At 33.4% G+C, this 45,686-nt stretch carries 43 protein-coding genes; 31 read left to right on the forward strand and 12 right to left on the reverse strand.

Annotation, left to right across the window (positions count from 1 at the left end):
* Nucleotides 1-168: 168 nt before the first annotated feature.
* From OEA66_RS06420 to OEA66_RS06435, 4 genes are all read left to right on the forward strand, one after another.
* The gene (locus OEA66_RS06420) at nucleotides 169-900 is read left to right on the forward strand and encodes a dioxygenase family protein (protein WP_267280606.1); all 732 of its coding nucleotides are present in this window, start codon (nucleotides 169-171) and stop codon (nucleotides 898-900) included.
* Between the two features lie 100 nt (nucleotides 901-1,000).
* A complete protein-coding gene (locus OEA66_RS06425; protein WP_267280607.1) occupies nucleotides 1,001-1,648 on the forward strand; it encodes a pirin family protein in 648 nt (215 codons plus the stop codon).
* Between the two features lie 3 nt (nucleotides 1,649-1,651).
* Nucleotides 1,652-1,912, forward strand: a complete 261-nt coding sequence (locus tag OEA66_RS06430; RefSeq protein WP_267280608.1) for a T9SS type A sorting domain-containing protein — start codon at nucleotides 1,652-1,654, stop codon at nucleotides 1,910-1,912.
* Nucleotides 1,913-1,997: 85 nt separating this feature from the next.
* Entirely contained in the window at nucleotides 1,998-2,507 is a 510-nt protein-coding gene (locus OEA66_RS06435) for a hypothetical protein (protein ID WP_267280609.1), read from the forward strand.
* Between the two features lie 52 nt (nucleotides 2,508-2,559).
* On the opposite strand, the gene OEA66_RS06440 is transcribed toward OEA66_RS06435, so the two are convergent.
* Both OEA66_RS06440 and OEA66_RS06445 read right to left on the reverse strand, forming a co-directional pair.
* Nucleotides 2,560-3,579, reverse strand: a complete 1,020-nt coding sequence (locus OEA66_RS06440; protein WP_267280610.1) for an LLM class flavin-dependent oxidoreductase — start codon at nucleotides 3,577-3,579, stop codon at nucleotides 2,560-2,562.
* 99 nt (nucleotides 3,580-3,678) lie between these two features.
* Nucleotides 3,679-4,254 carry a TetR/AcrR family transcriptional regulator gene (locus tag OEA66_RS06445; RefSeq protein WP_267280611.1) on the reverse strand — a complete coding sequence of 192 codons (576 nt, stop codon included), beginning with the start codon at nucleotides 4,252-4,254 and terminating at the stop codon, nucleotides 3,679-3,681.
* Between the two features lie 384 nt (nucleotides 4,255-4,638).
* Between OEA66_RS06445 and clpB the strand changes: the two genes are divergently transcribed.
* The 5 genes from clpB to OEA66_RS06470 all read left to right on the forward strand — a co-directional run bounded on the left by clpB (nucleotide 4,639) and on the right by OEA66_RS06470 (nucleotide 9,958).
* Nucleotides 4,639-7,233 (forward strand): ATP-dependent chaperone ClpB, encoded by a 2,595-nt coding sequence (gene clpB, locus OEA66_RS06450; protein ID WP_267280612.1) that lies wholly within the window; start codon nucleotides 4,639-4,641, stop codon nucleotides 7,231-7,233.
* A gap of 171 nt (nucleotides 7,234-7,404) precedes the next feature.
* Nucleotides 7,405-7,896, forward strand: a complete 492-nt coding sequence (locus OEA66_RS06455; protein WP_267280613.1) for a hypothetical protein — start codon at nucleotides 7,405-7,407, stop codon at nucleotides 7,894-7,896.
* An 18-nt stretch (nucleotides 7,897-7,914) separates the two neighbouring features.
* Complete coding sequence (locus OEA66_RS06460) at nucleotides 7,915-8,556, forward strand: hypothetical protein (RefSeq protein ID WP_267280614.1); 642 nt, start codon at nucleotides 7,915-7,917, stop codon at nucleotides 8,554-8,556.
* Entirely contained in the window at nucleotides 8,532-9,317 is a 786-nt protein-coding gene (locus OEA66_RS06465) for a sensor histidine kinase (protein ID WP_267280615.1), read from the forward strand. Before OEA66_RS06460 ends, OEA66_RS06465 begins: the two co-directional genes overlap by 25 nt.
* Nucleotides 9,314-9,958, forward strand: coding sequence for a response regulator transcription factor (locus OEA66_RS06470; RefSeq protein WP_267280616.1), 645 nt, complete (start codon nucleotides 9,314-9,316; stop codon nucleotides 9,956-9,958). The genes OEA66_RS06465 and OEA66_RS06470 overlap by 4 nt, the downstream gene beginning before the upstream one ends.
* Before the next feature lie 117 nt (nucleotides 9,959-10,075).
* Here OEA66_RS06470 and bamJ read toward each other — a convergent pair whose 3' ends face one another.
* Nucleotides 10,076-10,780 (reverse strand): BamJ family beta-barrel-assembly machinery protein, encoded by a 705-nt coding sequence (gene bamJ, locus OEA66_RS06475; protein WP_267280617.1) that lies wholly within the window; start codon nucleotides 10,778-10,780, stop codon nucleotides 10,076-10,078.
* A 129-nt stretch (nucleotides 10,781-10,909) separates the two neighbouring features.
* Complete coding sequence (locus tag OEA66_RS06480) at nucleotides 10,910-13,282, reverse strand: outer membrane beta-barrel family protein (RefSeq protein WP_267280618.1); 2,373 nt, start codon at nucleotides 13,280-13,282, stop codon at nucleotides 10,910-10,912.
* A gap of 145 nt (nucleotides 13,283-13,427) precedes the next feature.
* On the opposite strand from OEA66_RS06480, the gene OEA66_RS06485 reads away from it, so the two are divergent.
* Nucleotides 13,428-14,747: a sensor histidine kinase gene (locus OEA66_RS06485; protein ID WP_267280619.1), complete on the forward strand. Its 1,320-nt coding sequence runs from the start codon at nucleotides 13,428-13,430 to the stop codon at nucleotides 14,745-14,747.
* Entirely contained in the window at nucleotides 14,737-15,423 is a 687-nt protein-coding gene (locus OEA66_RS06490; protein ID WP_267280620.1) for a response regulator transcription factor, read from the forward strand. Before OEA66_RS06485 ends, OEA66_RS06490 begins: the two co-directional genes overlap by 11 nt.
* 3 nt (nucleotides 15,424-15,426) lie before the next feature.
* On the opposite strand, the gene OEA66_RS06495 is transcribed toward OEA66_RS06490, so the two are convergent.
* The 3 genes from OEA66_RS06495 to OEA66_RS06505 form a co-directional block, all read right to left on the reverse strand.
* Nucleotides 15,427-16,254, reverse strand: coding sequence for an endonuclease/exonuclease/phosphatase family protein (locus OEA66_RS06495; RefSeq protein ID WP_267280621.1), 828 nt, complete (start codon nucleotides 16,252-16,254; stop codon nucleotides 15,427-15,429).
* Between the two features lie 315 nt (nucleotides 16,255-16,569).
* A complete protein-coding gene (locus OEA66_RS06500; RefSeq protein WP_267280622.1) occupies nucleotides 16,570-17,451 on the reverse strand; it encodes an SDR family oxidoreductase in 882 nt (293 codons plus the stop codon).
* 320 nt (nucleotides 17,452-17,771) lie between these two features.
* The gene (locus OEA66_RS06505; protein ID WP_267280623.1) at nucleotides 17,772-18,182 is read right to left on the reverse strand and encodes a DUF1573 domain-containing protein; all 411 of its coding nucleotides are present in this window, start codon (nucleotides 18,180-18,182) and stop codon (nucleotides 17,772-17,774) included.
* Between the two features lie 128 nt (nucleotides 18,183-18,310).
* Between OEA66_RS06505 and OEA66_RS06510 the strand changes: the two genes are divergently transcribed.
* The 5 genes from OEA66_RS06510 to OEA66_RS06530 all read left to right on the forward strand — a co-directional run bounded on the left by OEA66_RS06510 (nucleotide 18,311) and on the right by OEA66_RS06530 (nucleotide 25,190).
* Nucleotides 18,311-19,579, forward strand: coding sequence for a sensor histidine kinase (locus OEA66_RS06510; RefSeq protein ID WP_311136914.1), 1,269 nt, complete (start codon nucleotides 18,311-18,313; stop codon nucleotides 19,577-19,579).
* 15 nt (nucleotides 19,580-19,594) lie between these two features.
* Complete coding sequence (locus tag OEA66_RS06515; protein ID WP_267280645.1) at nucleotides 19,595-20,275, forward strand: response regulator transcription factor; 681 nt, start codon at nucleotides 19,595-19,597, stop codon at nucleotides 20,273-20,275.
* Nucleotides 20,276-20,484: 209 nt separating this feature from the next.
* Nucleotides 20,485-22,776, forward strand: coding sequence for a GH92 family glycosyl hydrolase (locus OEA66_RS06520; RefSeq protein ID WP_267280624.1), 2,292 nt, complete (start codon nucleotides 20,485-20,487; stop codon nucleotides 22,774-22,776).
* 276 nt (nucleotides 22,777-23,052) lie between these two features.
* The gene (locus OEA66_RS06525) at nucleotides 23,053-24,054 is read left to right on the forward strand and encodes an aldo/keto reductase (RefSeq protein WP_267280625.1); all 1,002 of its coding nucleotides are present in this window, start codon (nucleotides 23,053-23,055) and stop codon (nucleotides 24,052-24,054) included.
* 239 nt (nucleotides 24,055-24,293) lie between these two features.
* Entirely contained in the window at nucleotides 24,294-25,190 is an 897-nt protein-coding gene (locus OEA66_RS06530) for a helix-turn-helix domain-containing protein (protein ID WP_267280626.1), read from the forward strand.
* 77 nt (nucleotides 25,191-25,267) lie between these two features.
* On the opposite strand, the gene OEA66_RS06535 is transcribed toward OEA66_RS06530, so the two are convergent.
* A complete protein-coding gene (locus OEA66_RS06535) occupies nucleotides 25,268-25,654 on the reverse strand; it encodes a winged helix-turn-helix transcriptional regulator (RefSeq protein ID WP_034970137.1) in 387 nt (128 codons plus the stop codon).
* A gap of 108 nt (nucleotides 25,655-25,762) precedes the next feature.
* On the opposite strand from OEA66_RS06535, the gene OEA66_RS06540 reads away from it, so the two are divergent.
* On the forward strand, nucleotides 25,763-26,365 hold the full coding sequence (locus OEA66_RS06540; RefSeq protein WP_267280627.1) for an FMN-dependent NADH-azoreductase: 603 nt from the start codon (nucleotides 25,763-25,765) through the stop codon (nucleotides 26,363-26,365).
* 61 nt (nucleotides 26,366-26,426) lie between these two features.
* Here the strand turns inward: OEA66_RS06540 and OEA66_RS06545 are convergent, their stop codons facing one another.
* Complete coding sequence (locus OEA66_RS06545; protein WP_267280628.1) at nucleotides 26,427-27,767, reverse strand: dihydroorotase; 1,341 nt, start codon at nucleotides 27,765-27,767, stop codon at nucleotides 26,427-26,429.
* Nucleotides 27,768-27,889: 122 nt separating this feature from the next.
* Between OEA66_RS06545 and OEA66_RS06550 the strand changes: the two genes are divergently transcribed.
* The 8 genes from OEA66_RS06550 to ribA all read left to right on the forward strand — a co-directional run bounded on the left by OEA66_RS06550 (nucleotide 27,890) and on the right by ribA (nucleotide 34,801).
* Nucleotides 27,890-29,350, forward strand: coding sequence for a lipopolysaccharide biosynthesis protein (locus OEA66_RS06550; RefSeq protein ID WP_267280629.1), 1,461 nt, complete (start codon nucleotides 27,890-27,892; stop codon nucleotides 29,348-29,350).
* Nucleotides 29,351-29,374: 24 nt separating this feature from the next.
* On the forward strand, nucleotides 29,375-30,391 hold the full coding sequence (locus OEA66_RS06555) for a sugar phosphate nucleotidyltransferase (protein ID WP_267280630.1): 1,017 nt from the start codon (nucleotides 29,375-29,377) through the stop codon (nucleotides 30,389-30,391).
* Between the two features lie 88 nt (nucleotides 30,392-30,479).
* On the forward strand, nucleotides 30,480-31,325 hold the full coding sequence (lolB1, locus tag OEA66_RS06560) for a lipoprotein insertase outer membrane protein LolB1 (protein WP_267280631.1): 846 nt from the start codon (nucleotides 30,480-30,482) through the stop codon (nucleotides 31,323-31,325).
* Nucleotides 31,322-32,881 carry a murein hydrolase activator EnvC family protein gene (locus OEA66_RS06565; RefSeq protein WP_267280632.1) on the forward strand — a complete coding sequence of 520 codons (1,560 nt, stop codon included), beginning with the start codon at nucleotides 31,322-31,324 and terminating at the stop codon, nucleotides 32,879-32,881. The genes lolB1 and OEA66_RS06565 overlap by 4 nt, the downstream gene beginning before the upstream one ends.
* Before the next feature lie 30 nt (nucleotides 32,882-32,911).
* Nucleotides 32,912-33,124: a Sec-independent protein translocase subunit TatA gene (locus OEA66_RS06570; protein ID WP_267266391.1), complete on the forward strand. Its 213-nt coding sequence runs from the start codon at nucleotides 32,912-32,914 to the stop codon at nucleotides 33,122-33,124.
* Between the two features lie 12 nt (nucleotides 33,125-33,136).
* Nucleotides 33,137-33,748 (forward strand): DUF4254 domain-containing protein, encoded by a 612-nt coding sequence (locus OEA66_RS06575; protein WP_267280633.1) that lies wholly within the window; start codon nucleotides 33,137-33,139, stop codon nucleotides 33,746-33,748.
* Nucleotides 33,745-34,194, forward strand: a complete 450-nt coding sequence (locus OEA66_RS06580) for a hypothetical protein (RefSeq protein ID WP_267280634.1) — start codon at nucleotides 33,745-33,747, stop codon at nucleotides 34,192-34,194. The genes OEA66_RS06575 and OEA66_RS06580 overlap by 4 nt, the downstream gene beginning before the upstream one ends.
* Before the next feature lie 13 nt (nucleotides 34,195-34,207).
* Nucleotides 34,208-34,801 carry a GTP cyclohydrolase II gene (ribA, locus tag OEA66_RS06585; RefSeq protein WP_267280635.1) on the forward strand — a complete coding sequence of 198 codons (594 nt, stop codon included), beginning with the start codon at nucleotides 34,208-34,210 and terminating at the stop codon, nucleotides 34,799-34,801.
* Nucleotides 34,802-34,881: 80 nt separating this feature from the next.
* Here the strand turns inward: ribA and OEA66_RS06590 are convergent, their stop codons facing one another.
* Nucleotides 34,882-35,433 carry a hypothetical protein gene (locus tag OEA66_RS06590; RefSeq protein WP_267280636.1) on the reverse strand — a complete coding sequence of 184 codons (552 nt, stop codon included), beginning with the start codon at nucleotides 35,431-35,433 and terminating at the stop codon, nucleotides 34,882-34,884.
* Between the two features lie 115 nt (nucleotides 35,434-35,548).
* On the opposite strand from OEA66_RS06590, the gene OEA66_RS06595 reads away from it, so the two are divergent.
* The 5 genes from OEA66_RS06595 (at nucleotide 35,549) to OEA66_RS06615 (ending at nucleotide 40,718) form a co-directional block, all read left to right on the forward strand.
* Nucleotides 35,549-37,252 carry a glycoside hydrolase family 3 protein gene (locus tag OEA66_RS06595; protein WP_267280637.1) on the forward strand — a complete coding sequence of 568 codons (1,704 nt, stop codon included), beginning with the start codon at nucleotides 35,549-35,551 and terminating at the stop codon, nucleotides 37,250-37,252.
* 25 nt (nucleotides 37,253-37,277) lie between these two features.
* On the forward strand, nucleotides 37,278-38,426 hold the full coding sequence (gene bshA / locus OEA66_RS06600; RefSeq protein WP_267280638.1) for an N-acetyl-alpha-D-glucosaminyl L-malate synthase BshA: 1,149 nt from the start codon (nucleotides 37,278-37,280) through the stop codon (nucleotides 38,424-38,426).
* A gap of 286 nt (nucleotides 38,427-38,712) precedes the next feature.
* Nucleotides 38,713-39,978, forward strand: coding sequence for a DUF2851 family protein (locus OEA66_RS06605; protein ID WP_267280639.1), 1,266 nt, complete (start codon nucleotides 38,713-38,715; stop codon nucleotides 39,976-39,978).
* A gap of 3 nt (nucleotides 39,979-39,981) precedes the next feature.
* Nucleotides 39,982-40,203, forward strand: a complete 222-nt coding sequence (locus OEA66_RS06610) for a PspC family transcriptional regulator (RefSeq protein ID WP_267280640.1) — start codon at nucleotides 39,982-39,984, stop codon at nucleotides 40,201-40,203.
* 2 nt (nucleotides 40,204-40,205) lie between these two features.
* Nucleotides 40,206-40,718 (forward strand): GNAT family N-acetyltransferase, encoded by a 513-nt coding sequence (locus OEA66_RS06615; RefSeq protein ID WP_267280641.1) that lies wholly within the window; start codon nucleotides 40,206-40,208, stop codon nucleotides 40,716-40,718.
* A 38-nt stretch (nucleotides 40,719-40,756) separates the two neighbouring features.
* Here OEA66_RS06615 and OEA66_RS06620 read toward each other — a convergent pair whose 3' ends face one another.
* Together OEA66_RS06620 and OEA66_RS06625 are read right to left on the reverse strand one after the other, a co-directional pair.
* A complete protein-coding gene (locus OEA66_RS06620; RefSeq protein ID WP_267280642.1) occupies nucleotides 40,757-41,542 on the reverse strand; it encodes a carboxypeptidase regulatory-like domain-containing protein in 786 nt (261 codons plus the stop codon).
* Nucleotides 41,543-41,549: 7 nt separating this feature from the next.
* Nucleotides 41,550-42,296: a hypothetical protein gene (locus OEA66_RS06625; protein WP_267280643.1), complete on the reverse strand. Its 747-nt coding sequence runs from the start codon at nucleotides 42,294-42,296 to the stop codon at nucleotides 41,550-41,552.
* Nucleotides 42,297-42,453: 157 nt separating this feature from the next.
* On the opposite strand from OEA66_RS06625, the gene OEA66_RS06630 reads away from it, so the two are divergent.
* Nucleotides 42,454-45,621, forward strand: coding sequence for a UvrD-helicase domain-containing protein (locus OEA66_RS06630; protein ID WP_267280646.1), 3,168 nt, complete (start codon nucleotides 42,454-42,456; stop codon nucleotides 45,619-45,621).
* The last annotated feature ends 65 nt before the right edge of the window (nucleotides 45,622-45,686 follow it).

Raw genomic sequence — 45,686 nt, forward strand, 5'->3', positions numbered from 1 at the left:
CCGCCCCGCCGAAACCAAAAAGAGCTCAAACAAACCGTCCAATCTGGGCTAGGAAAGTCCACTTTCTCATCAAAACTCATTTTCACCGACACATTTTTTCTGTTTACCTCATAAATTTCTCAATCTCTTTTTTTGAAAATACATTTGACATAAGAAAAATGAGAAGGGATGAAAACAATTAACAGAAAAGGCTTTTTAAAAAGCTTAGGTTTAGCAGGCGTAACTGCTTTGGCCGCACCAATTTTGATGCATTGTAGAAAAGATGACGACGACGATTCTACAACAGGAGTTATAGACAATTCAATTTCTACGGCCTGTGCTGTGACAAATTCTGAAACTGAAGGTCCGTTTCCGACAAAAACACCTTCGAGTTTAGTTCAGACCAACATTGTGAGCGACAGAACGGGAGTTCCATTTACAATTGCGATTACCGTTCAGAATGTGAACGCAAGTTGTGCAGTTTTACAAGGCGCAATTGTAGATATTTGGCATTGCGACAAAGATGGAAATTATTCCGAGTATGGAGGAACAGGAATGCAATCGGCAAATTACACTTCTGTACATTTTTTAAGAGGAAGACAGACAACTGACGCAAACGGAAAGGTAAATTTCACCTCAATTTTTCCAGGATGGTACAACGGAAGAGCTACTCACATTCACGTTCATGTTTATAATGCTTCGGGACAATCTTTATTAGTTACTCAAATTGCATTTCCTGAAGGAACCGACAGTGCCGTTAACTTGGTTGCAGTAAGTACAGGTTATAAGGGAATGAGCGGATATACTTATAATTCAAATGATAACGTTTTCAGTGATGGAACCTCCAACGAAATGTCCAGTATTTCGGGAAGCGTAAGCGGAGGTTTCGCACTATCTCACACGATAAAAGTTTCGGCTTAAAAGATGGTTATTAGTTTTTTTAATAGCGGTAAATGATGATGAAATAGATGATGAAGCAGTAATCATTTATCGCTTTTTAATTTTTTCAATGATTTAAATTATGTTAGTTCAAACTCCTTCCCAAATATTTAAAGCTGATTTTGCATTCTGGAAAAAAGAAAATAAATCGGTGATTAATGAAATCATCAGCAAAGAAAATAATACAGGTGATTTAAAAACCGTAACCGAAGTAGTTTTGGACGAAAACGGAATTTTTGAATTTGAATCTGAAGAAAATTCCACGCTAATAATTTTGACGCTTTATGGGAAAATTCAATTAAATAAATTCAGAAAAGTAATTTCTTCTGAGGAAGTTTTCACTTTAAAAACAAAAGAAAAATCAACCGTTAAAATCAAGAATTATCTGAATAATGGAAAAACAGATATTTTAATTATTGAACTACAATCTTTAAATCCTGAAAATGCTTTTTTTATTGAAGAACTCACTATTGAAAAGCAAAATACGCTTATTCCGATTTCAAAAAAACTAGAAACACCCAATTTTATAGGACTTTATGAAGGGAGAAAAGAAGAAACTTATTCACTTTACAATCCTGATAAAACAATCTTTGGGATGGTTATTAACGGTGCTTTTGAATTTCAGAACAGATTGTTGGAAACAAGAGATTCTATTTTGTTGAGAGAAATTGATGCGTTGGAATTTGAAGCTTTAAGTGAAAATGCCTTAATCTTATTTTTAGAAATCTGATCCGTGAAGAAAATCCAGAATTTTTTCCGACAAGAAACGGTTTTTACCATTTTTTTGGATGATGTTTCTACAGTAACCATCAATCTTTTTGACGGTACCGGAAAAAAAATACTCTCGGTTATTGAAAAACTAAAACTCAGTGCCGGAAAACAGGAAATTAAAATTTCTCAAAACCAGATAAGTTCGGGAATTTATACTGCAAAAATTTATATTGAAAATCTGAAGGGTAAAAATTCTAAAGAAATAGAAATAATTATCAATTAATATATTCTGCAATAGATTATTTTTTTCAACGGAGGGACAGTAAAAAAGCTGTCCTTTTTTTAAAATCTCAAATTGAAAATCTATCATGAAAGCAAAAATAAAATTCGCATTTCGTATCGTTATTGACCAGAATTCTGAAATGATTTGGGATAATTATATTTTTGAAGATACTTATTTTGAATATAAAATTCAGCATCAGGTTTTTGATGATAAAGAAAATCCCGTGAAAAATTATTGGGAACTTTTAGCGAACAATCCTCATGCAGAAAGAATTCCGTTTTTGCTGAGTTCTGCGGTGGTAAATTATGTTTCACAATTAAATGGAGAGATCAAAAGTCTGCCTGATGTTTTAGGAAATACTTTTTTTCCGATTGAAAATTTTAAGCTTGATTTAATCAGTTCAAATCTTGAAGATTCTTCAAAACATAAAATCGGGCTTACATTTTATACTCCCGAATTACTTTTAATCGATATCATCGATAACAAATATCTTCTGAGTAAAAATATAGACAAAGAAAATGGTTTCGAAACGTTTATGTTTGCTTTTCATCCTCAAGTTGCGATTTCTTATTACGAACCAGTTAATAATTCATAAATAGTTTTTGTAAAAAAATTCCGCCGAAAATATTTTCAGCGGAATTTGATTTTTATCTTACTTGTGGAGCGACTTTTTCTCCAAATAATTCTATTGACTTCATCATCACATCATTTGCAGGATCTCCAACATCCATGTGACCAATAAATCTCGTAATTCCAAAAATTTCTTTCATGTAAGCAATTTTATCGGCAACTTCAGTGGCATTTCCAATAAATAAAGCACCTTCTTTTGCTCTTCCGCCTTCATATTGCATCTTCGTATAAGGCGCCCAACCTCTGGATTTTCCGATTCTGTCCATTTGAGATTTATAATTATGGAAATATCCCTCCACAACATTTTGATCATCACTTACAAAAGTATGCGAGTGAATTGCAATCTGCATTTCAGACTCTGGATGCCCTGCGTTAAGATATTCCTGTTTATAAAATTCAATTAAATTTTTAAACTGAATTGGCATTCCTCCAATAATTGCAACCACCAAAGGCATTCCTAATTTCGCAGCACTTAAAACCGATTGCGGAGTTCCGCCAACCGCTCTCCAAATCGAAAGTTTTCCGTTATTTTTTGCTCTCGGATAAACCGTTTGATTTTGCATTGGAGCACGCAATTCCCCAGTCCACGAAACGTTTTCTTCAGAATTTATTTTTAATAATAATTCTAATTTTTCGTCAAAAAGCTGCTCGTAATCATTCAGCGAATAACCGTACAAAGGAAAAGATTCAATGAAACTTCCACGACCAACAAAAATTTCAGCACGACCGTCGGAAATTAAATCTAAAGTTGAAAAATCTTCATAAACTTTCACAGGTTCAGAAGAACTTAAAACTGTTACTCCACTTGCCAATTTGATATTTTTAGTAACACTTGCTGCCGCTGCCAAAACGATTTCCGGTGAAGAAACTGCATAGTCGGGACGATGATGCTCTCCCATTGCAAAAACATCAATTCCAACTTCATCCATCAGTTTTACCTGCTCGATAATTTCACGAATTTTAATTCCCGCATCTTTATATTTTCCGGTATTTTGGTCGAAGCCTAAATCGCCAAACATTCCTATTCCTAATTCCATATTGTTGATTTTTAGATAGGACAAAATTAGTGCAATGAAAATTCAAAAGCATTGATGAATGATAAGAACGAAAATTCTTAACAAGTACTGATTTTAAATTTATTTTTGATTTCCTAAAAGCCCAAAAAGGATTTTATCTCTTATTTCATCAGTAATTTCAGAAGTAGACTCTATATTTCTTTTAAACCAGAAATAAGAATTATTCAACGTATGAAGGATAAATTTTGTAGTGAAAGAAGGAGACTTCAGTTCCCAGTTTTGAGCTTTATAAATTTCAGAAATTAATTGCTCAACTTCCTGCTGATAATTTTTTCTTAATTCTACAAACTCGGGCAATCTTACTTCCAAATGTTTCCATTCATTAGAATAAATATGCGTTACATCTCGGTTTTTCAGAACAACCGATAAATGTTTTTCAATAAATAAATTGAGCTTTTCCTGAGCAGGAACTTTGGTGTTTTTTACTTCTTGAAGCTCCTCAAAAAACTCATTGGCAACTCCGAAACAAATCCATTCTAAAATTTCTTCTTTAGAACGAATGTGAGCATATAAAGATGCCGCTTTGATATTCAGTTTTGTAGCCAAATCTCTCACCGAGCTGCCCATATAACCTTTCTCTTTGAAAAGTTCTACAGCGACTTCTAGTATTTTGATTTGTTTTTCTTTAAGCTCCATCTCGTAAAAGGCAAAAGTAATTATTTTGATTTTAATAATTTGATTTTCACGGGATGATTTAAAACAATGTTTAAGAAGTAGTAAGAAGATATCCTTTTTTAAATTCTAAATTTTATCTAAACTGACTGTTATTCCGTAAACTTCATTTGAATTTGATGAATTCGGAAATTTTGTCTTTTCAACATTGTTCAAAATTCAATAATTCGGAAAAAATGTCTTGAATTTTAAAATTTTTCACAATAGAATACTTTTTGCGGTAAAGGTATCAGAATTAAATGATTGATAAAGCATTAAGAAAGCGAAGCTTAGACGAAGTCAAATTGCATCGAAAAACTCACTTTCTTGATGTTTTTAAAAAGTAAAAATCTCAAAAAAATATAAAATATGAATCTAAATCAATATACCGTAAAATCACAGGAAGCCATTCAAGCGGCACAGCAAGTCGCAATGGAATTTGGCAACCAACAAATAGAACCTCAACATTTACTTGAAGGAATCTTTCAGGTGGATGAAAACATATCGCCTTTTTTACTGAAGAAATCTGAAGCAGATGCCATTTTAGTTAGAGAGCGAAACAGAGAAAATTTAGAAAGACTTCCGAAAGTACAGGGAGGAAACATTTATCTTTCAAATTCAGCCAACAAAGTTTTGTTGGATGCACCGAACATCGCTAAAAAAATGGGTGATGAATTCGTAACGATTGAACATCTTTGGCTTTCATTACTAGAAACCAATTCAGAAGTTTCAAAAACTTTGAAAGATATGGGCGTGACCAAAAGTCTTCTCGAAGGCGGAATCAAAGAGTTGAGAAAAGGAAGTACTGCGAATTCAGCGAGTTCTGAAGAAACATATCAATCTTTAAAAAAATACGCAAAAAATTTCAATGAACTCGCAGCAGAAGGAAAATTAGATCCCGTAATCGGTCGAGATGAAGAAATCAGAAGGGTTTTGCAGATTCTTTCCAGAAGAACTAAAAATAATCCAATTCTGATTGGTGAACCAGGTGTCGGTAAAACGGCGATTGCCGAGGGAATTGCACACAGAATTATCAGCGGAGATATTCCTGAAAACTTACAGAATAAAACTTTGTATTCCTTAGATATGGGCGCTTTAATTGCCGGTGCAAAATACAAAGGTGAATTTGAAGAGCGTTTGAAATCTGTTGTAAATGAAGTTATTAAATCAGACGGACAAATTATTCTTTTCATCGATGAAATCCACACTTTGGTTGGAGCAGGAGGCGGTGAAGGTGCGATGGATGCGGCGAATATCTTAAAACCAGCTTTGGCAAGAGGAGAATTGAGAGCGATTGGTGCAACCACTTTGAATGAATATCAAAAATATTTTGAAAAAGATAAAGCACTTGAAAGACGTTTCCAGAAAGTGATGGTGGAAGAACCGGATACGGAATCAGCCATTTCTATTCTTCGTGGAATCAAAGATAAATACGAGGCTCATCACAAAGTAAGAATCAAAGATGAAGCGATTATTGCGGCGGTGGAAATGTCTCAAAGATATATTTCAGACCGATTCTTGCCGGACAAAGCGATTGATTTAATTGACGAAGCTTCCGCTAAACTGAGAATGGAAATCAATTCAAAACCCGAAGAGCTGGATGTTCTCGACAGAAAATTGATGCAGATGGAAATCGAGTTGGCGGCTATTTCAAGAGAAGGAAGCCAGACAAAAATCGACCATTTGAAAGAAGATATTTCGAAAATTTCAGAAGAAAGAAACGAAATCAATGCAAAATGGCTGAAAGAAAAACAGAAATCTGAGGATTTAACGTCTATTAAAAAAGATATTGAGTCTTTGAAACTGGAAGCAGAAAGAGCATCAAGAGCCGGAGATTATGCCAAAGTTGCAGAAATTCAGTACGGGAAAATCAAGGAAAAAGAAGATGCTTTGCAGAAACTCGAACTGGAGATGCAAAATCATCAGAATGAATTGATTAAGGAAGAAGTTACGGCTGATAACATTTCAGAAGTGATTGGCAAATGGACAGGAATTCCTGTGACAAAATTACTTCAGTCTGAAAGAGAAAAATTATTGCACCTTGAAACCGAACTTCATCATAGAGTTGTCGGTCAGGAAGAAGCCATCGAGGCGGTTGCAGATGCCATCAGAAGAAACAGAGCGGGCTTGAGTGACGAGAAAAAACCAATCGGAAGCTTCCTGTTTTTGGGAACCACCGGAGTCGGTAAAACCGAGCTGGCAAAAGCGTTAGCGGAGTTTTTATTCGATGACGAAAACAATATGACGAGAATTGATATGAGTGAATATCAGGAAAGACACAGCGTGTCTAGGCTTGTTGGTGCGCCTCCGGGATATGTGGGTTACGATGAAGGTGGTCAATTGACGGAAGCTGTGAGAAGAAGACCTTACTCAGTCGTGCTTTTGGATGAAATTGAAAAAGCGCATCCGGATGTTTTCAACACCTTATTACAGGTTTTGGATGACGGAAGGTTGACCGATAACAAAGGTCGTGTGGTGAATTTCAAAAACTCGATTATCATTATGACTTCGAATCTCGGTTCGCATATTATTCAGGAGAATTTTGAGAATATTACCGAAGAAAATCAGGATGAAATTGTTGACAAAACAAAAATTCAGGTTTTTGATTTATTAAAACAAACCCTTCGTCCGGAATTCCTGAACAGGATTGATGAAACCGTATTATTCCAGCCTTTGAGAAAAAAAGAAATCGGAAAAATCGTTCAGTATCAGTTGAGAGGTTTCAATGATTTGTTGCTGAAAAGAAATATTTTAATGACCGCAACGCAGGATGCTTTGGATTATCTAACCAACAAAGGTTACGACCCGGTTTTCGGAGCGAGACCTTTGAAAAGAGTGATTCAACAGGAAGTTTTAAATAAATTATCAAAAGAAATCCTCGCTGGAACCGTGAATGACGGCGACAGAATTACGCTGGATTATTTCGAGGAAACAGGTTTGGTTTTCAGACCTTCAGAAAAATAAGTAGTTTTTTTCATACATATTATTTTTATGATGAGGTGCTGTAGAGAAGTCTGCAGCACCTTTTCTTTTTACACAATCCGTAAATTCACGGTTATTTTAATGGTAAAAACACGATGTCGTGATTTAGTATTTTTTTCAGAACTTTGTTAAACTAACTGAAAACCTATTCATATGAAAAGTGAATCTACAGAAAACAAAGGAAAACCTCATTCTTCCGTACCAAGCACACTCCCTACAATACTCATACAAAGTTTAGTTGATAATTACCGGGACAATCAACTTACTTATATTAATGAAAATTTAGGAGTTGACGACGCCCATTCTATTTGGTTTGATCTTCCCACTCTGAAAAGTTTCATTCAGGATATTGAAGAACAAGCACATTTGATTGATCCCAATATCCCCGATGCAGATCTTGGAGTTCGATTTTATTACGCGGCCTATCCCGAAGAGCCTCAAGAACCAGTACCTACAGATTACGGAAAAAGACACACTTTAGTAATGATTCCAACGAAAATTCAGGCAGGTCTTAACTATGATTTTAATCCTTTTGAAGAATTAGGAGAAGCCTTGGCAGTAGCAGCAATAAAACCGGTAATGGCATTGGCTCAAAATCACGGATGTTTGGTACCGCCGAATACATCGCAAATAGAATCTTACTAACAGAGTATTTAAAGATAAATGATATTCCAAGAATTTCTAATCGATAGTATGGTTTTTGCTGAAGGTATTGCAGCTCTGACTTCTATTTTTTTATATAAGAAAACAAAAAATACACACTATCAATTTTTTTCGTACTATCTTATTTTTATTTTCATTAGTGAAATGTTAAGCCGTTTCGGATACTTACCGTTTCCAAAAATACCATACTACAATAATTTTGTTATTCCAATAGAATTTATTATGCTTTATTGGCTTTACGCATGGAAATCATTAAATAACAAGAAACTCTTTTGGATTTTTGCATCGTTGTATTTACTATCATTTATCCCAAACGAATTGTATTTTACGAAAAATAAAGTAATCTACTCCTTCAACTATACATTTGGAAGCTTTCTTCTAATGTTTTTGGTGATTATGGAATATTATAAGCAAATTAATTCAGATAATATTCTTAATTTTTCTAAAAACAGAATGTTTTACATTAATCTTGGAGTAACTTTGTTTTATATAGGTACACTTCCTTTTTGGGCATTTTATTTTCCTCTCTTAGAGCACATGGAAATCTATGAAATTTACCGGGATTATTTTTGGATATCAGGAATTATCATGTATCTCTTATTTGCAATTTCATTTATATGGGGGAAACGGAATTATTCTTAACAATTATTACTTTCAACTTATTTTTTGTGATGTTTATCGTCGCAGTGATGATTTATATCCGAAAATATAAGCAGCGAAAAATGGAATATTTAGGTGAAATTCAGCTTAAAAATGAAATTCACCAGAAAGAATTATTGGCAACCCAACTTGAAATTCAGCAGGCAACAATGCAGCAGATTGGCCGTGAACTTCATGACAATATCGGTCAAAAACTTACTTTAGCGAGTCTTTATACACAGCAACTTCTTTACGAAAACAAAGTCGCCGGAGAAATAGAAAGGATAGATCAGGTTTCACAAATCATTAATCAATCTCTGCAGGATTTGAGAAGCCTTTCTAAGAATTTGACAGATGATAATACCAACCAAAAAGAAATTGTAACTTTAATTCAGGAAGAAGTTGACAATGCAAATATTCTGAAAAAATGCAAGATTAGTTTTGAGCATAATTTCAAATATCTCGATTTAGATTTTGTTCACAAAAATGTTTTATTGAGAATTACTCAGGAGTTTATTCAGAACAGCTTTAAACATTCTCAATGCGAAAATATTTTGATTACATTAAATACCAATGAAGAAAATCTTTGGGAATTTAAAATTACTGATGACGGAATAGGTTTTGATATCGACAACATCCTTTCCAACGGGATCGGGCTTACTAATATGAAAAACAGAGCCGAAATCATCGGAGCTGCTTTTAATCTTGAAAGCCATGAAAACAGGGGGACTTCCATTGAAATTAAATTAAAAAAACAGCCATGAAAAAGACCATTGTAATTGTTGATGACCATTTACTGATTGCAAAAGCATTGGAAGGAATTATCGGAAATTTTGGTGATTTCGAGGTAATTTATGTTGCTGAAAACGGAAAAGACCTCATCGAAAAACTCGAAAATGGCGAAAAAATTCCAGACATCATCCTACTCGATATCAGTATGCCATTAATGGATGGTTTTGAAACAGCTTTTTGGTTAAAAGTAAATCATCCCAACATCAAAGTGATGGCTCTGAGTATGCAAGGAGACGATAATAGTGTGATTAAAATGATTAAAAATGGAGCGAAAGGTTATTTGCTTAAAAATACCCATCCAAAAGATTTGGAAATAGCACTTTCAAAATTAAGCAGTGACGGATTTTTCTATCCTGAATGGGCCTCTAAAATCATTTTCTCAAACATTAACGGAGACAAAGGAAATGAAAAGGCGGTAAGAATTTCAGATAGGGAAAAAGAATTTTTAACATACACCGTTACCGAACTTAGCTATAAAGAAATTGCAGAAAAAATGTGTTGCAGCCCAAGAACGGTAGAAAGTTACCGCGACCAGCTTTGCGAGAAATTTGATTTAAAAACCAGAGTCGGATTAGCTGTTTTTGCCTTAAAAAATGGTTTTGCAGAATCTTAAAGATTTATTTTTTATCTGCTAAACGTAAATATAAAAAACCAAAACAGAATAATTCTGCTTTGGTTTTTTTGGACTAAAATCTTTTTTAGATTTTAAAATTTGTGGAAAATATTCGGTTTATTTGATACTTACCAATTCTACATCAAAAATGATTGTAGAACCTGCCGGAATTGCAGCACCTGCTCCATGATCTCCATAAGCAAGGTCTGAAGGAATGTAAAATCTGTATTTAGAACCTTTGCTCATCAGTTGAATACCTTCTGTCCAACCTTTGATTACCCCGCTAAGATTGATATCCATCGGATTACCTCCATTTTTATCAGTAGAATCGAAAACAGTTCCGTCCAAAAGTTTTCCGGTATATTTTACCTGAACAACATCTGTTGCTTTTGGTTTTGTTTTGCCATCACCTTCCTGCAAAACCTCGTACTGTAAACCTGAAGCGGTAGTTTTTACCTTAGGATTAGTTTTATTTTTCGTAAGAAAGTCCTGACCTTTTTTCTTATTTTCACCAGCTTGTGCTAATGCTGCAGATTGCTTTTTTTCATTTTGCTTCTGCATAAAATCCTGCATAAATGCGTTCATTTCCTCAGCCGGCATCAGTTTTTTTGTTCCATTCATCTCTTCTTTAATAGCCTGAGCCAAAAGATCTGCATCTACTTTGAAACCTTCCTGTTTCATATTTTGGGCAATATTTAACCCTATATAATATGATGCTTTTTGATCATCGGTATATTTGCTGTCACTTTTACCATCATTTTTCTGAGCGCACGAAATACTAAATATTGCGATGCAAAATAATGCAATTGTCTGTTTTTTCATTTGATAATTTTATTATTTATAACTGATTAATTAACCGCTGCAAATCTATCATTAATTGAAGAAACTTTCTTGCTGTACAAAACTTTTTTCTGTTAAAATTTTTAAAAAACTGAGAGAAACCAAACTAATCTACAATCTTTCTTGCTCATCAGCTTTTTTAATTGTTTTTGAATTTTTAACCGATTGATTTCCGAAATTATATTTAAGTGAAAATGTAAAACCCTGCGTATCTTGATAATCTAAAAAGTAATTATCCTGATTGCCATATTTCGTACTTACTTTCTGCTGAGTAGATCTGAAAATATCATTAAAAATGAATGCTGCTTCTAGTTTTTTGTTGAAAAATTTCCTGTTCATTACAAAATAAGCTGACCATTGACTAGAGATTGTAAAAGTTCCCTGTATTCCGGGAGAATAATATTTGTGCCCAACTTCCATTTTCCAATCTGAATTTTTGTCTAAAGTGAGACTTGTTGAAATATTAGAAACCCAATTCCAGACTTTATTTCTATTCAAAACTCCATCAATTCCTTTAAAATAGTTTTCGTTGTGTTCCAGGTTTTCAGAAACAATTAAATTCCACCAAGGTTTTATTTCAAAACTTTTATAAAGACTCAATCCAAAAGCCTGTCCTTTCTCTATATTGGTAAAATAATAGATCAGATTATTGTTTTCATGCTGCTGAAAAGAGATTTCCATTGAAGGGAAAAGTTCTTTTCGGTAATACAAATCAACATTCCAGTTTTTGAAAGAATAAGTCAGATTTAAATTGTGAATAATCGTTGCTTTCAACTTCGGATCACCTTGGTAATAAGAAAATAAATTGTAGTAAGATTTTGCAGGATTTAACCACGAATAAAACGGTCTGCTGATTCTTTTACCATAAGAAAACCCAAATTCATGCTTATTTTCAGTTGTATATTGTGCATAAAATGTTGGAAATAAGCTCCAGTAATTATTTTCATTCACTTCATAAGGCTCAGAAACCATCCCTTCTAAGTCGGTCATTTCAGCACGAAGTCCACCTTTGAAGCTCCATTTTTCAAGATTATAAGCCATTGAAGTATAGACTGCAAAATTGTGTTCTTTGTAATCAAAAAGACTGCTTTTTTCAGGTCTGTATTGAAATTGTCCGTTTTCATTATCCGAAAAATCAAGTTGACTGTCCGTTTTCACAAAGCTGTATTTAGCACCTGATTCCAACTCGAATTTATTATTTTTCCATCGATAATCAAATTGTGTGGAATACAACTGAACATCACTTTTATTATTGGTCATAAAATTCGTTTCCCTCGGAGTTTGATCGGCAAAATTCAGATAGGTGAGAACATTCTGATATTTGTTTGAATTATTTCCAGTAAAATAATTGATCCATGAAATACTGCTTTTTTTATTCAGTTTTCGATCAATTTGAAAACTTAAAGAATTATTAATTGTTCTAGAATGATGATCATTAATTGTGGTATAATTAGATTCAATTTGGTTTTGAAAATTGTAAATTAAAGTCGGAACATTGTACGTTCCAAAAGATTTTGGATTAAAATATCCAGAATAATTCAAGCTTGCCGTTGTAAGACTGTCGATCTCATATTCCACATTAAAGTTTACTGTATTCTGACTTTTTGCCTGATCTTTTCGATTCATCGTGTTGATCCAAGTTGTACCGTCTTCAGGATAATTTACAAAATCTGTTCCTTCACGATAATATGTTCCTGTTCCTCGAAAATAACTTCCCATGATTGAAAGTTTGTCTTTTTTGTAATACTGTGAAAGACCCGCAACACCTTTTGCATATTGGGTTTGAACATATTTCGAAGAAACAACTCCACGATAGCCTTCGATTTTATTTTTCTTCATGACAATGTTTAAAACAGCTCCACCTTCGGCTTCATATTTTGCAGGAGGATTGGTAATAACTTCCACAGATTTCACATCATCGCCTTGTGTATTTTCAAGAAAGTTTTTGAGCTCTTCACCCGACATCATCACTTTTTTATCGTTGATTGTTATCAAAACTGAAGTTCCGCCTTTTACAGCCAAAACATCATTACTGATTGTAACTTGTGGAGTTTTTTTTAGAATTTCCCATGCGTTAAGTGAAGAAATATTAGAGTTTTCTACATTAAATTCCAATCGGTCAACTCTTCTTTTAACCAGAGGTTTCTTCTTAATCAATGTTACACCTTCAATATCTTTCTGATTGTTTTTTAAAATAACATTTACAATTTGATTATCATTTTTTGCAGCAACTAATTTTTCAAATGAAAGATATTTTTCATCATTAATTTTTAGCTTAAATGATTGTTCAGAAAGACTTTCAAATGAAAAATTCCCTTCCATATTTGTGAATAAGCTTTTAATTAAAATATTTTCAGAATTATACAATTCTACTTTCACAGAATCGAGTTTTTCTTTTTCAGAATTAAAAACAGTTCCTGATATTTTCTGTGATTGCGAAAAAACAAAAACAGGAAAAAGAAGAAAGAAAAGATATTTATACATGCGGGTAATTTTTAAATTTAATTCAAACAGATTTGATATTTTTCTGGTACAAAATTCAATATTGCAACTGGGAATTTCGGTTAACGGAAGGTTAATACGAGGTTAATGGTAAAAGCGAAGTCCCGAAATGTATATATTTGCTTTAATGATTTTTAAAAGTAAATATCTCGTGTCACTTTTTGCTGGTTTATTCATGCTTCTGTTGGGGATTCAGGTTTATTTTATGTACAAAACATATCAGGTAAAAAAGCGTGAAATTTATAGCGATGTACACAAAAAAATCACAACTTACATCGATAATTTAGAAGATCTGGGACAGCTTAGTAAACATGGAAGCAATGAGTCAAAAGACATTTTTGTAAAATTTACCCATCAGGAAATTACTAAAAAGGAACTTTTAGATTACTTCGAAAAGTATAGAAATTCAACAAAAAATAATTTAAGTAACTACATCGATAAAAAATTTGAAAAAGATGATTATGAAGTTGCTGTAAGAGTCGTTTATTTGTCAGTAACCTCCCTTCCCGACAGTACAAAATTGATTGATAAACCAATTGTACTTTACGAAACAAGAAATAAAGTTCTGAAGCCCGGAATTTCGGAAACAGGAAAATGGGAAACCTCATCCACTTCTACTTCAGATAAAACGGAAAAGCCTGAAAGAAATGATTCTTTTATTGTAAAAAGTCAGACAGATTTTGAAATTTTAAACATCAATTACATTGTCTTTAAAGAACTCACTTTACTTATTTTATGCTGTGTAGCTTTACTTTTAAGCGTTTTGATTTTATATATTTTCACTGTGAAAAATTTAATTAAACAACAAAAACAGATTGAGGTTTTACACACTGTTGTCGACAATATTTCTCATGAATTTAAAACTCCGATTGCAACTCTTAAAATTGCTTCAAAAACATTAAAAAAGGAATACAATCAAGAGATTTTTCCTTTAATCGACAGACAGATTTCCAGATTGGAAGATCTAATGAAGCAACTTCACGCAGAAGAATTTGATGAAGTAATTTTAATAATTCATCCACAAGATTGGGATTTTTTCATTCAAGATTTAGCATTTACTTTTCCTAAAGCTGATCTTGAATTGAATAATTCCGTTTCTACAGAACTTCCGTTTGATAAAAAATTAATGGAAACGGTAATTAAAAATCTTTGTGAAAACAGCGTAAAATATGGCGCCTCAAAAATTAAAATTAATTTAAAAACCATTCAAAACAAACTTGAAATCACAGTTTCAGACAACGGAAACGGGATCGAACAAAAAGAACTGAAAAATATTTTTGAAAAATTCTACCGAATTCAGCCGAATAACATTCACAACAGTAAAGGTTTAGGTTTAGGTTTGTTTTTCGTGAAGAAAATTATTGAAAAATATAACGGAAAAATGGAAGTTTCGAGTATCGTAAAAGAAGGAACAACTTTTAAAATTTCTATTCCTTATGAAGATTAAAATTTTATTGGCAGAAGACGATTCAGACTTTGGGATGATTTTAAAGCAATATCTCGAGCTGGAAGATTTTGACGTTTCTTGGTTTCAGAATCCTGAAGATATTGTAACAATTTTAAAAACTGATTTTAATTTCCATATTGGGATTTTAGATATTATGATGCCCAATATTGATGGTTTTTCTTTGGCTAAAATGATTTTAAAAACTAAACCCGATTTTCCTCTTTTGTTTTTAACAGCAAAAAATCAGAAAATTGATCGTTTAACCGGCTTAAAAATCGGAGCAGATGATTACATTCCCAAACCTTGCGACCCGGAAGAATTAATTTTAAGAATTAAAAATATTCTGAAAAGAACATTAACTTCTGAAGCGGTAACTCAATATAAAATTGGAAGCTATATTTTAGACACAGAAAAGCTTTTGCTTTTCCATCCAAACGAAAAAATTAGGTTGACTATTCGTGAAAAAGATCTTTTACTTTATCTCTTAAAATTCAATCATAAAACCATAAAACGTGATGATATTCTCGACAATCTCTGGGAAACCAACGATTATTTTACAGGAAGAAGTCTTGATGTTTTTATCAGTCGGTTGCGGAAATATTTTCAGCATGATTCTGAAATAAAAATCCAATCCCTGCGAGGAATTGGATTTGAAATTGATTTTCCGGAGAATTAATTTTTAAAACTGCAACTCAGTTAAAACCGGGAAATGATCCGACGGATATAGCAGATTTTCTCTTCTGTCGTTGATGTGTCTATGAGATTTTATTTTAAAACCTTTCACAAAAATATAATCGATTCTGTCTTTCGGAACTTCAGTGATATTGAAACCTGTGAACGTTCCCACCGGACCGTAATGTTTCGTTTCTGATTTGTAAAATGTATCATCCAAGTTTTTTGAAAGAATCTGTACAGGTTCTGTATCTTCTGTCAAATTGAAATCTCCAGTTAAAGTCATCGGTAAATTTTTCGGATTCAGTTCTTTTGCTTTTTTAAGAATTAAATCAGAGGATTTTACTCTCGCCACATTTCCAATATGGTCAAAATGAATATTCATCGCTAAAAATTCTTTCTTCGATTTTTTATCTTTAAAAATTGCCCAAGAACAGATTCTGTTCAATGCAGCATCCCAACCTTTTGAAGGTTTTTCGGGAGTTTCAGATAACCAGAAAGTTCCTGATTTTACGATTTGTAATTTTTCTGTATCATAAAATATTGCTGAAAACTCTCCTTTTTCTTTTCCGTCTTCACGACCAACTCCTACATAATCATAGTTTTTAAGTCCGGTTTTTATATCTTTCATTTGCTCCGGAAGTGCTTCCTGAACGCCAAAATAATCTGGATGATAGTAAGTCAATAAATCAAGCGCATCTTGTTTTCTGTTCGTCCAAGAGTTTTCTTTATCAGAATCTACATTAAGTCTGATGTTGAATGACATTACTTTTAAATTCTGAGAAAAGCTCCACGCAAAAACAAGCATTAAAAGAGATGAAAATCTGAAATTCATTAGGGGGTTTTATTTTAATTAATTACAGAACAAAAATAAAACTTCTCTTTCAGAGAGAAGCTTTATTGTCATGATTATATTGTTAAATAATTTTCGAATTGATACAGTTTAAATTTAATTTCATTAAAAAATGATAAAAAAACACATTGTTTTTTACCGCAAAAGATTCAAAAGAAATAATTGAAAATGAAAAGTTCCAAAGTATGCAAAATGTAAAAATAAAAATTTATGATTGTTTTGCATACTTTTAAATTCCTTAAAACATTAAAATCTTTTGATCCTTTTGCAGTTTAAAAACACTATAATTCTTTAAAATTAATTAGACTTTTTCGCTTTAATCATTGCTTCCAAAGCATCCCACATTTCCTGCGGAATATCTTCGAGCATATTAAATTCTCCTGCGCCCTGAAGCCATTCTCCACCGTCAATTGTAACAACCTCTCCATTCATGTAAGCCGAATAATCTGAAACCAGATAAGCTGCAAGATTCGCCAATTCCTGATGTTCTCCTACTCTTCTCAACGGAACTTTTTTCCTCATATCAAATTTCTCCTGCAAATCTCCTGGGAGCAATCTGTCCCAAGCTCCTTTTGTAGGAAATGGTCCTGGAGCGATGGCGTTAAATCGAATACCGTATTTTGCCCATTCAACTGCTAAAGATCTGGTCATTGCTAAAACTCCTGCTTTTGCGCAAGCTGACGGAACAACATATGCAGAACCTGTCCAAGCGTAAGTTGTGACAATATTTAAAACGGTTCCTGAAGTTTTTGAATCAATCCAGTGTTTTCCGATAGAAAGTGTACAGTTTTTGGTACCTTTTAAAACAATATCTAAAATAGAATCGAATGCAGAATGCGTCAATCTTTCTGTTGGTGAAATAAAATTCCCTGCTGCATTATTCAAAAGAATATCGATTTTTCCGAATTCTTTTAAAGTAGCTTCTTTCATTGCCTCGACTTCATCCCAATTCCGAACGTCACAAGCAACACAAAGAACTTTTCCTCCGGTTGCATCTTCTAATTCTTTTGCAGTAACCTGAAGTTTTTCTAAATTTCTTGAAGTGATGACCACTTTTGCCCCTAACTCAAGGAAATATTTGGTCATTGCTTTTCCAAGTCCGCTTCCGCCACCTGTAACAATAGCAACTTTATCTTTCAGAGCGTCTTCACGCAACATTGGTTGTGTATAAAGATTCATATTTTATTTTTTCTTAAAAATAATAAATATTAAAATGGTATGCTTTAAAATGATTCAAGAAATAATGCTGTAAATAGTTGTTTTATTTTATTGGAAAGATTCAGCTGAAAATGGAATTGACAAATTTTGAAATTATGACTTCAATTCTAGCCTCGATTGTAGCATTTGTTTGAGTTCATTTTTTAAAATAAAAAATAGCGAGTGCGAAAGCGAGAAATGCTCTTAAAAGCAATTGACGTAGTAATAGCTCCAAATAAAAAAACAGTCTAATAAATAATTTATCAGACTGTTTTTCTATATAAGAAACAAGATTAAATCGATTATTTTACAACCGTTCCTTTGAAAGATAGGGTTTTTGGCTCTGAACTTCCTGCCATTGTTATCGTAATTGATTTCGAAAACGGTCCTTCTGCAGCAGCATTATAGCTTGCCTCAACAAATCCTGTTTTTCCCGGCAAAACTTTAGTTTTCGTGTAATCTGCAGTTGTACATCCACAAGAAGGAGCCACTTTATCAATCATAATAGGCTGTGAAGAAGTATTTGTAAATTCAAATCTGATCAATTTCTGTTTTCCTTGAGGAATGTTTCCTACATCGATTGTTTCAGATTTCCATTTTGCAACTTCTGCCACTTTTTTAACGATTGAAGTTGGAATTACCGGAAATACATTTGCATAAAACGGAGAGAATGCTAAAACTGCAAGAAGTGCTGTAATTTTTAAATTTTTCATAATGTAAATTTTAAATCAAATATTATTTTTTTGTTTAACAAATGTACACTATAAAATAATTGTAAGTTGTTAACCGTTACCAAACATTTGTTAACGAGTTGTTAATGGTGAAAAAATTATAGATATTTTTGGATAATATTGCTTCTGAAATGGAAATCAAAAAACTCAACATTATTATCAGCCTTGGATTGGTAGCGATCATCGGAATTTTGATCGCTCAATTATTATGGACCAAACAAGCGTATAATCTTGAAGACAGAAAGTTTAATCAGAAAGTAAATATCGCTTTGATGGAGGTTGTCGACAAGATGACTGAAGGCAAAACCTCTTTCACAGAAAATCCCGTTCAGATTATTGCCAATGATTACTATGTGGTTAATATCAATAATGAGTTTCATCCTGCAGTTCTGGAACATTATCTGAAAACAGAGTTTACGAGATTTCAAATTAATACCGATTATGTTTACGCTTTGTACAATTGTCACAGCGACCAAATGGTTTACGGAAAATACATGACTCAACATCAGGAAGAGCCTAGTGAAAAGGTGATTCAGTTTCCTAAACATAAAAATTTAGTATATTATTTTTCGATACGTTTTCCAGACAAAACGACTTATTTGATCAGTTCACTGCGGTTTTGGTATTTGTTGACTTTTGCTCTGATAATTATTTTGTTGGTCTATGTTTATTCGATTTACACGATTATCCAACAGAAAAAATTCTCAGAATTGCAACGTGATTTTATTAATAATATGACCCATGAATTTAAAACTCCCCTATCATCAATCCTCTTGGCTTCAGAATCTCTCAATAAGCAGGAAATTGTACAGGAAAACCCTAAACTTCAGACTTACACTTCAATTATTATTAATCAAAGTCATAAACTGAATAATCATATTGAAAAAATATTGAATATTGCCAAAAATGATGCTTCAGGATTATCATTAAAACCTCAAAAAATTATTTTGCTACCTTTCATTCAGGAAATTGCAGCAAATATCAAACAGAAAAATGAAAATGTTTCAATAAAAATAAATATTGAAGAAAACCTTTCAATTTTTGCGGATGAATTTCACTTTACCAATATCATTTACAACCTTTTAGACAATTCAATTAAATACTGCGAAACAAATCCTGATATTTTGATTTCTTCAGATAAAGATTCAAAAGGTTTATATTTAAAGTTTAAAGATAACGGAATGGGAATTCCTGCGAAAAAAATTAATCATATTTTTGATAAATTTTATAGAGTGAATGCCAATAAAAGTGATGAGATCAACGGTTTTGGTTTGGGATTATTTTATGTAAAAAAGATTGTTCAACAACATCATTGGAAAATTTCGGTTGAAAATAATCCCGATAAAGGAATTACCGTTACTTTGTTTTTTCCGTTTTAAAATTAATTTGTAATGATGGATAAATCCAAAATTCTATATGCCGAAGATGATGCGACAATTGCTTTCCTCATTCAGGACAGTCTGGAGAATTATTATGAAATTGAGCATTATTCAGATGGAAAATCAGCGTTTGAAGCATTCAGCTGTAAAGATTTTGATATTTGTTTGCTTGATATTATGATGCCTGAAATGAATGGTTTTGATCTTGCCGAAAAAATAAGAGATAAAAACTCAGAAATCCCTATCATTTTCACGTCAGCGAAAGCTTTGAAAGAAGACCGAATTAAAGGTTTAAAAATCGGAGCCGATGATTACCTTGTAAAACCTTTCAGCATTGAAGAACTTATTTTAAAAATTGAAGTTTTTCTGAAACGTTCAAAAAAAACAGACAATACTCCCCAAAAATTCAAAGTCGGAAAATACAATTTCGATCCTAAAAATTACACTTTAACTGATTCCCAAAATACAATTACACTTACTCAAAGAGAATCTGACTTACTTTTTTATTTCATCCGACACAAAAATACTATTCTCAAAAGACAGGATATTTTAAAAGCAATTTGGGGCGATGACGATTATTTTATGGGACGAAGTCTGGATGTTTTTATTTCAAGATTGCGTAAAATTTTTGCCAACGAAAAGACTATTATGATTGAAAATATTCATGGTATTGGTTTTCGTTTTTCTGAAACTTAAAAGTATAAAGGAGATTAAAAAATCAGCAAAATTCCTTTCATCTGCTAAATATTAAGCATTCTGGTAAATTTTAGAATTTCTCTTAATTTTTTTTTCTAAAATCATCTTCTTAAATAAACTTAACGGTTCAATATTTAATCATCGAACCACTAAATATGGTACTGATGAATCTTTATCATTTATTTAAATTTACTACTCAAAATAATTGTATGAAAAAACCGGGAATTTTTCTTTTTGCCTTTTTTTTAAGTTTAAATCTAAAAGCTCAAAAATTTGAGAGATTGGTTCAATACGTCAACCCATTAATTGGAACCGAGAAAATGGGTCACACCTATCCCGGAGCAACCGCGCCTTTCGGAGCCGTTCAGTTGAGCCCAGAAACCGATACGATCTCTTACGAACTCAATGGGAAATACAATGGTGAAGTCTATAAATATTGCGCAGGTTACCTTTATGAAGACAAAACAATCGTAGGTTTCAGCTCCACCCATTTCAGTGGTACCGGGCATTCGGATTTAGCAGATTTTTTAGTCATGCCGACTGTTGGAAAATTACAGTTAAATCCCGGAACTGCAACCCATCCTGAAAATGGGTACAGAAGTAAATTTTCGCATCAAAACGAAAAAGCTGAAGCAGGATATTACAAAGTAAAACTGGATGATCACAATATTTTAGCGGAATTGACGGCAACAACAAGAGTCGGCGTTCACCGTTATACTTTTCCAAAGTCTGACCAAGCTCACATTATTTTAGATTTGATGGCCGGAATTTACAATTATGATGGCAAAAACGTCTGGACTTATGTTCGTGTACAAAACGGAAATACCATTACAGGTTATCGACAAACGAATGGTTGGGCAAGAACAAGAACGGTTTATTTTGCTATGAAATTCTCAAAGCCGTTTAAATCTTACGGACAGAAAAATTATGATGGAAAGCAAGTTTACAATGGTTTCTGGAGAAAATTTGACCAGACTAAAAACTTCCCCGAGATTGCAGGAAAAAACCTAAAAATGTATTTTGATTTTGAAACCAGTGAAAACGAAGCAATTGAAGTTAAGCTTGCTATTTCGCCGGTAAGTCAAGCCAATGCTTTAGAAAATCTAGAAACCGAAACCGGAAATTTATCTTTTGACCAAGTTAAAGCACAGACGCAGGAAATTTGGAATAAAGAATTAAATAAAATCGTCATCAAAGGTTCTGAAACAGAAAAAACGAATTTTTATACGGCAATGTATCATACTTTTATCAGTCCGACAACTTATACAGATGTCAACGGAGAATATAAAGGTTTAGATCAAAACATTCACAAAGCGGAAGGCTTTACAAACTACACTACCTTCTCAATTTGGGACACATACCGTGCACTTCACCCATTTTTTAATATCATTCAGCCTAAAAGAAATAATGACATGGTGAAATCGATGATGGCGCATTACAATCAGTTTTCAATGAAAATGTTGCCGATTTGGTCACATCATGCGAACGATAATTGGTGCATGAGCGGTTATCACAGCGTAAGTGTAGTTGCCGATGCAATTATTAAAGGAAATTATAACGGTGATGCGAAAGAAGCGTTGATGGCTTGCTTAGAAACTGCCAACAAAAGAGATTACGAAGGCATCGGTTTTTATGTCGACAAAGGTTACATTCCTGCCGAGAAAAGTGGAACTTCAGTTTCCAATACGTTGGAATATGCTTATGACGACTGGACAATTGCGCAGTTGGCAAAACATTTGGGTGAAACAGAAATTTACAATCAATTCATCAAACGTTCTGAGAACTGGAAAAATAATTTTGACAAAACCATCGGCTTCATGAGACCTCGTTTATCTGATGGAAGCTTTAAGAAAGATTTTAATGCGTTAAGTACTCACGGGCAAGGCTTTATCGAAGGGAATTCCTGGAACTACAGTTTCTTCGTTCCACAAGATCCTGATGAGCTCATTCAACTGATGGGCGGGAAAAAAAAATTCGCTTCAAAATTGGATGAATTGTTCACTATGCATTTACCAGACGAGTTTTTTGCCGACACAGAAGATATTACAAGAGAAGGAATTATTGGCGGCTATGTTCATGGAAATGAACCAGCGCATCATGTTGCCTACTTCTATAATTGGGCAGGGAAACCTTGGAAAACTCAGGCGCAGATAAGAAGAATTTTAGAGATGCAATACAAAGCAACTCCCGATGGATTGGGCGGAAACGACGATGCCGGACAGATGAGTGCGTGGTATATTTTAAGTTCTCTTGGCTTTTATCCGGTTGCTCCGGGTTCAGAAAATTATGCGATTGGAAGCCCTGCGATTGACCATGCTGTTTTGAATTTGGAAAATGGAAAAACTTTTGAAATTGAAGCGATCAATCAAAGTCCGAAAAATGTGTATGTTCAGAAAATTCTTTTGAATGGAAAGGAAATTAGGAACTTTACTTTGAAACATTCTGATATAATGAATGGAGGAAAACTGAGTTTTTACATGAGTTCTAAGCCAAAAAAATAATATTGATTTTGTCATTCAGAATGGGGCGGCAGCGAAATGAAGAATTTAATATTATATTATTAAATTACAGATTTCTCCTTCGTCGAAATGACATAAAAGCTGATTGTATCTCTCGCTGATTTTGCAAATTAAGCATATTATTATTGTTAAATTTTTCAATCATTAAACATTTAAATAAATCTCATCCGTAATTTGCATACGACAATCTTCATTTTGCATACATCGGATTCTTCACTTCTGCTCAACTTTGCTTTATCAAAATTAATACTGAAAAAAATGAATAAAGTAAAATTAGGAAATCAAGGATTAATCATTCCAAATATCGGCTTGGGATGTATGGGAATGACCGGTTTTGGCGACGCCGATATGTACGGCAAAACCGATGAACAGGAAGCCATTGCAACCATTCACCGTTCTTTGGAATTGGGCGGAAATTTCCTCGACACAGCAGATTTGTACGGCCCTTTTGCAAATGAACGATTAATAGCAAAAGCCATTGAAGGTAATCGTGACAACTACATCATTGCGACAAAATTCGGTTGGGAAATTGACGATAATGAGCAAGTGACTTGGAAAATCAACGGACAGAAAGATTACGTGAAAAAATCGGTTGAACGTTCGCTGAAAAACCTGAAAACAGATTACATCGACCTTTATTATATGCATCGTCTTGATAAAAATGTTCCTGTTGAGGAAACGGTTGGTGCGATGAGCGATTTGGTAAAAGAAGGGAAAATCGGGTACATTGGTTTGTCTGAAGTTTCTTCTGAGACGGTCAAAAAAGCACACGCCGTTCATCCCATCACGGCAGTTCAAAGTGAATATTCTTTGTTTGAAAGAACGGTTGAAGAGAAAGGCGTTATTAAAACTTTGAATGAACTGGGAATTGGTTTTGTGGCGTATTCTCCGTTGGGAAGAGGATTTCTTTCGGGACAAATCCGGTCGATTGATGATTTGCCTGAGAATGATTTTCGAAGAGGAATTCCAAGATTTCAGGAAGCACATTTCCATAAAAATATTGAATTGGTGGAAGCGATTGAAAATTTGGCTAAAGAAAAAGAAATTACTTCGTCACAACTGGCTCTGGCGTGGATTATCAGCAAAGGCATTGTTCCGATTCCAGGGACGAAACGCAGAAAATATCTTGAACAGAATATCGAAGCCGGAAAAATTGTTTTAAGTGAAAATGAGCTTGCAAAACTGGAAAGTATTGTACCTTTAGGAACCGATACTGGCGCGCCTTACGACGAATTCAGTATGGGACTTTTGGATTATTAATTTTTTAATTCTCTCGCAGATTTAGCAAATTTTGCAGATTGATTTTTTCGAGCACATTTGTTGAATCTGTAAGTTTAAATAACCTCTTAAAATATAAGGCCGGAATACAATAGGATTGCGCCCCGGCTTGAACGGAGCTCTTTTTGTGAGGAGGTACGACGAGCAAAAAAGCGGGAGTGGAAGACGGAAACAGGCGCCCAAAAAATTATCACTATTTTTATTATTCAGAACTTGAAATTATGAACACAATACATTCCATTTCAGCATTTCACAGGTTATTGTCGCTTCCGGAACCCAAGCATCCGATGGTCAGCGTCATCAATCTTTCTGAAAGTATTTTCATTGAAGATGAGGTCTGGAAAGGTTTTGTAAGCCGATATTATTGTGTCGCTTTAAAAAGAAATGCGACGGGAAAAATAAAATACGGCCAGCAACATTACGATTACGACAAAGGTGTTTTGAGCTTTACGGCTCCCAATCAGGTTCAATATCTCGATTTGAAAACGATGGATTGTGAAAATACGGGTTATCTATTAATTTTCCACGAAGATTTTCTTTTGAAACAACCTTTGGCAACTACAATTTCTTCTTATGGATTTTTCTCTTACGCAGTGAATGAAGCCTTGCATCTATCTGAAGATGAGGAAAATGACCTGCTTGAAATTTTAAACAAAATCGATAAGGAATGTCAGCACATCGACCAGCACACACAGGAAATCATCTTGTCGCAGATTGAATTATTGCTGAATTATTCCAAACGTTTTTACGAAAGACAATTCATTACCAGAAAAAGTGGAAGTCATCAACTTTTGACGAAATTTGAAACGTTTCTGAACGAATATTTTGATAAAAAGTCTTCAGAAAAAGGACTTCTAACAGTTCATCAAATTGCCGAAGCGATGAATCTTTCTCCGAATTATTTGAGTGATTTATTGAGAATTCAAACCGGACAAAATACACAACAACATATTCACGAAAAGCTCATCAGCAAAGCAAAAGAGAAACTTTCCACAACGGAACTTTCGGTAAGCGAAATTGCGTATGAACTAGGATTTGAACATTCGCAATCGTTCAGTACATTATTTAAAAAGAAGACTAAAATGTCGCCGTTAGAATTTCGGCAGTCGTTTAATTAAAGATATTTCTCTCGCAGATTTTGTGGATTGTACAGATTGAATTTAAATCTGAATTATCTGCCAAATCTGCGAGCGTCTTATTTATTTTCGAAAATATCTTCTCGGAGATTATTTTTATGCGTTCTTCCCCATTCGGAAAGTGCCATTATCACTGGCTTCAGCGTTTTGCTGTAATCTGTGGAAATGTATTCTACGACCACAGGCGTTTGTTCGCTGTGAACTATTCTTTTCACAAAACCATTGAGTTCTAAATCTTTCAACTCGTTCGAAAGCACTCTTGCAGATATTCCGGCAACGATTCTTTGAAGCTCATTGAAACGAATGCTTCCCTGTTCCTGCAATGCGATAATAATTTTCAGTTTCCATTTTCCGCCGATGACATAAATCGCATCTTCCACAGACGACAGACTTTCGGAACATCTGCGAGCAGTAATTGGTTCTTCTAATTCAATACTTTTTTCCATAAAAATAAGCTTCACTAACTCAAAGGTTACTACTAACCTTTTGTTCACTACTAACTTTTAACAAGCAAATGTACATAATTTTGTCGAAGAATTTAATCATCAAAAAAAATGAAAAACATACTTCACATTATTTCAAGTCCAAGAAAGGATTTGTCCGCAAGCAGAAAATTAGGAAATGCCGTTATTGAAAAAATCCAGGGAAAATATCCTGACAGCCTGGTGAAAGAACGCGACCTTACAAAAAACCTTGTTCCGCTTTTGGAAGAAGCACACATCAACACATTTTTCTCTCCCGCAGAAAGTCATTCTCCCGAGCAACAGTCCATCAATGCCTATTCTGAAAATTTGATTTCGGAACTTCAGGAAGCCGACATCATTGTCATCGATTCTCCGATGTATAATTTCTCCGTTCCCGCGACACTCAGAGCATATTTTGATTTCACTTCCAGAGCAGGCTACACTTTCAAATACAGCGAAAAAGGTCCTGAAGGTTTGTTGAATGACAAGAAATTATACATTGCATTCGCATCGGGAAATATTTATTCGGAAGGTCCTTATCAGATTTATGATTCGAATGTTCCTTATGTAAAAAATGTTTTTGGTTTCTATGGCGTCACAGATGTCAGCGTGTTTCGGGCAGAAGGTTTGTCGATTCCGGGAATTATGGAAAATGCCCTGGCAAAAGGAATTGACAGCATTGTTATTGACTAATCTTTAAATTAATTTGTTAATAAAAGAAGGCTTTTCAATTAATGAAAAGCCTTCTTTGTTTTTATTCCCGAACTTCAAAAAGCAATCGCTCTCCGAATTTTTCCTCATTGATTTTTCCATTCTCATAAACCAAATTTCCATTGACAAAAGTGTGCGTCACTTTCGAATGAAACTCAGTTCCTTCCAACGGACTCCAGCCACATTTGTACAAAATATTTTCTTTGGAAACCGTCCAGTTTTCATCCAAATCTACCAAAACCAAATCCGCTTTGTAACCTTCTCTCACAAAACCTCTTTTCTCAATTCTAAATAGAATCGCAGGATTATGACACATTTTCTCCACAATTTTCTCCAAAGTGATTTTTCCACTTCGGAAATTCTCCAACATCACGACCAAAGAATGTTGAACCAAAGGTGCTCCGGAAGGACATTTCGTATAAACATTCTGCTTTTCTTCCCAAGTGTGAGGCGCGTGGTCGGTGGCGATGACATCAATTCTGTCATCCAAAAGAGCTTCCCAAAGTCCGTCTTTATCTTTTAAAGTTTTGACCGCCGGATTCCATTTGATGAGGTTTCCTTTTGTCTCGTAATCTTCATTGGTAAAAGTCAGGTGATGAACACAAACTTCGGCCGTTATTTTTTTCTCTTTTAATGGAATATCATTTCTGAAAAGGTCTGTTTCAATCGCTGTTGACAAATGGAAAACGTGAAGTCTTGCACCGGTTTTTTGTGCTAATTCAATTGCTTTTGAAGATGATTTATAACAAGCTTCCTCACTTCTTATCAAGTGATGAAATTTCACAGGAATATCGTCGCCAAATTCCGCTTTGTACTTTTCCGTGTTTTCGCGAATCGTCGCTTCATCTTCGCAATGAACGGCAATCAACATTTTGGTATTGCTGAAAATATTTTCTAAAGTTTCTGGATTATCAACCAACATATTTCCTGTGGATGAACCTAAAAACAATTTAATTCCGGGAACATTTCTTGGATTTGTCTTTAAAACTTCTTCTAAATTATCGTTCGTTCCGCCCATCATAAAACCATAATTAGCGTAGGATTTTTGAGAAGCGATTTCGTATTTATCCGCCAATAATTTCTGAGTTACAGCATTTGGAACCGTATTCGGCTGTTCGATAAAACTAGTCGTTCCACCAGCAATTGCTGAACGAGATTCTGATTCAATATCACCTTTATGCGTTAAACCCGGCTCACGGAAATGCACCTGATCATCAATAATTCCCGGTAACAGATATTTTCCGGAAGCATCGATAATTTGGTCCACATTTTCTTCAGAAATATCTTTTGAAATTTTTGAAATCAAATCATTTTCAATCAGAATATCACTTTGGAAAACCAGATTTTCATTGACGATTTGGGCGTTTTTTATTAGAATTTTCATTTTTATTTTTTAGATATAAAGATTTGTATTGCACAAATTTAATATTTTCAGGAATGATTTTTAAACTTAAGTCTGAAAATTGTGAATTCTAATATTTACATTTGCACTTTAAAAAAATTAATTTGTACAAGAAATTATTTGGGCAAACTGCAGTGTACGGACTGAGTTCGGTTTTGGTGAGGATTTTTCCTTTCCTGATTGCACCCATCGTGACCAATTCATTCGGACCTTCGGCATCATCACCTTTTGTAGATTGGTATTCTATTGCCGGAGTGATCACGGTTTTCTTGACCCACGGAATGGAAACTTCTTTTTTCCGTTTTGCTCAGGAAGGCGATATCGATAAAAAAACTCTGGTATCTACTACGGCACTGAGCATTTTAGGAATTGGTTTGATTTATCTTATTTTAGGATATGCTTTCAGGCAGGAACTTGCGAATGCGTTTGAAACACCTGATCAGGTTAATTATCTTGTCATTTTTCTTTTCATTCTTTCATTTGATGCTTTTGCGACGATTCCGTCGGCAGTTTTAAGATTAGAAGGAAAACCAATTTTATATACCATTTCAAAGGTTGCAGGATCACTGGTTTATTATTTTCTAATCGTATTTTTCATCAAGTGGCTTCCTCATTATCCTGACGGAATTTTAGGATTAAAATATGATCCGGAAATTGGTGTCGGATATGTTTTTATTGCCAACCTGGTTCAGAGCATCATCACATTAGCGATTGTAGGGAAAGAATTCGTCAACTTCAGTTTCAGAAAGTTTGATTTTAAACTTTGGAAAAGAATCATGAGCTACTCGTGGCCGGTAATGGTTGCAGGATTAGCCGGAGTAATCAACCAGACTTTAGATAGACAGTTTTTAAAATATTTACTTCCAAAAGAAGAAGCCAAACATCAGATTGGTGTCTATGGCGGAGTTTATAAGATTGCCACTTTTATAACGGTTTTCCGACAGGCCTATCAATTGGGAATTGAACCCTATTTCTTTTCAAGTTTTAAAGACAAAAACAATCACAAAACGTATGCAGTTCTCATGGATGTATTTGTGATCTGCAATTGTCTTATCTACATCGGATTAATGGTAAACCTTCAATGGATTTCTGAAAAATACTTAGGGAACCCTCTTTATTTTGAAGGTATTGAAATTATTCCTTTTGTGATGCTCGGTGCATTATTTTTAGGAATTTATCTGAATCTTTCGATTTGGTATAAATTATCCGATCAAACAAGAGTCGGATTATACATTTCATTGATCGGAGCGGCAATTACCATAATTATCAACTTTACATTTATTCCGAAATATGGTTATTGGGCAAGTGCTTTTGCAGCGTTAATTACTTACACAAGTATGATGGTTATTTCCTATATTTGGGGAAGAGCACAATACCCAATTCATTATAACACAAAAAAAATCCTTGTATATCTTTCGTTATCCATTGCAATTTCTATGATTTCGTTCTATTATTTTAGAAATAATTACTTCATAGGAAACGGATTATTCATTTTCTTTATTGCATTTTTAGCTTATAACGAAAAAACAATGATTAATAAAATACTCAGAAAAACTAATAACTAATAATTTTAAAACAAACATTCATTTATGAAAATTATTGTTCCAATGGCCGGAAAAGGCTCAAGATTGAGACCACATACGTTAACCGTTCCAAAACCATTGATTCCGATTGCCGGAAAACCGATTGTACAGAGATTAGTAGAAGATATTGCAAAAGTTGCAGGAGAAACAATCGATGAAGTAGCTTTCATTATCGGCGATTTTGGAGCCGAAGTAGAAGCTTCACTTATTAAAATTGCTGAAAACCTTGGGGCAAAAGCAAGCATATACACTCAAGATGTAGCATTAGGAACAGCACATGCCATTAAATGCGCCGAAGCGTCAATGAAAGGAAATGTTGTAGTTGCTTTTGCCGATACTTTATTCAGAGCAGATTTTACGTTAGATACCAATTCAGACGGTGTAATTTGGGTAAAAAAAGTAGAAGATCCTTCGGCTTTTGGAGTTGTAAAATTAGATGACTACGGTTTTATTACAGATTTTATAGAAAAACCTCAAACTTTTATTTCAGATCTTGCCATCATCGGAATTTATTATTTCAATTCAGCAGAAAAATTGATGGATGAGATTAATCACATCATGGATAACAACATTAAAGTTAGTGGTGAATATCAGTTGACAACCGCACTAGAAAATCTTCGTCAGAAAGGCGCAAAATTCTCTTTAGGAAAAGTAGATGATTGGATGGATTGTGGAAATAAAAATGCTACAGTTGAAACCAACGGCAAGATTCTAGAATATGAAAAAGACGAATTTACAGGATTTCCTCAGTCGGCAAACATTCAGAATTCTTTGATTATTCAGCCTTGCTATATCGGTGAAGATGTTGAGATTTCAAACTCTAAGATTGGACCTTACGTTTCTTTAGGAAAAGGCACGAAAATAATCAACTCTAATATTGATAACTCTTTGATTCAGGAAAAAACAGTAATTGATCACGGAAACCTTTCCAATTCAATGATTGGAAGTTCAGCTCATTATTTTGGAGTTGCAAGGGAAATTTCTTTGGGAGATTTTTCTGTTTTAGACTTTTTATCGAAATAAATTAAACTAAATAACGTTGACAAAAACCACACAATATCATTTTGTGTGGTTTGGCGTTAATATTGTAAAAGATTATTTAAATTTGAATATGAAAAATTGGGCTATCTTATTGATAATTACACTTACTATACTTTCCTGTAAAAGCAGAAAAGCATTAAATCAGACTTCTTCAGAGAATGACAGCATTCAAGTGGAAAAATCAGACGATAAGAACGACCCGAAAAATGCCAAAAACATTCAGGATCGATTAACTTTTTATGAAAAAATTCTTCTTCATCCTAAATTTGAGCATGTAAAAATCAACAGTAAAATTACAGCAAGCGATTTGAGAGTAAGCCCACTTGACGCAACCATTTATATTGAAAATGATAAAAAAACATGGGCAAATATTTCTTTTTGGGGAATCAATGCTGCGAGAGCGATTATAACTCCGGAAGGAATTAAAGCTATTGACAAATACAATAAAAATTACATCGATTCCGATTTTGATTATCTGAATAATTTTCTAAACGTTAATTTCATTGATTATAAGACCTTAGAAAAATTATTGATGGGGCGTACTTTTATGCATATCACCAACAGCAACTCAAATATTGTTAAAAATAATGAAGGCTATCAACTGACTTCAATTACCAATCAGAAGATTGTAACGGATGATGTTGTACGTGAATATAAAGTTGAAATGCAGTACACCGATGATTTTAATCTAAATTGGGTAAAATTACAAGATGTAAAATCCAATGATGCTATTGAGATCGTATATGAAAACTGGGAGACCTTTCCGAACGAAATAAAGCTTCCGAAAAATGTTAAAATAATTATAAAAGGCTCAAAATCGAGTCAAATTTTACTGGAAAACACGAAATTTGACTTTTCGAGGATGGAAACACCCTATTCAGTTCCAGCCAATTATAAGAAAATTGATATTAAATGATTAAAAAAATTAGCTTTTTAATAGGCATTTTGCTGTTCGGATTACAATATGGTCAACAAAACAAAGAACAGTTGCAAAAGCAAAATGCTGATCTAAAAAAACAGATATCACAGATAAATTCAGATTTGGCAAAAACCAGAAACGAATCAAAATTATCTTTATCATATTTAAATAACGTTAATAAAAAACTAGCGCTTAGAGAAAAAGTTTTTAATAACACTCAGAAAGAAAAAAGATTTATAGAAGATGAAATTTATCTTCGTCAACTGGAAATCAACAGACAAAACCGGGAACTTGCTGTTCTGAGAAAAAACTATGCTCAGGTTTTGGTTAATGCCTATAAAAACAAAGGTGTACAAAATAAAGTAACTTTTATTCTCTCATCAAAAAGTTTGGGTGAAGCATTACGAAGAGTTCAATATTTAAAGCAATATTCAGATTATCAGGATAAAAAAGCAGCAGAAATAACAACCGCGGCCGTTGAGCTTAAAAAATCTGTTGCTCAAAAGAAAAAATCGGCCACAGAAAAAGAAAATTTACTTCTTAATCAGAAAAAAGATTTAACGACAATAAATATTGAGCGTGAACAAAAAGAGCAGTTGGTTACAGAATTCAAAAAGAACGAATCTAAGCTTACTGCCGATTTAAAACAAAAACAATCTCAGTCTAAAGCTTTAGAAGGACAAATCAGAGCAATTATTGCAGAAGAAATAAGAATTGCTAAAGCTGAAGAAGAAAGTAGAAGAAAGGCTGAAGCAGAAAAAATTCGTTTAGCAAAAATAGCAGCAGAGAGAGAAAAGGCAAGAATTGATGCTGAAGCAAAAGCGCGTGCAGAAGCTTTGGAAAGAGAAAGAAAACTAGCTGAAGCTGAAGTAAAAAAAGCAAATGAATTAGCTGCAAAAAGAGCAGAGGAAGAAAGAAAAAGAAATGAAGAAGCTGCAAGAAGTGAGGCAAGCGCAAAAGATGAAGCTAGAAAAATAGCCGCTAAAAAAGCCTCAGACGATGCAACAATAAAAGCAAGGGAGGCATCAGAAAAATTAAAAGAAGCAAGAGAAGCAGAAGCGGCTTTAGTAAAGAAAAAAGATGAAGACAAAAAAGCTGCAGAAACTAAAGCGATGACCAATTATGGGGTTTCTGCTCCAGCCGCAGGAAGTAATTTCGTTTCCAACAGAGGACGAATTTCCATGCCTGCTCAAGGAACTATTACCCATAGATTTGGTAAACAGCAACATCCTGTTTTTAAAAATATTTGGGAGGAAAACAATGGAATAAAAATATCTGTAGCAAAAGGAACCTCTGCAAGAGCAGTTTTTCCTGGTACAGTTTCTCAGGTGATTCCTTCCGCAGACGGGACCAAAACTGTAATGATAAAACATGGTGATTATTTCACCATTTACTCAAATCTCAGTAGCAATACTGTTTCAAAGAACCAACAGGTTTCTGCAGGAACAGTTGTAGGAGCAGTTGCACAGGATTTTGACGGAAGCTATACTCTTGATTTCCAGATTTGGAACGGAAGTCAGGCTGTCGATCCTCTTAGTTGGGTTTCGTATTAAAAAAAGATTAACTTTACAAAAAATTTAGAAATGAATACACTAACAATATTATCATTATCGTGGCAACACATCCTTATTGTTGCTATCATCCTTTTATTGCTTTTCGGAGGTAAAAAAATCCCTGAATTGATGAGAGGTATGGGTTCTGGAATCAAAGAATTTAAAGATGCTATCAAAGAAGAAGACAAGCCAGGTTCTAAAACCGAAAACAATTCTTCAAATAATACAAACAGCAATTTATAATTCTCAATTTCAATGAATTTTACTGATACTGCTTGGAAAATCTTCAACCAATCTATTGAAGACTATCATGTATTAGACAGCGTAGAAACTTCTGTAAAAAACCCGTTTGAAAGTGATACTTTGGAACGTATTTTGTATGCTAAAAACTGGATTGATACCGTTCAATGGCATTTGGAAGATATAATTAGAGATGAGAATATAGATCCTGTCGAAGCTCTTCAACTTAAAAGAACAATAGATTCTTCAAATCAAAAAAGAACTGATTTGGTAGAATTCATAGACAGCTGGTTTTTAGATAAATATAAAAATATTACTCCAAAATTTGATGCTAAAATAAATACTGAGACTCCAGCTTGGGCTGTTGACAGATTATCTATTTTGGCATTAAAGGTTTATCATATGTCGTTAGAAGCAAACAGAGAATCTGCATCTGAAGAGCATCGTTTAAATTGCCAAGCAAAATTAAATGTATTGCTTACTCAGAAAGAAGATTTGTGTACTTCTATTATTCAATTGCTTACAGATATTGAAAACGGTGATGTTAAGATGAAAGTGTACAAACAGATGAAAATGTACAATGATGAAAGTCTTAACCCAATCCTTTATCAAAAGGAGCAAAAATGAAACGACTATTTTTTCTTGGAATACTTTTAATAATCACTTCTTCCTGCGCTACCGAAAAACTGAATATGTCACCTTTGTCAAACAGTTTTTCAAGTGATGCAAAAGCTGAATCTGATAACAAAAGTATAAGCATTAATATTACAGAAAATGTTAATGCTTCAGAAATTACCAATCTGATTTCTACTTTCCCAAAATTTTCGAATACAGCCTTGAATGAAGAAGTGAGCAACTTAAAATACACTTTGCAAAACTACCTTTATGCGATAGAATCCGGGAATAAATCAGGAAAAAATAAAACCATCCGAAATCTAGAAAAATCTTACAAAAGCATTCAGAAACTTAGAAAATATCTTAAAAAAGATGAAGATGAAGTTTTGAACAGATATTTGGTAAGACTAAAAACAAACGTTACCGTAATAGAAGATTCTGTCAACGGAAAAAAATAAACAAAAATATTCAATGATTAAAATTCAGGCGGAAGCTAATGTTCCTACAGAGCACGGTAATTTCCGAATGATTGCTTTTTCGGAAGACGAAAATGACTGGATGCCGCACATGGCAATCGTTGCTGAAAATACAGATTTATCACAGCCTGTCAATGTACGTTTTCATTCTGAATGTATTACCGGAGAAGTTTTTCATTCTAAAAAATGTGAATGCGGACAACAGCTTGATGCAGCAATGAAATATATGCACGAAAATGGCGGATTAGTTATTTATCTACGTCAGGAAGGCAGAAATATAGGAATCATCAATAAACTTAAAGCTTACTCTTTACAAGAAAAAGGCTTCGATACAGTTCAGGCAAATTTAGAATTAGGTTTACCTGCAGATGATAGAAATTTTGGTATTGCTATCGAGATTTTAAACCAGCTTAAAATTGAAGACATCAACCTTTTGACCAACAATCCTGATAAAGTAAGATTTGTACAGGAAAGTAATGTTCATTTAAACTCAAGAATTCCTTTGCAAATTCCAGCAAATGAAAACAGCAAAGAATATCTGCAAACAAAAAAAGACTTTTTCGGTCATTTCTTAGACGATCAGAAATAAGTTTTATAACAATAGAAAATCAAAAGCTCCGAAAAATTAATTTCGGAGCTTTCTTTATTATAAAAATTTGAAAAGATTTCTTAGTTTACTTTTGTTAGAGAAACATTAGAATCATTAAGATTAAAATATTTCACCACAGCTTTATAATCATTATAATCTACAGTGTTTGCGTTTTTCCCTGCAACCGTTGGAATCAATACAACTCTAAACATTTGATTATTCAAATAAGAATTTGTTTCTGCTGTTGTCATTTGAGTAGATTGATTAAAATTTGCTCTTGATGTAATTTCAACATCAACCGTTGTAAAATCAAAATTATAATCTAACTCTCTGTTCGCTGGAAAAGAAACATTGTTATCCAAATAATATGTTTTAGGAATCAACTGCCAAACAGCATTTGTACCAGACCCCGATCCCACATTTCTATACACCAAAACAACATCCGTGATAGGAATACCAATTGGCACCGTTAGTGTAAAATTATTTGATGAGTTTAAATTTCCCGTAAAGTCTTTCATTTGAGGGTATTCATATTGTTGAGTATTATCAACTACTACATCATCGTTATTATCGCAGCTATAAGTGAATAAACTCACGAAAGCCAACATTAGAATTGGAAAAAATTTTCTCATTATTTAAATTTTATATTATTATTAAATATGCCGAATCAAAACATATACCAAAAACTGAAAAAACTTTAGTATTCATCTTTTTTTTAATCGTATTTTTGTTCATATTCAAAAAACCATGAAGAAATTAGTTTTTAATTTTCTCTTAATTATAGCCTTTTCCACTTCCTATATTACGGCACAATATCAGCCTAAAGATATCTCAAGGGCAGATATCAAGAAAGCAAATCAATGGGTTGACCAAACTTACAACAGTCTTTCTCAAGACGAAAAACTCGGTCAGTTATTTATTGTTGCGTTATATACTAATAAAGATGACAACCATGTCAATCAAGTGAGAAATATTGTCACCAATGATAAAATTGGCGGACTAATTTTGATGCAGGATGATGCAGCAAGAGAAATTAATCTTGTAAATGAATTCCAGCAAAAATCGAAAGTTCCTTTGATGATTGGAATGGATGCTGAATGGGGAATTTACCAAAGAATCAATACCGCTCATAAGTTCCCCTGGGCAATGACTTTAGGAGCTATTCAGGATAAAGATCTAATTTATCAAATGGCAGCAAAAATTGCTGAAGACTGCAAAAGAATGGGAATCAACTGGGATTTTGCTCCGGTTGTAGACGTAAATACAAATCCAAACAATCCGATTATCGGGAACAGAAGTTTTGGTTCTGAGGTTTCAAATGTAACGCAATCGGCTCTACATTACGCAAATGGTTTACAAGACCACAATATTCTTGCAGCCATCAAACATTTTCCGGGACATGGCGATACCAATACAGATTCTCACTTAGACCTACCTGTAGTTTCCCACAGTCTTGAAAGATTAAACAAAATCGAAATTGCTCCTTTTAAAGCTTTAATGAATAAAGGGATTGGCGGTGTAATGGTTGCGCATTTATATGTTCCTAATTTAGAATCAGGGAAAGGAATTCCTGCTTCTGTTTCAAAAAAAATTGTGACCGATTTATTAAAAGATAAATTAGGTTACAAAGGTTTAATTATTACTGATGCTCTGAACATGGGCGCTGTTGCCAACAAATACAAACCTGGAGAACTGGATGCTTTAGCTTTCAAAGCAGGAAATGACATTATGCTTTTCTCACAAGGTGTTGCGGAAGGTAAAAAACTTATCCAAAAAGCGATTGATAACGGTGAAATTTCACAAGACAGAGTTGAAGAAAGTGTAAAAAAGATTCTTTTAACTAAATATTATTTAGGCTTAAATCAATACAGTCCTAAGAATCCTGAAAACATTAACAAAGACATCAATAACGATTCGCATACAAAGCTGGTTCAAAACCTGTATGCAAATGCTTTAACATTATTAAAAGATGATAAAAAACTGCTTCCTTTAAATTCCAATTCAACGTATTACTTTGTTCCTTTGGAAGAAGCACCTTATCAGTCATTTGCAAATCAATTAAATTTAAATTCAAAAGTGATTGTAAAAAAAGCTTCTGAACTCAATTCAATTCCTTCAAATTCTACAGTAATTGTGGGTTTTCATAAAGATAATTCTACAGCGTATAAACCTTATAAAATTTCAGCAGAATCAAAGAAAATATTGGCAGATTTAACTAAAAGTCAAAATGTTATTCTGAATGTTTTTGGAAGCGCTTATGCATTAAAAGACATTGATATTTCTAAAGTTTCTACAGTTTTGGTTTCTTATGAAAATAATGATGACTCAATGACAGCAACTGCAGATGCACTGAACGGAAAAACTAAAATCTCGGGAAGACTACCCGTTTTAGTCAACGATAAATTAAAACCAGGTATGGGAATCGATTTGAAGGTTTCCCACACAAAATAAATTGACATCAAATAAAAAATAAGAGATGAAAATAGGCATACTATGTTACCCAACATACGGCGGAAGCGGAATCGTGGCAACAGAACTCGGAATGTCTTTGGCAAACAAAGGCTATGAAGTACACTTCATCAGTTCGGCACTTCCGGCGAGATTAGATATTACCAATCCTAATATATTCTTCCACAAAGTCAATGTTCAGACCTACCCCCTTTTCCAGTATCAACCGTATGATATTGCGTTGAGCTCGATGATTTACCGTGTTGTGAATCTCTATAAACTAGATCTGCTTCATGCACATTACGCCATTCCTTATGCTTATGCAGCTTTTACGGCAAAGCAAATGTTGAAGGAAGACAATAACGATATTCCTTTGGTGACGACACTTCACGGAACAGATATCACTTTGGTTGGGCAACATCCGAGTTATAAACATGCGGTAGAATTTTCGATTAACCAATCGGACGCAATTACTTCGGTTTCTGAAAGTCTGAAAAAAGATACACTGCAGTTTTTCAATATTAAAAAAGAGATTCAGGTCATTACCAATTTTATTGATAATTCTGAATTTGATGAGCTTAATGAATGTCAGCGAACGCAATTTGCTAATCCTGACGAAAAGATATTGATTCACGTTTCCAATTTACGCCCTGTAAAACGTGTAGATGAAGTACTTCAAATCTTTAAAAACGTTGAGAAAAAAGTAAAATCTAAACTGGTCATTATTGGCGAAGGTCCCGATATGGAAAAAGTCAATCAGTTTTTGGAAGAAAATCCGGAATTGATTTCTAAAATTCGTCTTTTGGGTAAAGTGAATGATTTGTACAGAATTTTACAACTGTCGGACGTTTTTTTACTTCCTTCTGAGCAGGAAAGTTTTGGTTTGGCAGCTTTAGAAGCAATGGCAGCAAACACCCCTGTTATCAGTTCTAATGCAGGTGGAATTCCGGAAGTGAACATCCAAGGAGAAACAGGATTCTTAGCAGAAATCGGAAACGTGGAGGCAATGAGTAATTACTGTATCAAATTATTAAGCAACGATGAACTTTTAGCTCAAATGAAAATTAATGCAAAAGAACAGGCGATACGTTTTGATTTAAAAAACATTCTTCCTATTTATGAAGAGATGTACAAAACTACAATTACCAACTTCAAAAAAGAACCTGCGAAAGTTTAATATTTTTTTTACAGTCTAAATATAAATCAGAGCAGTTGCTCTGATTTTTTCGTTTAATCCAAATTTATCTGAAAGCCGCCTGCACAGTACAACAAGTTTTCGGAAATAACTACTTCATCAGAATTCCTATTTAAGTTCCGTAGGAGCAAAACCTTTGTAGGAAAAAGATTTAAGTTGCCAGCTTGCGCTCAGGAGGAGCGCAACCTTAAATACCATGCATCAAAAAATAAATTCAAAATTCATAAATATTTTTCCGTAAATTAGTTGTAACACAAAAACACTACTGATGAACGAAAAACTCCATCAATATCTTTGGAACTTCAAAGTATTCACCAATTTTAATTTTACAGATACAGACGGAAATTCTGTTGAAATTATCGATTTCGGGAAGTGGAATACCGATTCCGGCCCTGATTTTTTGATGGCGAAAATTAAAACCAAAAACATTATTCTTGTCGGGAATATTGAACTGCATGTAAAGTCTTCCGACTGGATTTTCCATCGACACTCAAAAGATCCTGCATATCAAAATATCATTCTTCATGTCGTTTTTCAGAATGATATTGACATCAAAGAATTCAAAGAGCACAATATTCCGACACTAGAGTTGAAAGATTATATCGACAAAAATATTTTTCAGAAATACGAAAACCTGCTAAAAGAAAGTCAGTTTATTGCGTGTGAGAAAATTTTCAGCACTACGAAAATCCCGATTAACTTTCATGAGGAAAATTTATTGAAAAAACTTGAAGAAAGATCTTTAGAAATAGAATCTGATTTGCTGAGAAATAAAAACAATTATGAAGCAGTTTTATTTCATCATCTAGCCTACTCTTTTGGTTTAAAAGTAAATGCTTTTATTTTTAAGCAAATTGCCGAAAGCATCAGTTTCAATACAATTATTAAAATCCAACAGAACAAAACACAACTTGAAGCATTATTTTTTGGAATTTCCGGTTGGCTTGAAAATTCACAAGACGATCAAATTAAAATATGGAAAAGAGAATTTGATTTTATTAAAGTCAAATATAATCTTCCGGATATTAAAATCTACCCTAAATTTCTGAGATTACGCCCCCCAAACTTCCCTACAATTCGTTTCTCGCAATTTGCAGATTTGTATTTCCGGCACCAAAATTTGTTTTCAAAGATTATTTCAGCACAAAATACGAATGAACTAGCTGAAATTTTCAAAGATATTAAAGCCTCAAAATATTGGGACAATCATTTTAATTTTGGGAAAACATCTCCCGTAAGTCAATCAAAATCTTTAACGAAAGATTTCATTGAATTGATTATTTTAAATACAGTTCTTCCAATAAAATACACATATCATAAACATCACAGTGAAAATATCACCGATGAGATACTAAGTTTTTATAATGAAATTCAGGCAGAAAAAAATTCAGTTATTAATGAATGGAAAAAAATTGGCTTAAAAATTAAAAACTCAATGGAAAGTCAGAGTCTGATTTATCATTTTAAAAACTATTGTGAAACAAAAAATTGCTTAAATTGCGGTATCGGATTTAAAATTTTAAAAGAATCTTAAAAAATGTTTGGTAATCTACGTCACAAAATGGAACGCGAATGGTTTGGTGTACTCACAAGAATGGGTGCCAAACTGGGAATTCCTGTTTCTAAACTGAGAGTGTTTTTTATTTATTCTACATTTGCGACGGCAGGATTTTTCTTTTTAATATATCTTGGTCTGGCTTTCACGCTTTGGATTAAAGATATTTTTATCACAAGGAGACCAAGCGTTTTCGACCTTTAGTTATGGAATTTTTACAGATTACTTCGCCCGATGATTATCGTGTGCATAAGATTTTTAATTCTTATACAACCTCTTTTCCTGAGGATGAAAGAAGAGATTGGTATAAATTCATACAGTTATTTGAACGTCCGAATGTGAAAGTAATTTCTGTTTTGAATGATTCTGAAAACATTGGTTACCTAGTTATTTGGGAATTGACAAATCATATTTTTGTAGAACATTTTGAAGTTTTTTCTGAATTCAGAAATCAGAAATTGGGTTCTCATATTACAGACTATTTATTTAAAAACTATCCCAGAATTATTTTAGAAATCGAACCTGAACATTTAAACGAAGATGCTAAACGACGTTTTTCGTTTTACCAACGAAACGGCTTTAATCTGATTGATGAAATGTATGTACAGCCAAGTTATGGAGAAGGCAAAAAGAGTTTAGAGCTTTGGCTTCTTGCCAACTATTTTCCTGAAAATTTACAAGAAGTTAAAGATGAAATTTATGATATTGTTTATCATTAAAATATTCAACTAAGTTAAATCAAGGATGCATTAAGTTTTTATTCTTTTGATTTGGAGTTTTCTTTAAGTCGATCAACGAAAACAGGAAGTACTTCTTCAAGCTTAAAAACTACTCTTGAAATATTTTTTGCTCTTACATAAGTTCTTATTTCAGGTTTTACAGTAAAGCTAAATTCTAAGAACTCTGAAATTCTCTCAGCAGGAATACCTTCTTTTTCAAAATAATCATTGTCCATCCTTTTGCGTATCCATAGAATATCACTTTGCAGATCTTCATATTTGTACCGCCTTTTCTGCCTTCTCGCTTTACCGCTTATCAAATCGTAAGTTCCCTGAATATTTAAATTCCCCAATGCCGCAGCCAATAAAACATTCTTTACTTCTGCAGGAACTTCACGAGGTTTATCACCGGTTTTAGACCTAGGAAGACCAATCGCTTTCTGAAGTTGGTCTTTTTTGTCAATCTTAGATAATCTTTTAGAATCTTTCGATAAATTTCCTGTTGCAGAAACGATTTCTACTTCTTCAATCTCCTCTGGAATCCTCACCAAAACAGCATTCATAGGAATTTCTACACTGTAAACCTTTTTTGAAACTCTTTCATAACCCTTTTTCACAAATCTTATTTCATCATTTTCAGAAGCTTCAATCGAAAATTCGCCTAAAGAATTGCTATAAATTTTCTTGTCATTAGAAATATTGACGACTAAAACCGATGTCAAAACCATGTCATTTTCACTCATCGTTTTCCCAGAAACTTTCTGCTGACAAAAAAAATGTGCTACAGTAAAAAAGAAAAATACTACAAGAATTTTTCTCATCATCAGTGTTTTATTTTTGTGTTTGTGGAGCTCTGTAAGAAGAAATTCTCATCAAAACCGAATTTTGAAACCTCATCAAATCGCCATCACTCACAAAGCCATATTTCAAGATTTTCTGTCTTTCAAATCCACCTGCGAGAACATATTTAATAAAATGGTTGATAAATGGCTTTTCGATTTTTAAATCTGCAAAATATTGCTCTCCCAGAGCGTAAGCAAGATAATTTTCAAAATCAAGATCATCCCATTTATTTTTTACTTTGCCTACAGAAAAACCTTGACCTTTCGGCTGAACAAATTGTCCCGGTCTTGCCGCTAAAATTCTCGGGTCAGATTTTTGTTTGAGATAAGCATTAATCTCTGCTTTTAGCTTTTGAACTTTCGCAGGTTGATTTAAAGTTTTAGAATCAATTTTCAGGTCTCCGCTCAAACCTTTTTTTATTTCAACTTCAGCAATTAATTGAGCCGCTCTGGTCAACTGAACATTCATCGGTGATTCCACATTTTCTTTCGAAACTTTTCTGTCGATTCTATCGTATCCGCTTTTGAAAAAACGAAGTATATCGCCCTCTCTTCCGGAAACCATAAAATGACCGTCTCTATTGGTAAGAACCTGTTCGTTAGTTCGCATATTGATCACGGTCACACTCGGAACTTCAGTGAGATCTTCAGAAGAAATCTTCCCAAAAATATAACTTTGAGCATTGATTTGGACGAAGAAAATGAATGACAGGATAAAAAGTAGTTTAAACTTCACGGATTATTGTTTTATTCAACAAAACTAAAGTTATTTTTTAATTCAGTCATAAGTTTAACCAGACTTAACGCGATTTAATATTTTTTTTGAATTTTAAGTTCAAAACTGTTAAAATATAGGCTCGAATTTGTTAAATTTTCAGCTAAATTTTATCTAAATTGCACAAAATCTTCCGCTAAAAATGTCAAACTCTTATACTGTAATCAACGCATCGGCTGGTTCGGGCAAAACTTACGCTCTTGTACAGAGACTTTTGATGATTTGTTTGAGATATCCAAATCAACAATCGTCAATAAGAAATATTTTAGCATTGACATTTACCAACAAAGCAGCCAACGAAATGAAAGAAAGAATTCTTTCATGGCTCAATAAGTTTACAGCGGAAAATTATCTTGAAAATAATGATTTAAAAAACATTCAAAAAGCTTTCGAAGCAGAAGGTTTAAAAATTACAATTGACGAACTTCATTATCGCTCAAAAAAACTTTTAGATTATATTCTTCATAATTATTCAACCTTAAATATCGGGACAATTGACCGCTTCAATTCCCGATTGGTAAGAAGCTTTTCTTATGAACTAGGTTTAGCTAAAAATTTTAATCTTGAAATTGATGCAGAACCATTTTTAATTGAAGCAGTTGATAAAATGCTTGACCAGATTGGAGAAAATGAAAATATTTCTAATTCGTTTATGGATTATGTGGATTACAGTTTGGAAAATAACGAGAGAATTAATCTGAATAAAAACCTTTACGATTCTGCGAAAGAATTTGTAAAAGATATTCATTACGAGCATCTGAAAGACAACAAAGAATTTGATGATGCGAATTATGAAGATATTAAGAATACTCTAAGAATAGAAATTACCGCAAACAAAAAGCAATCATTAGAACTTGCTTTGAGCTCGATTGAATTATTCAAGTCAAGAAATATTGAGATTGAAGATTTTGCACAGGGAAAAAACGGACTTGGCGGATTCTTCCCAAAAGTTGTTGATTTTTATCAGAAAAAAAGACCTGGATTTCCATTTCCAAGTTCGACCGAAGAATCTGCTATTGAAAAGTACCGAAAAGGTGCTGCAGCAAAATCAAAACACAAAGACGCAGAAATTTCAGAAATTCTGGAACAACTTCTTGAAAACAGAATGAAACTGATTCTTTTATTCATCGAAACTCAAAAAAAAGAAAAAATACATTCTGCTTTGTTGCCTTTAAAAGTAAACAAGGATATTCAGGATGAGCTGAGAAAAATCGAGGAAGAAAATGATTTGGTTCTGCTCTCGAAATTCAATATTTTAATTAATGAAAATCTTAAAAATGAACCTTCTGCTTTTATTTATGAAAAAGTAGGTTCGCAGTTTCAGCATTATTTCTTTGATGAATTTCAGGATACTTCAGAATTGCAGTGGCAGAATTTCGTTCCGTTGAGAGATCACAGTATTTCGACAGAAAACACTTCGTTTACTTTGGTTGGAGATCCGAAACAAAGTATTTACCGCTTTCGTGGTGGTGAAAGTAAATTAATGTTGGACATTATCAACAAGAAAGAATTTTCGCCCAAACAAGCGGAATTATTAGTTCTAAAAGATAATTGGCGAAGTGCAAAAAACATCGTACAATTTAATAATGAACTGTATCATTTTCATTCATTAAATCTTGAAGAAGAGCATCAGCATATTTTCGGAGTTGATGGTGAGCAAAATCCCAAATCAGGTATTGAAGGAAGAGTAAAAATAAATCTCATTGAAAATTTAACGAATGAAGATTTTTACAACGATGTTTCGGAGAAAATGCAGAAAGATATTCAGGAAAGCTTAAATAACGGATTTAGATTTTCTGATATAACCATTCTTTGCCGTGGAAACTTCGATATTTTCTCTTATTCGCAGAAATTAGGAAACCTGAAAGTTAATTATCATGGTGAAGAGACCAATATTAAAACGATTTCCGATAAAGGTTTAACCTTAGAATTATCAAACACTTTGCAAGCTGTTGTGGAGTTTTTGAAGTGGGAAACCAATCCTAAAAACAAACCTCATCTGATAATGATGATGTTTTATCTCAACAGACTCGGAAGAATCAATATGCCGGATTTTACTCTAGGAATGAAAGAAATTCTCGCTCTGCAACAACATGAAGAAATCATTCAGTATATTGAAGAAAAATATAAGATTAAGTTGAAACAGGATCGTTTTCCCAAATTTAATCTTTACAATTTCATTGAATATTATATCAACGAATTTTCGATTGAAAACAAAGAAACCGACTTCCTGCTCAACTTTTTAGAAATGCTTTTCAATTTCACTCAAAACGCAGGCGCAAGTACCAAAGAATTTCTGAAATATTGGGATGAAGAAGCTTCAACTTACACGATTCAAGCTTCGGAAAATATTGATGCTATTCAAATCATGACGATTCATAAGGCAAAAGGTCTTGAGTTTCCGATTGTTTTTATTCCGATAATGAATAAAAACCGTGATTCTGAATTCACCAATTGGTTTGAAAATGATGAAAAATCTGTTTTAAAATCGGTAAACATCAATCAGTTCAATAAAAACCTTGAAGTGTATGATGAAGGAATTGAAAAATTTAATCATGAAAATTCTTACAAAAATTTAGTCGATAGACTTTGTCTTCAATATGTTGCAACAACACGACCTGTAGAACAACTGTTTTTTTATCTTCAGAAACAGAATAAAACTTCTAATAATTTAGAAATCTTAGAATTTGTACAATCTAAAAATTTGCAGGATCTCGATGAATTTGATTTGTATGAAACCCATCCTGAAATGTTGAAAAAGCAAATCATTCACAAAAAACCTGAATTTAAAACTGAAAACATCCAAAATCTCAGAAACGAGCATGAAAACAAGAGCTCAATAAAAATCGCTACGCCTTCAAAAAATTATCAGGTAAGAAATGAAAAAGTAAGAATCGGGCTTTTCGTACACGAATTGCTTTCAAAAATCAACACCGAGAAAGACATCGATAAAGTTTTGGAGACCTATGTTCTGGAAGGTCAAATTACGCTTGATGAAAAAGTAAATATTAAAGAAGATCTCAAAAAAATCATTGATCAATATGCCGAGTTTTTCGATGAAAAATGGAAAGTGATTAATGAAAAAGATATTATGATCTCCGAAAGAGGAATTAGTAAAATTTATCGTCCTGACAGGATTTTGAAAGGTAACGAAGGCTATATTATCGTTGATTTTAAAACCGGTATGGAAACCGAAAAGAACGAAAAACAAATCGAAATGTACAAAATTGTGCTTGAAAATTTGGGACTGAAAGTTCTGAAAACTCAGCTTATTTATATTCCTTAAAATTCTAAAATTAAAAGCCAAAATAGTTTCGGGGGGGCCCCTGGGGGGGGCCGCCCTGAGAATAT

Origin of the sequence: Chryseobacterium luquanense (genome assembly GCF_026460945.1) — a bacterium.
Taxonomy (GTDB): domain Bacteria; phylum Bacteroidota; class Bacteroidia; order Flavobacteriales; family Weeksellaceae; genus Chryseobacterium; species Chryseobacterium luquanense.

Coding starts and splice junctions, on each gene's coding strand:
- OEA66_RS06545 (WP_267280628.1), bottom strand. CDS start 27,767: ATGAAAATTCTAATAAAAAACGCCCAAATCGTCAATGAAAATCTGGTT.
- OEA66_RS06540 (WP_267280627.1), top strand. CDS start 25,763: ATGAAAAACATACTTCACATTATTTCAAGTCCAAGAAAGGATTTGTCC.
- OEA66_RS06525 (WP_267280625.1), top strand. CDS start 23,053: ATGAATAAAGTAAAATTAGGAAATCAAGGATTAATCATTCCAAATATC.
- OEA66_RS06575 (WP_267280633.1), top strand. CDS start 33,137: ATGAATTTTACTGATACTGCTTGGAAAATCTTCAACCAATCTATTGAA.
- bamJ (WP_267280617.1), bottom strand. CDS start 10,780: ATGAAAAAACAGACAATTGCATTATTTTGCATCGCAATATTTAGTATT.
- OEA66_RS06530 (WP_267280626.1), top strand. CDS start 24,294: ATGAACACAATACATTCCATTTCAGCATTTCACAGGTTATTGTCGCTT.
- OEA66_RS06455 (WP_267280613.1), top strand. CDS start 7,405: ATGAAAAGTGAATCTACAGAAAACAAAGGAAAACCTCATTCTTCCGTA.
- OEA66_RS06490 (WP_267280620.1), top strand. CDS start 14,737: ATGAAGATTAAAATTTTATTGGCAGAAGACGATTCAGACTTTGGGATG.
- OEA66_RS06595 (WP_267280637.1), top strand. CDS start 35,549: ATGAAGAAATTAGTTTTTAATTTTCTCTTAATTATAGCCTTTTCCACT.
- OEA66_RS06620 (WP_267280642.1), bottom strand. CDS start 41,542: ATGATGAGAAAAATTCTTGTAGTATTTTTCTTTTTTACTGTAGCACAT.
- OEA66_RS06465 (WP_267280615.1), top strand. CDS start 8,532: ATGGGGGAAACGGAATTATTCTTAACAATTATTACTTTCAACTTATTT.
- OEA66_RS06570 (WP_267266391.1), top strand. CDS start 32,912: ATGAATACACTAACAATATTATCATTATCGTGGCAACACATCCTTATT.
- OEA66_RS06590 (WP_267280636.1), bottom strand. CDS start 35,433: ATGAGAAAATTTTTTCCAATTCTAATGTTGGCTTTCGTGAGTTTATTC.
- OEA66_RS06435 (WP_267280609.1), top strand. CDS start 1,998: ATGAAAGCAAAAATAAAATTCGCATTTCGTATCGTTATTGACCAGAAT.
- OEA66_RS06440 (WP_267280610.1), bottom strand. CDS start 3,579: ATGGAATTAGGAATAGGAATGTTTGGCGATTTAGGCTTCGACCAAAAT.
- OEA66_RS06515 (WP_267280645.1), top strand. CDS start 19,595: ATGGATAAATCCAAAATTCTATATGCCGAAGATGATGCGACAATTGCT.
- lolB1 (WP_267280631.1), top strand. CDS start 30,480: ATGAAAAATTGGGCTATCTTATTGATAATTACACTTACTATACTTTCC.
- OEA66_RS06480 (WP_267280618.1), bottom strand. CDS start 13,282: ATGTATAAATATCTTTTCTTTCTTCTTTTTCCTGTTTTTGTTTTTTCG.
- OEA66_RS06520 (WP_267280624.1), top strand. CDS start 20,485: ATGAAAAAACCGGGAATTTTTCTTTTTGCCTTTTTTTTAAGTTTAAAT.
- OEA66_RS06420 (WP_267280606.1), top strand. CDS start 169: ATGAAAACAATTAACAGAAAAGGCTTTTTAAAAAGCTTAGGTTTAGCA.
- OEA66_RS06505 (WP_267280623.1), bottom strand. CDS start 18,182: ATGAAAAATTTAAAAATTACAGCACTTCTTGCAGTTTTAGCATTCTCT.
- OEA66_RS06445 (WP_267280611.1), bottom strand. CDS start 4,254: ATGGAGCTTAAAGAAAAACAAATCAAAATACTAGAAGTCGCTGTAGAA.
- OEA66_RS06485 (WP_267280619.1), top strand. CDS start 13,428: ATGATTTTTAAAAGTAAATATCTCGTGTCACTTTTTGCTGGTTTATTC.
- clpB (WP_267280612.1), top strand. CDS start 4,639: ATGAATCTAAATCAATATACCGTAAAATCACAGGAAGCCATTCAAGCG.
- OEA66_RS06425 (WP_267280607.1), top strand. CDS start 1,001: ATGTTAGTTCAAACTCCTTCCCAAATATTTAAAGCTGATTTTGCATTC.
- OEA66_RS06565 (WP_267280632.1), top strand. CDS start 31,322: ATGATTAAAAAAATTAGCTTTTTAATAGGCATTTTGCTGTTCGGATTA.
- OEA66_RS06605 (WP_267280639.1), top strand. CDS start 38,713: ATGAACGAAAAACTCCATCAATATCTTTGGAACTTCAAAGTATTCACC.
- bshA (WP_267280638.1), top strand. CDS start 37,278: ATGAAAATAGGCATACTATGTTACCCAACATACGGCGGAAGCGGAATC.
- OEA66_RS06580 (WP_267280634.1), top strand. CDS start 33,745: ATGAAACGACTATTTTTTCTTGGAATACTTTTAATAATCACTTCTTCC.
- OEA66_RS06500 (WP_267280622.1), bottom strand. CDS start 17,451: ATGAATCTTTATACACAACCAATGTTGCGTGAAGACGCTCTGAAAGAT.
- ribA (WP_267280635.1), top strand. CDS start 34,208: ATGATTAAAATTCAGGCGGAAGCTAATGTTCCTACAGAGCACGGTAAT.
- OEA66_RS06495 (WP_267280621.1), bottom strand. CDS start 16,254: ATGAATTTCAGATTTTCATCTCTTTTAATGCTTGTTTTTGCGTGGAGC.
- OEA66_RS06610 (WP_267280640.1), top strand. CDS start 39,982: ATGTTTGGTAATCTACGTCACAAAATGGAACGCGAATGGTTTGGTGTA.
- OEA66_RS06470 (WP_267280616.1), top strand. CDS start 9,314: ATGAAAAAGACCATTGTAATTGTTGATGACCATTTACTGATTGCAAAA.
- OEA66_RS06615 (WP_267280641.1), top strand. CDS start 40,206: ATGGAATTTTTACAGATTACTTCGCCCGATGATTATCGTGTGCATAAG.
- OEA66_RS06535 (WP_034970137.1), bottom strand. CDS start 25,654: ATGGAAAAAAGTATTGAATTAGAAGAACCAATTACTGCTCGCAGATGT.
- OEA66_RS06460 (WP_267280614.1), top strand. CDS start 7,915: ATGATATTCCAAGAATTTCTAATCGATAGTATGGTTTTTGCTGAAGGT.
- OEA66_RS06555 (WP_267280630.1), top strand. CDS start 29,375: ATGAAAATTATTGTTCCAATGGCCGGAAAAGGCTCAAGATTGAGACCA.